Source organism: Agathobaculum desmolans ATCC 43058 (assembly GCF_000701665.1).
Taxonomy (GTDB): domain Bacteria; phylum Bacillota; class Clostridia; order Oscillospirales; family Butyricicoccaceae; genus Agathobaculum; species Agathobaculum desmolans.
The window spans coordinates 1-42,572 of the sequence record NZ_JNJN01000025.1 but is presented as its reverse complement, the minus strand read 5'-3'; the positions used below and the strand labels follow the sequence as shown (position 1 = coordinate 42,572).

The 42,572-nt window shown below is 50.0% G+C and carries 42 protein-coding genes; 36 read left to right on the top strand and 6 right to left on the bottom strand.

Annotation, left to right across the window (positions count from 1 at the left end):
* A partial coding sequence (locus tag T363_RS0107865) for a response regulator transcription factor (protein WP_031474869.1) occupies positions 1-532 on the bottom strand: 532 nt, incomplete at its 3' end.
* A 225-nt stretch (positions 533-757) separates the two neighbouring features.
* Between T363_RS0107865 and T363_RS16570 the strand changes: the two genes are divergently transcribed.
* From T363_RS16570 to T363_RS0107700, 33 genes are all read left to right on the top strand, one after another.
* Positions 758-922: a CD1871A family CXXC motif-containing protein gene (locus tag T363_RS16570; RefSeq protein WP_031474867.1), complete on the top strand. Its 165-nt coding sequence runs from the start codon at positions 758-760 to the stop codon at positions 920-922.
* Positions 915-1,859, top strand: a complete 945-nt coding sequence (locus T363_RS0107855) for a 4Fe-4S binding protein (RefSeq protein WP_031474865.1) — start codon at positions 915-917, stop codon at positions 1,857-1,859. The genes T363_RS16570 and T363_RS0107855 overlap by 8 nt, the downstream gene beginning before the upstream one ends.
* Positions 1,846-2,712 carry a TlpA family protein disulfide reductase gene (locus tag T363_RS0107850; RefSeq protein ID WP_031474863.1) on the top strand — a complete coding sequence of 289 codons (867 nt, stop codon included), beginning with the start codon at positions 1,846-1,848 and terminating at the stop codon, positions 2,710-2,712. The genes T363_RS0107855 and T363_RS0107850 overlap by 14 nt, the downstream gene beginning before the upstream one ends.
* Positions 2,713-2,727: 15 nt before the next feature.
* A complete protein-coding gene (locus T363_RS0107845; RefSeq protein ID WP_031474861.1) occupies positions 2,728-3,564 on the top strand; it encodes a CPBP family intramembrane glutamic endopeptidase in 837 nt (278 codons plus the stop codon).
* Between the two features lie 524 nt (positions 3,565-4,088).
* The gene (locus T363_RS0107840) at positions 4,089-4,532 is read left to right on the top strand and encodes an NfeD family protein (RefSeq protein ID WP_031474859.1); all 444 of its coding nucleotides are present in this window, start codon (positions 4,089-4,091) and stop codon (positions 4,530-4,532) included.
* A gap of 26 nt (positions 4,533-4,558) precedes the next feature.
* Positions 4,559-5,470, top strand: a complete 912-nt coding sequence (locus tag T363_RS0107835) for an SPFH domain-containing protein (protein ID WP_031474857.1) — start codon at positions 4,559-4,561, stop codon at positions 5,468-5,470.
* A gap of 485 nt (positions 5,471-5,955) precedes the next feature.
* On the top strand, positions 5,956-8,433 hold the full coding sequence (locus T363_RS0107830) for a heavy metal translocating P-type ATPase (protein WP_031474855.1): 2,478 nt from the start codon (positions 5,956-5,958) through the stop codon (positions 8,431-8,433).
* A gap of 101 nt (positions 8,434-8,534) precedes the next feature.
* Positions 8,535-10,358 (top strand): TIGR03960 family B12-binding radical SAM protein, encoded by a 1,824-nt coding sequence (locus T363_RS0107825; protein WP_031474853.1) that lies wholly within the window; start codon positions 8,535-8,537, stop codon positions 10,356-10,358.
* Entirely contained in the window at positions 10,351-11,019 is a 669-nt protein-coding gene (locus tag T363_RS0107820) for a TIGR03936 family radical SAM-associated protein (RefSeq protein WP_051643170.1), read from the top strand. Before T363_RS0107825 ends, T363_RS0107820 begins: the two co-directional genes overlap by 8 nt.
* A gap of 13 nt (positions 11,020-11,032) precedes the next feature.
* A complete protein-coding gene (miaB, locus tag T363_RS0107815; protein ID WP_031474849.1) occupies positions 11,033-12,433 on the top strand; it encodes a tRNA (N6-isopentenyl adenosine(37)-C2)-methylthiotransferase MiaB in 1,401 nt (466 codons plus the stop codon).
* 13 nt (positions 12,434-12,446) lie between these two features.
* Positions 12,447-13,040 (top strand): hypothetical protein, encoded by a 594-nt coding sequence (locus tag T363_RS0107810; RefSeq protein ID WP_031474847.1) that lies wholly within the window; start codon positions 12,447-12,449, stop codon positions 13,038-13,040.
* Between the two features lie 30 nt (positions 13,041-13,070).
* A complete protein-coding gene (gene mutS / locus T363_RS0107805; RefSeq protein WP_031474845.1) occupies positions 13,071-15,659 on the top strand; it encodes a DNA mismatch repair protein MutS in 2,589 nt (862 codons plus the stop codon).
* Between the two features lie 143 nt (positions 15,660-15,802).
* Positions 15,803-17,764, top strand: coding sequence for a DNA mismatch repair endonuclease MutL (mutL, locus tag T363_RS0107800; protein ID WP_031474843.1), 1,962 nt, complete (start codon positions 15,803-15,805; stop codon positions 17,762-17,764).
* A 9-nt stretch (positions 17,765-17,773) separates the two neighbouring features.
* Complete coding sequence (gene miaA / locus T363_RS0107795) at positions 17,774-18,715, top strand: tRNA (adenosine(37)-N6)-dimethylallyltransferase MiaA (RefSeq protein WP_031474841.1); 942 nt, start codon at positions 17,774-17,776, stop codon at positions 18,713-18,715.
* 29 nt (positions 18,716-18,744) lie between these two features.
* Positions 18,745-18,990, top strand: a complete 246-nt coding sequence (gene hfq / locus T363_RS0107790) for an RNA chaperone Hfq (RefSeq protein ID WP_207640622.1) — start codon at positions 18,745-18,747, stop codon at positions 18,988-18,990.
* A 19-nt stretch (positions 18,991-19,009) separates the two neighbouring features.
* Entirely contained in the window at positions 19,010-20,287 is a 1,278-nt protein-coding gene (locus T363_RS0107785) for a biotin/lipoyl attachment domain-containing protein (RefSeq protein ID WP_031474837.1), read from the top strand.
* Positions 20,284-21,009, top strand: coding sequence for a YggS family pyridoxal phosphate-dependent enzyme (locus tag T363_RS0107780; RefSeq protein WP_031474835.1), 726 nt, complete (start codon positions 20,284-20,286; stop codon positions 21,007-21,009). The genes T363_RS0107785 and T363_RS0107780 overlap by 4 nt, the downstream gene beginning before the upstream one ends.
* 20 nt (positions 21,010-21,029) lie before the next feature.
* On the top strand, positions 21,030-21,533 hold the full coding sequence (locus T363_RS0107775; protein WP_031474833.1) for a cell division protein SepF: 504 nt from the start codon (positions 21,030-21,032) through the stop codon (positions 21,531-21,533).
* Positions 21,534-21,552: 19 nt separating this feature from the next.
* Positions 21,553-21,810, top strand: a complete 258-nt coding sequence (locus tag T363_RS0107770; protein ID WP_031474831.1) for a YggT family protein — start codon at positions 21,553-21,555, stop codon at positions 21,808-21,810.
* A 95-nt stretch (positions 21,811-21,905) separates the two neighbouring features.
* A complete protein-coding gene (locus T363_RS0107765) occupies positions 21,906-22,523 on the top strand; it encodes a DivIVA domain-containing protein (RefSeq protein WP_031474829.1) in 618 nt (205 codons plus the stop codon).
* Positions 22,524-22,552: 29 nt separating this feature from the next.
* Entirely contained in the window at positions 22,553-25,345 is a 2,793-nt protein-coding gene (ileS, locus tag T363_RS0107760; RefSeq protein ID WP_031474827.1) for an isoleucine--tRNA ligase, read from the top strand.
* Between the two features lie 55 nt (positions 25,346-25,400).
* Entirely contained in the window at positions 25,401-25,910 is a 510-nt protein-coding gene (gene lspA / locus T363_RS0107755) for a signal peptidase II (RefSeq protein WP_051643168.1), read from the top strand.
* Positions 25,903-26,823 (top strand): RluA family pseudouridine synthase, encoded by a 921-nt coding sequence (locus T363_RS0107750; RefSeq protein WP_031474823.1) that lies wholly within the window; start codon positions 25,903-25,905, stop codon positions 26,821-26,823. Before lspA ends, T363_RS0107750 begins: the two co-directional genes overlap by 8 nt.
* A complete protein-coding gene (locus T363_RS0107745) occupies positions 26,820-27,632 on the top strand; it encodes an HAD-IIB family hydrolase (RefSeq protein ID WP_031474821.1) in 813 nt (270 codons plus the stop codon). The genes T363_RS0107750 and T363_RS0107745 overlap by 4 nt, the downstream gene beginning before the upstream one ends.
* A 151-nt stretch (positions 27,633-27,783) precedes the next feature.
* The gene (locus T363_RS0107740; RefSeq protein ID WP_031474819.1) at positions 27,784-28,155 is read left to right on the top strand and encodes a GntR family transcriptional regulator; all 372 of its coding nucleotides are present in this window, start codon (positions 27,784-27,786) and stop codon (positions 28,153-28,155) included.
* 14 nt (positions 28,156-28,169) lie between these two features.
* Entirely contained in the window at positions 28,170-28,457 is a 288-nt protein-coding gene (locus T363_RS0107735; RefSeq protein ID WP_031474817.1) for a hypothetical protein, read from the top strand.
* A gap of 43 nt (positions 28,458-28,500) precedes the next feature.
* Positions 28,501-28,881 carry a hypothetical protein gene (locus T363_RS0107730; protein WP_031474815.1) on the top strand — a complete coding sequence of 127 codons (381 nt, stop codon included), beginning with the start codon at positions 28,501-28,503 and terminating at the stop codon, positions 28,879-28,881.
* A complete protein-coding gene (locus tag T363_RS0107725; RefSeq protein WP_031474813.1) occupies positions 28,868-29,347 on the top strand; it encodes a hypothetical protein in 480 nt (159 codons plus the stop codon). Before T363_RS0107730 ends, T363_RS0107725 begins: the two co-directional genes overlap by 14 nt.
* 16 nt (positions 29,348-29,363) lie before the next feature.
* Complete coding sequence (locus tag T363_RS0107720) at positions 29,364-30,116, top strand: ATP-binding cassette domain-containing protein (RefSeq protein ID WP_031474811.1); 753 nt, start codon at positions 29,364-29,366, stop codon at positions 30,114-30,116.
* 3 nt (positions 30,117-30,119) lie between these two features.
* Positions 30,120-31,568, top strand: a complete 1,449-nt coding sequence (locus T363_RS0107715) for a hypothetical protein (protein WP_031474809.1) — start codon at positions 30,120-30,122, stop codon at positions 31,566-31,568.
* 287 nt (positions 31,569-31,855) lie between these two features.
* On the top strand, positions 31,856-33,589 hold the full coding sequence (locus T363_RS0107710; RefSeq protein ID WP_031474807.1) for a hypothetical protein: 1,734 nt from the start codon (positions 31,856-31,858) through the stop codon (positions 33,587-33,589).
* A gap of 55 nt (positions 33,590-33,644) precedes the next feature.
* Entirely contained in the window at positions 33,645-34,430 is a 786-nt protein-coding gene (locus tag T363_RS0107705; RefSeq protein ID WP_031474805.1) for a toll/interleukin-1 receptor domain-containing protein, read from the top strand.
* Positions 34,427-36,454 (top strand): tetratricopeptide repeat protein, encoded by a 2,028-nt coding sequence (locus tag T363_RS0107700; RefSeq protein ID WP_031474803.1) that lies wholly within the window; start codon positions 34,427-34,429, stop codon positions 36,452-36,454. The genes T363_RS0107705 and T363_RS0107700 overlap by 4 nt, the downstream gene beginning before the upstream one ends.
* A gap of 94 nt (positions 36,455-36,548) precedes the next feature.
* On the opposite strand, the gene T363_RS0107695 is transcribed toward T363_RS0107700, so the two are convergent.
* The 5 genes from T363_RS0107695 to T363_RS0107675 form a co-directional block, all read right to left on the bottom strand.
* Entirely contained in the window at positions 36,549-37,091 is a 543-nt protein-coding gene (locus T363_RS0107695; RefSeq protein WP_031474801.1) for an RDD family protein, read from the bottom strand.
* Entirely contained in the window at positions 37,088-37,873 is a 786-nt protein-coding gene (locus T363_RS0107690; protein WP_031474799.1) for an HAD family hydrolase, read from the bottom strand. The genes T363_RS0107695 and T363_RS0107690 overlap by 4 nt, the downstream gene beginning before the upstream one ends.
* The gene (locus T363_RS0107685; RefSeq protein WP_031474797.1) at positions 37,874-39,172 is read right to left on the bottom strand and encodes a PTS sugar transporter subunit IIC; all 1,299 of its coding nucleotides are present in this window, start codon (positions 39,170-39,172) and stop codon (positions 37,874-37,876) included.
* 30 nt (positions 39,173-39,202) lie between these two features.
* Positions 39,203-40,606 (bottom strand): family 4 glycosyl hydrolase, encoded by a 1,404-nt coding sequence (locus tag T363_RS0107680; RefSeq protein ID WP_031474795.1) that lies wholly within the window; start codon positions 40,604-40,606, stop codon positions 39,203-39,205.
* Positions 40,607-40,810: 204 nt separating this feature from the next.
* Positions 40,811-41,533: a MurR/RpiR family transcriptional regulator gene (locus T363_RS0107675; protein WP_078096966.1), complete on the bottom strand. Its 723-nt coding sequence runs from the start codon at positions 41,531-41,533 to the stop codon at positions 40,811-40,813.
* 82 nt (positions 41,534-41,615) lie between these two features.
* On the opposite strand from T363_RS0107675, the gene T363_RS0107670 reads away from it, so the two are divergent.
* The 3 genes from T363_RS0107670 to T363_RS0107660 all read left to right on the top strand — a co-directional run.
* Positions 41,616-41,918: a PTS sugar transporter subunit IIB gene (locus T363_RS0107670; RefSeq protein ID WP_031474792.1), complete on the top strand. Its 303-nt coding sequence runs from the start codon at positions 41,616-41,618 to the stop codon at positions 41,916-41,918.
* Positions 41,919-41,922: 4 nt separating this feature from the next.
* Entirely contained in the window at positions 41,923-42,249 is a 327-nt protein-coding gene (locus T363_RS0107665) for a PTS sugar transporter subunit IIA (RefSeq protein WP_031474791.1), read from the top strand.
* 105 nt (positions 42,250-42,354) lie between these two features.
* Positions 42,355-42,572, top strand: a 218-nt coding sequence (locus tag T363_RS0107660; RefSeq protein ID WP_031474789.1) for a hypothetical protein, incomplete at its 3' end; no start/stop codon positions are given.

The following is a 42,572-nucleotide window of genomic DNA, read 5'->3' as shown; positions in this document are numbered from 1 at the left end:
CATGTTGTATGAGTTCTTCCTGGCTTACCACATCCTCCTGATGCAGGATCAAATATTCCAATAGTCCCAATTCTTTTCTTGTAAGGGATAATTCAGTATTGCTTGCAAATGCAATGCGTGCTTTTGTGTCAAGAGAAAGGTCACCGCATTTTATGATAATATTGTTCTGGATCACACGCCGCCGCATCAGGCTTCGCACCCGTGCTTCCAGTTCTTCAAAATGAAACGGCTTGCAGAGATAATCGTTTGCGCCGCTGTCGAGACCATCTATTTTATCTTGCAGTTGGCTTCTTGCAGATAGGATCAGTACATTTGTTTCGATATCTTCTTTGCGAATATTTCGAAGTATTTCCATTCCATCCATTCCCGGAAGATTCAAGTCCAATATGATCAGATCATAAGTTTCTGACAGAATCATATCCCATGCGTTGTCTCCATCAAAACAGCTGTCAACCTCGTATCCGTCGAGACGCAGACCTTTTGCAATCGTATCACAGAGGGATTTTTCATCTTCGACAATCAATATTCTCATATTTAACATATGCTCCTTTCATCGCAGTCTATTTATCGATAAGATGTTACTCGGAAAAGTATAGAGCAATCATCTTTTTAGACAACATGTTTTAATGAAATTATAACATAGAGACAATAAATTTTCTGTTAAATGCAAAAAAGATTTTCTCTTAACGGAAATTTTATATCCGGTTTGCTATACTTCATCTGTCACTGAAAATCAAGCAAAAACAAAGGAGGAAAAATGAAAGTTACCAGTAAATATTCGGCTTATAAAGTGTTTGCAGTGCAAATCCTGCTAATTGCTATTGCAATCATTTTTGTATGCGTTGGCGTATGTCGTGGGGAGGTCGAAACTGTATTTACGAAAGCAATTCGATTGTGTTTGGAGTGTGTCGGCATTGGATAATAGTAAACATACGAAAAAGATCAGAGAACGATTAAAAAATCTGTTTACAAGCAGGAATACGATCCAAGCGTTTGCTACATTTTTGACAAATGTTCATCTGCCAAATTTTTTGAAAGGAGCTCTATATAACGGAAAAGTAAAACAGGTATGTGTGCCGGGGCTGAACTGTTACTCTTGTCCTGCTGCAACAGGAGCGTGTCCGATCGGTTCTTTTCAGGCAGTCGTCGGTTCGTCAAAATTTAATTTTTCTTACTATATAACGGGGATCTTGATTTTTTTCGGAATCATGTTTGGTAGATTTATCTGTGGCTTTTTCTGCCCGTTCGGTTGGCTGCAAGATCTTCTCCACAAAATTCCGACGAAAAAATTCAGCACCAAAAAGCTCAAATTCATGTGCTGCATCAAGTACGGTATTCTCGTTATCGCAGTCATCGCATTACCAATATTGATAACAAACGACGCGGGAATTTCCATACCATACTTCTGTAAGTACATTTGTCCGCAGGGAATCCTGGAAGGAGGTATTCCACTTTCCCTTGCAAGCGGCAGTATTCGAGCGGCCCTTGGCGCCCTCTTTCGGTGGAAATTCCTGATCCTTGCTGGGATGATTGTACTTAGCGTACTGTTTTATCGTCCATTTTGCAAATGGCTGTGTCTTCTTGGGGCATTTTATTCCCTGTTTAACAGGTTTTCGCTGCTTAACTACAAAGTGGACAAGGATAAATGTATTGCCTGCGGAAAATGCAGCCGTGTTTGCAAAATGGATGTGGACATCAGCAAAAACACGGCACATACAGAGTGTATTCGGTGCGGCGATTGTATCAAGGTGTGCCCGACAAAAGCAATTTTTATCCATTGGGGTAGCACAAATCCCGTTAAAACCAAAGAAAATAAAACATCAAATCAGATTGGAGATATGAAAAATGAAAGTATTTAAGAAAATTGCATCTGGCCTTGTGGCTCTTGTATTGATAACTTCGCTGGCGGCTTGCGGCTGCAACGGTACAGTAGATTCACAGTCAGCCCCAAATGGAGCAACACAAGAGAATCCATTTCCCGAATTTACTGGAACAGATTTTGAAGGCAACAATGTGGACAGCACCTTGTTTAGCAACAATGAGGTAACGCTGCTCAATTTTTGGTTTAATGGTTGTTCTGCCTGTGTAAATGAGATGCCGGCGCTTGAAGAATTGAATGAAAAACTCCGTGAAAAAGGGGCTGAGCTGGTAGGGGTGAATGTTGAGGCTGGAGAAAGCGAAGAATTGCTTTCAGAGGCAAAAGAAATCCTTGCAAAGCAAGGCGCTACCTATAGAAATCTGTTTATCAATGGCGGCGATGAAGCTCAGGACTATGTCGGGAAAATTTTCGCTTTCCCCACTACAATTATGGTGGATAAAAACGGGAATATCATCGGAGAGCCTATTACCGGTAGCATTGAAGATGAAAAGAAAATGGATGCCATCCTCAAGCTGGTAGAGGATATTAAAAACGGCAAGGAAGTTGCAACGGCACTTCCTTCGGAAGATACCGTAGATGATAAGGTTGCAGCGTTAAGCAAAGAGCAAAACAATATCTTTTTAGAGCATCAGGAATTGTGGGATAAGGTGTTTGAAAATATTGAGAAAAATGCGTCCGAGCAGTTGCCGGACTGCACCTATGCAGAATTTCTAACGCTCCAAATCGAAAACTGCAAAGACCTGTTTACGGAAGAGGAACTGCAAACCCTGAAGAAAGATCTGGAAAGGATCGATGAGATCGACAAAAAGATACAGGGGTTAAGGGAGAAATAATAAAGAGGAAAGAACATGGATAAACACGCTATGAGTATTGGCAGGAGATTTTGCTTTCTCCTGCTGCCGATACTGGCCATTGCACTGCATTATGGTATGTCCGGAATTTTGCTCTATGGTTTTTACAGCTTTTTCACGAACGTGCTGCAACTTACCCAGGAACAATTCGCTGCCTTCTATGGATGGACTGAGATTTTTGTCAACTTTGTGCTGATTATTCTCTTCTTTGCTGTGTATCGATGGGTATTTCAGAGGGACAGAGGGGAAAAGAGCGGTCTGCCCGATGCCAAGGGAACCGCAATGAGCTTGATCGCCGGCGCAGGGATTTCCGGGGTATCCTATCTTTGGATCATGTTAGCTAAGAACATTCCAGCGTTTCGGGAAAGCCTTTCCGCTATGGAAGCAGCAAACAAATCTATTGAAGGCGGAAGTGGCTTAGAACTCATATTGACCGTTGTGATCGTAGCACCTCTTGTTGAAGAACTGCTTTTTCGAGGTATTGTATTTCGCTCCATGCAAAAGGTATTTCCTGTATGGATCTCAATTATGTTATCGGCGATCATGTTCGGAGCGTATCATATGAATCTCATTCAGACAGTTTATGCTACATTTATGGGGATCGTCGCTGGAATTATTTACTATAAAACAAATCGGCTTATCTATCCAATGATCGTACATGCAGCGAATAACTTTATTGGTGCCATGCAAAGTTTTATCCCTTCAAAAGCAGGAAGTCTTATGGTCGATATGTTTTCCCTTATTATGATTATTCCTATGTGTTATACGATCTATCATCTGCTTAAAAATAATACCGCAAAACAAGGGTATAGGACAGAGAATTCATTTGAATAATGAGGTGAATAAAGAGGCGTACAGTTATAAGCTGTGTGCCTCTTTATAGTATCACAAGTCTATCAATGTATGCCTTTCTAAGGAGAACAAGTTTTAAATCTGTTTACTATCAGAAAAAATAGAATGAGATATCTGTAACATTTAGCTGAAACTTCCCTTGACAAATCTCATCTCAAGGCTTTCTAAGCTGTAAATGCTTATTAGCATCATAGTCGCACTGACGCATGAGAAGATGATTGTATCTTTGCAAACATAGATGCAGAGTACATACTTTGTGAGAAAGTATCGCCTTTTTTCGTTTTTAGACAAGCTGCTTTTACGGCAATTTGTATTACTTTTACAGATCATATAGATATGGCTTTACACTTGATTTTGCGGCAAATACGATTTAATACGTGGTGCCGCGTGTATCACTGCTCATCGTCAAACAAGTACATTTTTGAAGACTGAATATTAATCATGTTTTTTGCTGTACTTTTATGTGTTGCCGTGATATACTATGCGCAAAGGAGGGGATCATACAAATGTTGTTTGGTATCAACAGCCTATATATATGGGTGGCTGTTATCATTATTGGTGTGGCGGTGGAGGCCTTTACGTTGGATTTATCTGCAATCTGGTTTGCAGTGGGCGGCGTAGCGGCGCTGATCGCTGCCAGCATTGGGTTGAGTGTGCCAACGCAGCTTGTAATCTTTGTGCTGTTTTCGGCGGTATTGCTCATTCTGATGCGGCCGTTCTGCCGGCGCTTTCTAAAGACCAAAAAAGAAGCGACCAATGCGGATCGGATCATTGGTGAAACAGCAATTGTCACTGAAGCAGTTGATCATCTGCACGAAACCGGTGCGGTAAAGGTGTGCGGTACTGTATGGTCTGCGCGCAGTGTGGATGACACGGTCATTCCCGTCGGTACCACAGTGCATGTGGTAGAGATCCGCGGAGTAAAGGCCGTAGTAGAAAAAATCAATTAGGGTTCCGTGAGAAAGGGAGTCGTGTTATGCCGTTTATTATTCCTGTTATCTGGATTGTTCTAGCAATTCTGCTGATCGCATTTTTGGCCAGCAATATTGTCGTTGTTCCACAGGCCAAGGCCTATATCGTAGAACGCTTGGGTACGTATAAGTGCACATGGAATACAGGATTGCATTTCAAGGTACCGTTGTTTGAGCGCGTTGCCCGAAAGGTAACGCTGAAAGAGCAGGTTGTGGATTTTCCACCGCAGCCTGTAATCACCAAGGATAACGTTACCATGCAGATCGATACGGTGGTGTATTTCCAGATCACGGATCCCAAGCTGTTCACCTACGGAATCGAAAGCCCGATGGCGGCGATCGAAAACCTGACTGCTACCACGCTGCGTAACATCATTGGCGATCTCGAACTTGATCAGACCTTGACCAGCCGCGACATCATCAATACCAAAATGCGCGCGATTCTGGATGAAGCGACCGATGCATGGGGCATTAAGGTTAACCGCGTAGAGCTGAAAAATATCATTCCGCCTGCCGCAATTCAGGAATCGATGGAAAAACAGATGAAGGCTGAACGTGAACGCCGTGAAGCGATCCTGGTGGCAGAAGGCAAAAAACAATCCGCCATTCTGGTAGCAGAGGGCGAGAAGGAATCGACCGTGCTGCGTGCAGAGGCCAGTCGCCTTGCTAAAATCAAGGAAGCAGAAGGCGAAGCAGAGGCGCTTCTCACCGTACAGAAAGCACTTGCGGATTCGATTACGATGCTTAATCAGGCCTCGCCGACCGAACAGGTCATTAAGCTTAAATCTTTGGAAGCATTCAGCACAGCGGCAGATGGCAAAGCGACGAAAATTATTATTCCGAGCGAGATTCAGTCGCTTGCCGGCTTAGCCACCTCTTTCAAAGAAGTGATAACCGAACCCAAAGCAGAAAAGTAAAAATCAAGTCCGGTGTAATGCACCGGACTTGATTTTTATGCAACTGTTGAGTGGTTTTTATTTGGAATTCTTGACAGATGTGCGATTGGATGATACCATATTTGAATAGATACTCATGTGTCGCGGTATGGACCTTTGCTGTCGGCTCTCTCAGCTGAGATAGCTGTTGCATGCTGTAAATAAACGATATACCATGCAGCGCAAGCGAGATCGCAATGGATATAAACAGATCTCAGCTATTTTATTTTTTACAGTGTGCTTGATAACAGTAATGGAAATATTCTGCCGCGCTGGTTTTGGAATTATCCGGGGGTGCAAGTCGTACTGTGCGATTACGCGAACACCTATCTGGAATTTTCTTGCAAACGGGTAAGCGGAATTACTATATATAGAAACCGGATAAAACAGTATACTATGCGCTGTGCAATGACCATATCCAGTTCATCTTGGTACATGTTATTGCATATGTGCAGGAGGGATAGTGAATGAGTGAAAATAACAACCGTCTGACCGAACCGGAGGCAGAAGGTCGGCAACCGACGGCAGATATTCCCCAACCGGGGTATTCAGAAGACCTGCTTGCGCAGGTTGAGGCAGAAAATTTGGATTTCCCGACTGATTTGGTGGAAAATATGTTGTCGGATCTGGAGGACGGGCTTTCCGTTGTTCCGGCGCAGCCGCCTGCGGCAGCGGAGGAGCGAGCCCCGCAGACCGCAGATGTGGGGTCGGACTCGACACCAGATGGACAGCTTGTGGAAACTGACCGTGCACAAAAGGATACCGCAGACGATTCGGAAGTAAACGCTGTGCCGGAGCCCCAAGCGCCTACTGCCGTTTCATCGGAAGATGCAGCGGATATATCGGAAGAACCCGAGGGCGTTCCGGCAACCGAGATAGATGCGGATAAAGAAGCTGTGGACGAGATGCCGGACGATCCGGTTCCGGTGATCACCGAAGCCGCTTTGACGGTTGCAGAAAAAGTAACTGATGAGACTGCGGGTATGACGCTTGTCGAACGTGCGCAGTATCATGCGCGGATGCGTCGCCGCGAACAGACTCGTGTTCGCCGGGAAAATGCACGTCGTGCGGCGACAGGAGAAAAAGTTCCATATCAGCCGATGACACCACTGGACATGCGTTTTACGCTGATCCGCTTGTCGGTAGCAGTTGTTTTTTTGGTGGTGGGTCTGGTCTTTGGAAAATCCAGCATCGCATTTGCAATGTATCTGCTCGCATATTTGCTGACGGGTGTTCCGATTGCCGCACGAGTCGCACAAAATTTTGCACATGGGAAATATTTTGATGAATATTTGCTGATCTTGATCGCTTCTTTGGGTGCGTTCCTGTTGGGCAACCGGCCAGAGGCCAGTATCATCCTGATCCTGCACGGCGTGGGCAAGATGGTCAGTGATTTGGTCCTCAGCTCAACACATCAGTCTTTGGCCAGACAGACCGGTTTTCTGCCGGACAAGGCATCTTTGGTCAATATGCAAGGCGAAGAACGTCAGGTGTCGCCGTCTGATATCCGTATTGGTGAGTTCGTTCTGGTGCGCTCGGGAGAACGCATTCCGATTGATGGTATTGTGCTTCGTGGTGAAGGTACCGTTGATGATACCGTGCTGACCGGCGATGCGGAACCTTCGTCTATCGGCAAAAATGATAAAGTATTGGCCGGCAGCCTGTACACTGGTTCGCTGCTTTTAATGCGTGCGACTACCCGGTTTACCGACTGTGCGGTCAGCCAGATTCTGCGCGTGCAGGATGAGGGCAGCGAGTGCAGAGCGGCACTGGAAAAAAGCGTCCTGACGGGTGCGGCACGGGTCATTCCGGTTGCGGTTGTGCTGGCAGTGCTCTTGGCTGTTATCCCGCCGTTGTTTAACTCTGCCACTACAATGGCAAACTGGATCTATCGTGCGCTCACGATTCTGATGATCTGCTGTCCGACTGCACTGATGATCTCCGTTCCTCTGTGCTTCATGTGCGGCCGTGGTCGTCTGTCACAAAAGGGGATCCATGTTAAGGGCAGTGCGGCTGTGGAGAAAATGGCCGAGCTGCGCATGGCAGTATTCGATAAAACCGGCACGCTGACCGAAGGAAACCTCCGTGTGAAAGAGATTCAGACAACGCAGGACTTCAATCAGGAAAGTATTCTGGCTCTGGCTGCCGCTGCGGAACAGCTTTCGCCGCATCCGGTGGCGCGTGCACTGGTGGCCGCATATCCCAGCGTTCCGCAGAAAATCAGCGAATTTGAGGAGTTCCCCGGACGTGGGGTACGTGCCCGGATCGGCAACCGCAACTTGCTGGCAGGTAACCGCCGGCTGATGGTATCCCGCGGGGTTAAGGGTGTGCCGGAAATTGCCGGCACTGTGGTCTATATTGCATATGATGGGGACTATGCCGGTGCGATCGTATTGGAAGATACCATCCGAACAGAAGCAAAGGATGCAATCCACGGCATGAAATCGCAGGGGGTCTTGCGTACGGTTATCCTGACCGGGGACACAGAAATTCCTGCACAGCGTACTGCGGATGCTATCGGTATCGACACCATCCATTATGGATTGCAGCCGGAAGAAAAAGCATCCAAGATGGAGTTTTTGCTCCGCACAATCCCGACAGATGGTACTGCCGCCTATATTGGAGACGGTGTCAATGACCTCGAGGAGCTTAAGCTGGCTGATGTCGGCGTGGCAATGGGTGTAGCAGGCTCCAGCCGATCGGCAGATGCAGCAAATGTTCTGATCATGTCCAACGACCTGACGCGTCTGGCGGATGCCATGCGGATCTGCCGACGGACACACAGCATCGCATTTCAAAACATGGTGTTTGTGCTGCTTGTCAAAATCCTGCTGGTCTTGCTGACGGTAGTCGGCGTGGCCTACATGTGGCAGGCTGTGGCAGCCGATGTTTTGATGACGGTTTTAACCGTTCTGAATTCCGCCCGTATTCTGGGCTTGAAGTAAAAACAAAGACCATACCGAGATAAGACGGTGTGGTCTTTTTACTCGAAATATGTTATACTGTTTTTGTATTTTGTTTGGGAGGAACTGCCTTGCACAAAAAGATGGAAGCCATCCTGTCCCGCGTGCAGAAGCCGGCGCGTTATGTCGGCGGCGAGTGGGGCTCTGTGATGAAGGATAAGAAGGAAGTTGATCTGCGGTTTGCGTTTTGCTTCCCGGATACCTATGAGGTTGCCATGTCGCATCTGGGCTCGCGTATCCTATACGGCCTGCTCAACGATCAGAAGGGTATCTGGTGCGAGCGTGTCTGTGCTCCGTGGATCGATATGGAAGCCGAACTGCGTGCGGCGGGGATTCCGCTGTACGGATTGGAGAGCGGCGATCCGCTCTGCGAGTTTGACATTATCGCGTTTACACTGCAATACGAATTGTCGTTTACCAATATCCTGAATATGCTCGATCTCGGCGGTGTGCCGGTGCTTGCAAAGGATCGTACTGAGCTGAAGCATTTGGTTGCCTGCGGCGGCCCATGCGCCTATAACCCGGAACCGCTTGCGGATTTTGTTGATCTGTTTATGATTGGCGACGGTGAGGAGATTATGCTGGAATTCACCGATCTATACCGCAAGGCCAAGCGGGAAGGGTGGAGCAAGCAGGATTTTCTGATTCAGGCGGCACAGATCGAAGGGATGTATGTTCCTTCGCTGTATGAGGTTTCGTATCACGATGACGGAACGATCGACCGCGTGACCCCGACGCACGGAGCACCGGAAATGGTGCAGAAGCGCATCGTGAAGGATCTGGATACAATGTATTATCCGGAATCCTTTGTGGTGCCGTCCACCGATATCGTGTTTGACCGCGCCATGGTCGAACTGTTCCGCGGCTGCCCGCGCGGCTGCCGATTCTGTCAGGCAGGGCATACCTACCGGCCGCTGCGCACCAAATCCAAGGAGGTGCTCCTGCGGCAGGCCGAGGCGGTGCTGAAAAATTCGGGCTATGAGGAAATTTCGCTTTCCTCGCTCTCCACCAGTGATTACGGGGATCTGTCCGGTTTGACCGAGGGGATGCTGGATTATTGTGAGCCGCGTCATATCAGCCTGTCGCTTCCGTCGCTTCGTGCGGACAGCTTCAGCGCAGAACTGATGCAGCGCGTACAGAAGACCCGCAAAAGCGGCCTGACCTTTGCCTGTGAGGCAGGTACACAGCGTTTGCGCGATGTCATCAATAAAAACATTCGTGAAGAAGACGTGCTTCACGCCTGTGAGATCGCCTTTCAGGGCGGCTGGAACAACGTAAAGCTGTATTTCATGATTGGTCTGCCTACGGAAACCACCGAAGATCTGGACGGAATCGCGGAAATCTGCAAAAAGGTTGCTTATTGCTGGCGGGTCAATACCACAAACCGTGCACGCGGCGTGAAAATCACCGCATCCGCTTCCTGCTTTGTGCCTAAGCCGCAGACACCGTTCCAGTGGGACGCGCAGGATACCCTGGAACAGTTCCGGGAAAAGCAGGCGCACATGAAGGTCATTATGAAAACCAAAAACGTGACCTACAACTGGCATGATGCGGAAACCTCTGTTCTGGAAGGCGTGATCGCCCGCGGAGACCGGCGACAGGGTAAGGCGATTCTGCTGGCCTGGCAGCGCGGCTGCAAAATGGATGGCTGGGATCAGTGCTTCGACTTTGAACGCTGGATGCAGGCGTTTGCCGATTGCGGTTTGGATCCGGACTTCTATGCATCGCGCCCCCGTCCGCTGGACGAGGTGTTCCCGTGGGATCACATCGGCTGCGGCACGAGAAAAGAGCATTTGAAGCATGAGTGGGAGCTGTCCCGTGAAGCGGCTGTTACACCGGACTGCATGCAGAAATGCGCAGGCTGCGGTGCAAATGCGCTGCTGAAGGGAGGAAAGTGCTGTGTTTAAGGCAAGAATGAAATTTGCCAAAGAGGGGAGAGCAAAATATATCTCTCACCTTGATCTCATGCATACGATGCAGCGCTCGATGGCGCGCTGCCAGATGCCGCTGTGGTTTACCGAAGGCTTCAACCAGCATGCCTATGTCTCCGTGGCGCTGCCGCTTTCGACCGGCTACTCGGGCGAATGTGAGTTTCTGGACTTCAATATTACCAGCGAGGCTGTGCCGGAAAATGCGTTGGAAGCGCTCAATGATGTGTTCCCCGAAGGGCTGCGCGCGATTGAGATATACCCGCTCGAGGATGGTGGGATGAAAGTCGGTGCGATCGCATGGTCGCAATATCGCATCACATGGGGATTTGAGGAGGCGGTTCCTGCGGGCTTTACTGATGCGGTTCGCGCGTTGTTTGCCCGGCCGGCGGTTGAAATCGTCAAACGCTCCAAACGCGGTGAAAAGACCGTGAATATGAAAGAATTGATGCGCGGCCTCACCATCACCGAGGAAGCAGATGAGGTGACCGCGGTCGTTACAACGGCAGCCGGAAACAACAACATGAGTCCGGAATATCTGACCCGTGCCATTGCACAATATTTGCCGCAGTATGAGATCCCATTCAGCGCTTATCATCGCATGAATGTGTTCACCGCTGACGGTACGCCATTCCGCTAAGAGGAGACTGCGCATGTCTGAATCAGCTATTGTTTCGCAGGAAGAACTGCAAAATCAATTTACCTATATGGATGCCGTTGCGGAGCTGATCCGCGGGCGGCATCTGCGTGCCTATACGCATACGTTCGGCTGCCAGCAAAATGAGGCGGATACCGAACGGATCCGCGGTATGCTGCACGAAATGGGGTATGAAATGACAGAAGAGATCGATAAAGCCGATTTCATCCTGTATAATACCTGTGCAGTGCGTGAACATGCGGAGGATCGCGCCTTCGGCAACATCGGTGCGCTCAGTCATTTGAAAAAGCAGCGCCCGGATGTGATTATTGCCCTGTGCGGCTGCATGGTGCAGCAAGAAAAAAATGTTGAGAAAATCAAAAAGAGTTATCCGCAGGTAAAGCTGCTGTTCGGCACGCACGCGCTGTGGCGTTTTCCTTCGCTGCTGTATCGCGCGCTGACAGAAAAAAAGCGCATTTTCGATATCGGCGGGGTGGATGATATTGCGGAAGGGCTGCCGGTGCTGCGCGGCCACGGTCCGAAAGCGTGGCTGTCCATCATGTATGGCTGCAATAACTTCTGCACCTACTGTATCGTGCCGTATGTGCGTGGACGTGAGCGATCTCGCCGCCCGGAAGAGATTGAAAAGGAATTGCGTGAGCTGGTTGCAGCAGGATACAAGGAGATCACGCTGCTGGGTCAGAACGTGAACTCCTATGGCAAGGATCTGGGGCTGGATGTGGATTTCGCCGACCTGCTGCGTCGGTTAAACGCCGTGCCGGGTGATTTCTGGCTGCGCTTCATGACCAGCCACCCGAAAGACGCCTCCCCGCGTCTGTTCGATGCCATGGCGGATTGCAAAAAGGTGGCTAAACAGCTGCATCTGCCGTTTCAGTCCGGCAGTGATGAAATTTTGCGCCGCATGAACCGCCGCTACACTGCGGAAAGCTACCGTGCGCTGATTGTGGATGCAAGGCGGAAAATGCCGGGGATCACCCTGTCCAGCGATATTATTGTCGGTTTCCCCGGGGAGACCGAAGCGGATTTCGAACAGACGTTAGCATTGGTACAGGATATACAGTTTGATCTGCTCTTTACGTTTTTATATTCGCCGCGCAGCGGTACGCCAGCGGCAACCTATGAGGATCCGGCTACACCGCAGCAGAAGCAGGCGTGGTTTGAGCGTCTGCTTCAGGCACAGGATGCGATCGTGGCTCAGCGGCAGGCCGCATATCAGGGTAGAACGATGCGTCTGCTGGTGGACGGTACGGCAAAGGGGCCGGATTATCCGTTTACCGCGCGCACGGAAGGTAATCTTTTGGTTTGTGTACGTGGTGAAAATATCAAAATTGGTGATTTTATCGAGGCGACAATTGAAAAAACTTCGCTCCGCTGCCTGTTTGCAGTGAAGCAATAAGGAGGATGACCGCATGAGTACACAGCAGGATACCGTGCTGCAAAAACTGCGTCAGCTGCCGGTTGATTTATCTCTGGTTGAGCTGTATCCCGCAGAGGAGGACAACGCCTATTTCTGCACACCGCTCGGTGCGCGCATATTGGGGCGGATCGGTGTGGACGGGGTACATTTTTGCGATGTGCCGTCTCTGGGGCTGGACTTGGTTTTTGCGGTTACACCAATGGGTGAGGCACCTTTTGTGTATCCGGTCGCATCGGATCTGCATGAGTTTTTAGCAGAAGTGTATACCTGCGGCAGCGCCGGCAGTATCGAACAACTGATTGGGATCGCGCCGGAGCGGGCGGCGGATTTTCTGCGGTTTAATCGTGCCCTGTGCATAGGTTCGGACGATGCAGATGAACTCCAGCAAGCGTACGATTTTTTTGGCATGGATGGTTTTTCGCTGCCGGAACCGGGAAAGAACACAGCGGTCTGTCATGTGCTCAATGTAATGGCGGACACGTTCGCGCTGGAGCCGATTGAGGATGTCTATGCGCATATCCAAGCGGTGTGCAGCAGCTTTGATATAAAAAATTTATCGTTCTCGGACGAATATGATAATTTGTAAATGCAATAGGATACAGGCAGGAGGATAGAAATGGCTGAACTCACGCCCATGATGAAGCAGTATTTCGAAATCAAAAATCAAAATAAGGATTATATCCTTTTTTACCGTCTGGGCGATTTTTATGAAATGTTCTTTGACGATGCCAAGCTTGCCTCCCGTGAACTGGAGCTGACCCTGACCGGTCGGGACTGTGGTCAGGAGGAACGTGCGCCGATGTGCGGCGTGCCGTATCACAGTGCAGAAAGCTATATTGCCAAGCTAGTCGGAAAAGGCTATAAAATCGCCATCTGTGAACAGGTGGAAGACCCAAAGCTTGCAAAGGGACTGGTGAAACGTGAGATTGTTCGCCGCGTAACGCCGGGTACGGTTACCGAAGCCTCCATGCTGGATGAACAGCGGAATAATTTTCTGGGCTGCGTATTTGCCGACCAAAGCGGAATTGGAATATGCTTTGCAGATATTTCAACGGGTGATGTTTACGCAACCGGTTCGAGCGACTGGACAGATATCCTGAGCGAATGCGGCAGCTTTGTGCCGCGTGAAGTTCTGGTTGGCGGCGCAGCTGCCGGATCAAATGTACTGCTGTCCTTTTTGCAGGATCGTCTGTCTGCCCTGATTGAACCGATGCCGGAAGAGTACTTTGATGCACAGCAGGCTGCCGAGCGCGTGATGCATCAGTTTCAGATAGAAGATTTTGGTGCGGCAGGCCTGACTGATCTGCCGCAGACAGTGCAATGCCTCGGTGGTCTGCTGGCCTATCTGGAGCAGACCCAAGCGGCATCGCTTGCCGGGCTAAATCATCTGCAGGTGCACCATCAGGGGCAGTATATGGAAATCGACCTGATCGCGCGGCGCAATCTGGAGCTGTGTGAAACCATGCGCACCGGCGAGAAGAGCGGTACCCTGCTGTGGGTGCTGGATCAGACCCGTACAGCAATGGGATCACGGCTGCTGCGCCAGTGGATGGAGCGCCCTTTGTATAATCCGCTGCAAATCGTTCGGCGTCAACAGGCGGTCAGCGCGTTATGCGAGGATGTCATTGCACGTTCTGCCTTGACGGATGTCCTGCGAAAGGTATTGGATATGGAACGGCTGATCGGCCGTGTCGTCAGCGGTGCGGCGAATGGCAGAGATCTGCGTTCCCTTTCCAGCGCAATCGCCTGCTTGCCGGAGATCCATGCGCAGGCTTCGCTGTTCGGCGCGGCTTATCTGCGCGAACTAACCAGCCAGATTGATTTGCTTGAGGATATACATTTGCTGATCGAGCAATCGATTGTAGAGGAGCCGCCTGTCACACTGCGTGAGGGTGGTTTGATCCGTCCGGGATATAGTCAGGAGATCGATACGCTGCGGGATCTGTCTACCGGCGGACAGGGAGAAATCGCCGCAATTGAACAGCGCGAGCGGGAGTCCACCGGTATATCGAAGCTGAAAATTGGATATAACCGTGTGTTCGGCTATTATATTGAGGTCAGTAAGACCAATCTCGGGCTTGTACCCCCGCATTATATTCGCAAGCAGACACTGGCCAACTGCGAACGCTATATCACAGAAGAACTCAAGCAGCTGGAAAGCACCGTGCTCGGCGCACAGGAACGGATGAAAGCGTTGGAATACGATATGTTTATCCGTATTCGTGACCAAATCGGAGCAGAAGTGCACCGTGTGCAGCGGTCTGCCCAAGCGGTGGCCGCGATCGATGTACTATGCGCCTTTGCCAACGTGGCATGCGACAATCATTATATCTGCCCGACTGTGGATTTTTCCGATCGGATCGAGATTCGTGACGGGCGGCATCCCGTTGTCGAAAAGATGCTGAAGGACAGCTTATTTATTCCCAACGATACGGTGCTGGATCGCGGGGAAAACCGTGTGGCAATCATCACAGGGCCGAACATGGCCGGTAAATCCACCTATATGCGGCAGGTCGCATTGATCACGATCATGGCGCAGATTGGTTCATTCGTACCGGCTACATCGGCGCATATCGGTGTGGTTGATCGTGTTTTTACCCGTGTTGGTGCTTCGGATGATCTGGCAAGCGGACAGTCTACTTTCATGGTGGAAATGAGCGAGGTTGCAGAGATTCTGAAGTATGCAACCAAATCCAGCCTGCTGATACTGGACGAGATTGGGCGCGGCACGTCCACTTATGATGGCATGAGCATTGCCCGCGCTGTGGTCGAGTATGTAGCAGATAAACGGAAAATCGGCGCGCGGGCACTCTTCGCAACGCACTATCATGAACTTACAGTGTTGGAAGATTTGGTAAGCGGTGTTAAAAATTATAATATAGCCGTAAAAAAACGCGGAGATGACATCACATTTTTACGTAAAATCGTGCGCGGTGGAGCGGATGACAGCTACGGCATCGAAGTGGCCAAACTGGCCGGTGTACCCAATACGGTGATCAAGCGGGCGAAAGCGGTGCTTGCGGATCTGGAAGCTACCATGCCCAAACCTGAAGTGCGCGCCATAGCAGAGGAATCCGTTCCCCAACTGACAATGGATGCCCTATCCGGCGATGCCGTAGCCGAGCGCCTTCGTGCGCTGCAGGTGGACACCATGACGCCGATTGAGGCGCTCAATGCGCTGTATGAACTGAAAAAACTGCTCTGATGGCAGCGGGGTGCGGTGAACTGTGACCGAACGCAGGTGTTGGTCACGCGGTGCAGCGTGGTAGATAGCTCGCGCCTGGCACAAGGCGATATCCAGATGGCGCATATCGCATTTATTGATCTTTCAGCAGAAAGGATTACACCATGGCAATGATTCATGAATTATCACCACATCTGGCGGATCTGATCGCGGCAGGCGAGGTGGTAGAGCGCCCGGCTTCGGTGGCGAAAGAACTCGTTGAAAACGCGATCGATGCCGGATCGACGCGGATCACTGTGGAAATCGAACACGGAGGGATTACTTATCTGCGGATCGCGGATAACGGCTGCGGTATGGCGGAAGAGGATGTTCCGATTGCGTTCCGCCGGCACGCGACCAGCAAGCTGCGTACAGAGGAGGATCTTTCCGCAATCGGCACGCTGGGATTTCGCGGAGAGGCGCTCGCAGCCATCGCATCGGTGACAAGAATCGATCTTTTCACACGGCAGCACGGTGCGCTGTCCGGCAGCCATCTGCACTTGGAAGCGGGTGTGATGGACGCACCGGAAGAAGCCGGCTGCCCGGAGGGTACGACAATCGTCGTGCGGGATCTGTTTTACAATACGCCTGCCCGTATGAAATTTTTGAAAAAAGATTTTACAGAAGCAGGCTATGTACTGGGTGTAGTGCAGCATGCGGCTCTGTCTCATCCCGAGATCGCATTCACCCTGATCCGGGATGGTAAGCAGGTGTTTGCAACGGATGGCAAAGGGAAGCTACTGGCACCGGTTTTTGCTGTGTTCGGTAAGGAAATGACAGCGAGCATGATCGAGGTGCCGCAACAGGAGCGCAATGGGATGACAGTGCACGGTTATATTGTAAAACCGCATGCCGGCAGACCGAACCGCTCCATGCAGCACTTTTTTGTCAATGGGCGCTATGTAAAAAGCCGTTTGATGCAGGCCGCGTTGGAAGAGGCCTACCGTAATGCAATCATCACTGGAAAGTATCCCTCTGGGGCAGTTTTTCTAGAGCTGCCGTTAGCGGCTGTGGATGTCAATGTGCATCCGGCAAAAACCGAGGTCAAATTCTCTCAGGAAAAGCCGGTATTCGAGGCGGTGTATATTGCCTGTAAAAATGCAATCTCTGCAAATGATAATATGCCGCATATCGAGCATAAGGAGCGGTCTGCGGCATCACAAGCGCAGCCTTCGTTTGAACAGCAGCGATTTGCTGTGCCAAAACCGGTATTTCATTCCCCGAAACCGGTCGAAACGCCTGCAAGGCAGATCGCATCGTCCGTACAGACTACACCCCCGGCGCTGGAGGATTTTCTGGTCGCCGTTCCGCCGCGCGCTGAAAAACCGCGCGTTTCCGGCAGCTTTGCTGCAGCCCCTTCCATTTGGCAGGAGGATACACCGTCCGCTGGCAACGCCGAACGGGACATCGCACCACTTCGCTCAGCGGCTCCATCTGCGGCAGCGCTGCCGCAGATGACAGAGTCGGAGCCTACAGCATCGGTAGTCCCGCCGGCCGCACACCGATTGGAGCCGATCGACTGCGGGGCGCGGGTAATCGGGGAATGTTTTCAAACATATGTCATTGCAGAAGATGCAGATGGCTTGATCCTGATTGACAAACATGCTGCGCATGAGCGGCTGCTGTTCAATCAGCTGCGGGCGAAAACCGAGATCACGCAGCAGGAGCTGCTGACACCGGTTATCGTTTCCCTAACCGGAGAAGAAGCTGCTGCGGTACAGTCCCAAATAGACGATATCCGGAAAGCGGGGTTTGAACTGGATCCATTCGGGGAAAACAGCTTTGCGGTACGCAGCGTCCCAGCCTATCTGGATGGAGAAGATGTTGCGTCCGTGATGGAGGAGCTTGCCGGAAAGGCCATGAACAACCGCTCTACCGTGCCCGACCGCTTGGATGACCTGATCCATACGGTGGCCTGCAAGGCTGCGATTAAGGCGGGAAAATCCACCTCGATGACCGAATTGCAGGATTTATGCGACCGTGTACTGGCGGATGGTGATGTACGTTCCTGCCCACACGGACGCCCGACGATGGTGCGGCTGACAAAGTATGAACTGGACAAGCTGTTTAAGCGCGTCAATCAGTGAGGAGGAACTATGGACAACCGTTTGATCTGTATCTGCGGACCGACGGCAAGCGGGAAAACCGCTTTGTCGGTGGCATTGGCACAGCAGCTGAATACAGAGATCATTTCCGCTGATTCCATGCAGATATACCGTGGCATGGATATCGGCACCGCAAAGCCAAGTCCGGCAGAGCGGAAAGGGATTCCGCATCACCTGATCGACATTTGTGATCCGGGAACATCTTTTTCCGTCGCGCGTTATGTGGAACTGGCAGATCAGGCGGCACAGCGCATACTCAGCCAAGGGAAAATCCCCGTCGTTGTCGGTGGCACCGGATTGTATATGGATTCTTTGATCGAATGCAGTACATTTTCCGGAGATGAGACCGATTTGACAGTGCGCGAAAAGTATCAGCGCATGGCGGAAGAACAGGGAAATAAGGCGGTGCACGCCTGTTTGGCAAAGGTTGACCCGGAGGGAGCGCAAAGCCTGCACCCCAATAACTTGAAGCGCGTGATCCGTGCGCTGGAGGTATACGAACAAACAGGTATGACCATTGCGGACTTTAACCGGCGTCACAAACGGCCCGAACCCAAATATCAGGCGATCAAACTGGGACTCTGTCCGTCTGACCGGGAAATTTTGTATGACCGGATTAACAGCCGAGTCGATCAAATGATCACAGACGGTTTGCTGGATGAAACTCGTCGTCTGCTTGCATTAGGACTTCTGTCTGGTACGGCGGCGCAGGCCATCGGATATAAGGAATTACTGGGATATTTGCAGGAAGGCGAACCGCTGGAAGCATGCATTGAACTGCTCAAGCGGCGCAGTCGCAATTATGCCAAACGTCAGCTTACTTGGCTGAAAAGGGATGACAATATTCACTGGATATACTATAATAGAGGAGAAGATCTGTTCCACGTCCTGCAGGAATCGACAGAATATCTGCAAAAACACGGTGTACAATGATACCACTATTTGTAAATTATGGAGGAATCATTGTGAGAAACGAAATCAATCTGCAGGATCGTATGTTGTCTGCCTTGCGTCAACAGGGACAGACGATTACACTTTTTTTGACTAATGGGTTCCAAATGCGCGGTGTTCTTCGTGGATTTGACAATTTTGTCATTATTCTGGAGACAGATGGCAAGCAGCAGATGATTTACAAGCACGCGATATCAACGCTCATCCCGCAGCGGCGTGTTGAATTGTGTGCTGTGCCGCGCACCTTGGAGGGATAATACTAAATGAGGCAAATCTATGCAACAAGCGCAGCATGAAAAGAAATTAAAACCCCAAAAACGCAGGGCGGTGCCGTCACGGCTGCTGTTTGTGCTGATCACTGCGGTGTTAGCTGTTTATCTTGGTGGGCAGGCTCTGTCGGCCTTTAGCAGCGCACCGGAAACCACACCCGCAGTCCGTGTAACCGTTAACGACAGTTTTACGGCAACCGGATGGTTTTTCCGGGATGAGCTGCCTGTGGATGGCAGTACAAGTGAATCCGTAAAGCACATTGTATACAGTGGCGAGCGGGTGCAGAAGGATGCCGCGCTGGCTATGGTATATACAGATGAGGAAGCGCTGTCGATGAGCCGAGAGCTGGAACCGCTGGAAAACCGCATCGCACAGCTCGGTACCGCTATGCAGGCAGTAGCCGACAGCTCGGATGCCGCCAAGCTGGATCAGATGATCGCGCTTGGCCTGCAGCAAATGGCAGATCAAGTAAAGGAAGGGAAAGGGAGTGCACTTGCTTCGGCTGCTGATTCCCTGCGTACACTTTCTTTACGACGGGGTGCGGGAGATGCCGAACCTTCTGAAATCGAGAGCGAACGCAGCCGGTTGATCAGTGAGCGTGACAGTTTGCAGCAGCAGCTTGCGGGACGTTCGATACAGCTGACAGCACCGAGTTCGGGGTATTTTTCAGAAGTTGTAGATGGATACGAAACCGTACTCACATTGGATGCACTGGATACGCTGACGCTGGATCGTTTTCATTCCCTGACTGCGGACGACAGCCGTCAGGGCGCAGCATCCGGCACGCTCGGAAAAATTATCCGGGGATTCAGTTGGTATCTGGCCGCAGAAGTTCCGGTAGAACAGGCTGACCGTTTAACCATTGGGCAGGCACTGCGCGTTAATTTTACACAAGCCTCGATGGAATCGCCGGTAACCGTATATTCGGTCATTAAAGAGCGCAACAGTGAAACAGCCCTGATTGTTTTGGAGGGCACCGAGTTCAACGGCGAAATGGTTTCCCTGCGGCAGCAGCCGGTTGAAATTATTTTAGCGTCCTATACTGGCCTGCGGGTTCCGAAGGCAGCGATCCGCATGGTGGATGATAAGGACGGTGGACAAACCACAGGCGTATATATTCTGAGCGGATCGATCCAAAAGGAAAAAATCATCAATAAGCTGTTTGAAACTGACGATTACTATGTTGTCGAGCAAAGTGCAACCAATTTCAACATGCTGGTCGAGCAGGATCAGATTGTTGTTCGCGGTAAAAATCTGCAAAATAATATGGTGGTGAAGACATGACGGAACAGGAAAAGAAAGAACTACAGGATCGCATCCATTCTGTTCAGGAACGTGTTGCGCAGGCTGCAGTGCGCGCGGGAAGGAACCCAGACGATATTACGCTGGTAGCCGCGTCAAAAATGAACGATACAGAGCGTGTTCGCGCCGCGATTGAAGCAGGCATCCGTGTATGCGGAGAAAATCGCGTACAGGAGCTGCTGGATAAGTATGAGCAAAATGCCTATGCGGGTGCAGACCTGCAATTTATCGGCACCCTGCAGACCAACAAGGTGAAATATCTGATTGGGAAGGTATCGTTGATTCAGTCGGTGGGCTCGGTGCATCTGGGTGAAGCAATCGCCAAGGAAGCAGCCAAGCATCAAATTAAGCAGGATATCCTGCTCGAGGTCAATATCGGCAGGGAGGCAGCCAAAAGCGGTCTGCTGCTGGAGGAGCTGGATGAAGCCGTTGCCCGTCTCAGCGAAAAGCCGTCTCTGCATATTCGGGGACTGATGGCAATCCCGCCGATTGCCGATCAAGCCACAAAAAACTCAGGGTACTTTGATGAAATGCATCAAGTATTTGTTGACATTTTGACGAAAAAATACGATAATGTAAGTATGGATTATTTGTCAATGGGAATGACTAATGATTTTGAAACGGCGATACTGTGCGGCGCGAATATGGTTCGTGTCGGCACAGCGATCTTCGGCACCCGGCCATATCAGATCGTTTCGCCCTAAAATATAAGGAGGAACTTGGCATGGGTTCGATAAAAGGCTTTATCGATTGGGTAAAGGGTGAGGATGTCGAAGATGAATATGAAGACGACATGCCCCGCCAGCGTAATGAAGAACCTATGATGAGCAGCACGCAGTCCACTTATGATCGTTCCTACGAACGGTACGACCGAGAGCGATCATATGACAGCGCTTCTGCTGATACATCATCTGCACGCCGCAGCAATAAAGTAGTTAATATTAATGCAACAACTCAGCTTGCTGTTGTGCTGGTTAAACCGGATCGATTTGAAAATGCAGCGGAAATTGCAGATCATCTGAAGGATAAGCGTACCGTTGTTTTGAATTTGGAGCAGACCAATAAAGATATTGCCCGTCGGCTTGTGGATTTTCTCAGCGGTGTTGCATATGCCAATGAAGGGAAAATCAAAAAGGTGGCCAATAGTACATATATTATTACACCGTATAATGTAGATATTATGGGCGATCTGATCGATGAGCTGGAAAGCAGCGGTATGTATTTCTAAGGAATGTGCTGTGAACGTGATGATTGTATATCTTGTAAGCAGTATTCTGCGAATATTGGAATTTTTGTTTTTTGCCCGTGCAATTATGAGCTGGTTTGTACAGGGCAGCGGTTCGAAGATCTATGAGTTTCTTTGCCTTGTGACAGAGCCATTGATTCAACCGTTCCGAAGCTTGTTGAGCCGTGTAGATGCGCTGCGAAACAGCCCGATCGATTTTTCATTTATGCTGGCGTTTCTGGTGCTGGTCGTATTGGAGCAGGTTTTGTATATGCTTTGAATATGCCGAGCAGTCGGCGGAAAAGTATGGTCGGGTGCAGCCCGACCTTTTTCCGGTAAGTGCGGCAAACGATAAATTTAACGGAGGATAAACATATGACGGTGCAGGAAATTCAGGAGATCGGCTTTGAAAAAGCGGTTTTCGGTGGGTATGACATGAAATCTGTTGATACCTTTCTGGAGCGTGTTGCAGAAGAGTTTGCGTCAATGCAAAAAGAAAATGCCGCACTCAAGGCCAAAATGAAGGTGCTTGTCGATAAAATCGAGGAGTACCGCGGTGTAGAGGATGGAATGCGCCGCGCACTCATGAGTGCACAGACGATTGCGCAGGATACGATTGATAAGGCCAAAAAGGAGGCTGACCAAATTGTTTCCTCCGCAAAGAATGAAACGGAAAATAAAGTTAAGGATACGCAGGACGAAATTGCATTGGAAGAGCGTAAGCTTGAGGCTGCCAAGAAAAATACAATAGAATTTATTGCACGTGTTTCGTCAGTTTATCAGGCGCAGGCAAAAGCACTGGTGGAACTGGCTAAGGCGGAAAGCTTGGTTCGTCAGCAGGAACAGCCTGCTCCCCCGGCACAGCCTGCCCCGCAGCCGGTATCGGTTAATGAGCCTGAGCAGGCGGATGAACCGATTGAGGATGCGACCCGTAAATTCGATTTTGGTGAGCTGAAATTTGGCTCGGAATATGACCCTAAGGACGTAAAGTAAAAAGCAACAGCGAAAGGACTGAACTGCCAATGCAGCAGGATTATAACAATACGATCAATCTTCCTAAGACCGAATTTCCCATGCGGGCTGGTCTTCCCAAGCGTGAACCAGGTTTTCTGGAGCAGTGGGAACAGGAGGATCTGTATCACGAACTGATGAAAAAAAATGAAGGGAAGCCGCTCTTTGTTCTGCATGACGGGCCTCCCTATGCGAACGGCAATCTGCATATGGGGCATGCGCTCAATAAAATTCTGAAGGACTTTATCGTGCGATCCCGTAATATGATGGGGTACTGTGCACCGTATGTGCCCGGCTGGGATACCCATGGCCTGCCGATTGAGCGACAGGCGATCAAGGCTTACGGCATGGATCGTGATAAGGTGTCTACCGCAGAGTTCCGTTCCAAGTGTGAGGAATTTGCGCACAAGCATGTGGATACACAGCGTACTCAGTTTAAGCGTTTGGGTGTTGTGGGCGATTGGGAGCGCCCCTATTTGACGCTTACCCATGATTTTGAAGCTACGCAAATCGAAATTTTCGGTGAAATGGCGAAGAAGGGCTACATCTATAAGGGCATGAAGCCGGTATATTGGTGTCCCCATGACGAAACCGCGCTGGCTGAGGCTGAGATCGAATATCAAGATGAGCCGTGTTCTTCGATTTATGTAAAATTCCATGTGACGGATGATAAGGGCGGTAAGATTGCCGCAATCACCGGCAGTCTGGATCATGTTTATTTTGTGATTTGGACAACAACAACGTGGACGCTGCCGGGCAACTTGGCAATTTCGGTTAATCCGGCATATGAGTATGATTTGGTAAAGGTTCCGTCCGGCGAGGTTTATGTGCTGGCTAAGGAACTGGTTAATGCTGTGATGCAGGCGGCTAAGATCGACACGTGGGAAGTGCTGGGCACTTTGTTCGGTTCAGATCTGGAGCTGATGCGCACCAAGCACCCGATCATGGATCGCGAAAGCGTAGTGATCTGCGGTGATCATGTCACACTGGATGCCGGTACCGGCTGTGTCCATACGGCGCCCGGCTTTGGTGCGGACGACTTCATTGTTTGCCAGAAGTACGATATCCCGATTATTGTTCCGGTGGACGGCAAGGGTATGACGACCGAGGATGCCGGCAAGTATGCGGGTATGTATTACGAAAAGTCGACACCCGTTATTCTGGAGGACTTAAAGTCCTGTGGTGCGCTGCTTGCCATCGAAGAGATCGTGCACAGCTATCCGCACTGCTGGCGCTGTAAAAACCCGATCATCTTCCGCACCACTGAGCAGTGGTTCTGCTCGGTTGATGCGCTGAAGGATGAAGCCGTCAAGGCGTGCGGTGATATTCAGTGGTTGCCCAAGTGGGGACAGGAGCGCATGACTTCGATGATTCAGGAGCGCTCGGACTGGTGCATTTCCCGTCAGCGTGTCTGGGGCGTTCCGATCCCGATCTTCACCTGCAAAAAGTGCGGCAAGCCGTTGGTTAATGGGCAGACGATCCAAATCGTTGCGGATCTGTTCCGCGAAAAGGGTTCGAACGCATGGTTTGATTTGTCAGCCGAAGAGATTTTGCCGGCAGATATCAAATGCGAATGCGGCTGCAGTGCATTTGAAAAAGAGACCGACACCATGGATGTTTGGTTTGACTCGGGTTCCTCATGGCGTGCGGTTATTGCGAACCGTGAGCAGCAGCCAATTCCGGTTGACGTTTATCTGGAAGGCAACGACCAGTACCGCGGCTGGTTCCAGTCCTCCATGCTGACTTCGATTGCTACGCAGGGCAAGGCGCCTTATAAAACGGTCATCACGCATGGTATGATCGTTGATGAAGAGCGTCAAAAAATGTCCAAGTCACTCGGCAATGGCATTGCGCCGGATGATATTCTGAATCAGTACGGTGCGGATGTCATGCGTTTATGGGTAGCATCCTCGGATTATCGTCAGGATATGCGTATTTCCAAGGATATGCTCAAGCATCTGTCGCAGAATTACCTGAAGATCCGCAATACGGCACGTTATATTCTGGGTAACCTGTTTGATTTTGACCCCAAAACGGATATGATTTGCTACGCAGATATGCCGGAGCTGGATCGTTGGGCTTTGATGAAGCTGAATGATTTGGTGGAAAAAGTACGGGAAGGCTATGATACGTATGAGTTCCATACGGTATTCCATGCAATTCATAACTTCTGTGTAGTTGATATGTCCAATTTCTATTTGGATGTCATCAAGGATCGCTTGTATTGCGATGACACGACAGGGCTGAGCCGCCGTTCCGCACAGTCTGCCATGTATCAGATTTTGAGTGCGCTGGTGCGCATGCTGTCTCCGATTCTGTGCTTTACGGCAGATGAGATCTGGAAGGCTATGCCGCATGTTGCGGCAGATGATGTGCGCAATGTAGCGTATAACGATATGCCTGCTGCGGATGAAGCATTGTCGCTGTCGGCAGAGGAACGCGAAAAGTGGTCTAAGCTGACCGCGTTCCGCGATGATGTGAATAAGGCACTGGAAGGCGCACGTGCCGCTAAAACGATTGGCAAGCCGCTGGAGGCCTGTGTTACCGTGTATGCAGATGATGCCGCAGCTGCATTCCTCAATTCCTGCGGTCAGGATTTAGCTGATCTGTGTATCGTTTCGGAGCTGGAAGTCCTTTCCGGTGCTGGCGAGGGCATGGACAGCGAGTATTTCCCGGGACTTACGATTGCAGTTTCCCGTGCAGCCGGTGAAAAATGTCTGCGCTGTTGGAAGCAGTCCAAGTCTGTCGGAATGGATGCCAAGCATTCTGGTCTTTGTGCACGCTGTGCGCAGGTAGTAGGCTAATAACAAAAGAAAGGGGAGCAGTGAAATCTGTTCCCCTTTTTGATAGGAGTTGCATATGGCACTTTACATTTTTGCAGTGATTCTAATGATTGCACTGGATCAGTTGGTGAAATACTGGGCTTTTACCAGTTTACAGATCCAACATACCATTCCTTTGCTTGAGAATATTTTTCATTTGACCTATGTAGAAAACCGCGGCGCAGCATTCAGCCTGTTTGCGCAGTTCGATTCCCGATGGATTTTTGTTTTGCTGGCAACGGGTATTTCAATCGGCATTGGAATTGCATTATATAAGGGCTGGCTTCAGAATCCGCTTGGCCGATGGTCACTCGTGATGGTGGCTGCAGGTGCGTTGGGTAACGCGATTGACCGTGTTATCCATGGTTTTGTGGTCGATTTATTCGATTTTCGACTCATTCACTTTCCTGTATTCAATGTGGCAGATATTTTTATTTGCGTAGGCGGTTTGCTGTTTATGATCTACTTTATGTTTCAGCACAAGGATACGCCGAAACAGGGCAAAACAATCACAAACGAAACATCGGAGTCGGATACCCATGAATGAAATACGAGTGGTTGCATCGGTGAGCGACGCAGGTGAACGGTTGGATCGCTGGCTTGTTACTCGAATCGACGGTTTGACCCGTTCTGCTATCCAGAATTTATTGGAAGAACAGGCAGTCACCTGCAAGGGCAAAATATTAAAGAAAAATTACAAAATCACCGGAGGTGAAGAGATCTGCGTGCACCTGCCCGACCTTCGTGAAGTGGATATTACACCGGAAAATATTCCGCTCGACATCGTTTATGAAGATGCAGATATTGTTGTTGTCAACAAGCCGCGCGGAATGGTTGTGCATCCGGCTGCCGGCAACTGGTCGGGGACGCTGGTCAATGCGTTGATGTATCACTGCGGCGACAGCCTATCCGGTATCAACGGTGTGCATCGGCCGGGCATTGTGCACCGTATCGATAAAGATACAAGTGGATTGCTGGTGGTAGCGAAGAACGACGCTGCGCATCAGAGTCTCGCGGCGCAAATTGCAGCGCATACCGCGTTCCGTGGTTATCAGGCGATCGTAGTGGGCAGCCCACGGACGGATCGTGGTACGATCGATAAGCCGATCGCACGCCACAAAATCGACCGCAAAAAAATGGCCATCGTAGAGGGTGGGCGTGCGGCCGTGACGCATTACGAGGTTTGCAAACGCTACCATGGATATACCCATATGCGGTTTCAACTGGAAACCGGGCGCACCCATCAAATCCGAGTACATATGGCATCTGTCGGTCATCCGATTATTGGTGATCCGGTATATGGTTTGAAAAAGGATCGTTTTGCAGATATTGGAGGACAATGCCTGCATGCTACGGAATTGACCTTGTGTCATCCGGCAACAGGGCAACAAATGTGTTTTACCGCGCCGCTGCCGGATTATTTTCTGAATATTCTTGAAAAGCTGGAGAAAATGTCGTGAATAAATTTGAAGGTATTCTTCTTGCCTGCGATATGGATGGTACATTATTGAATAGCGACCGTTGCATTTCACCTGCAAATTTGCAGGCACTGGATTACTTTGCAAAGGAAGGCGGTCTGTTTTCTCTGGCAACTGGCAGGGCATTTGCTGCGGTGACAGATTATTTGCAGCAGTTACCAACCAACGCACCTTACAGTTTGCTGAACGGTTCGCTGGTGATGGATGCGCAGCATCATCCGCTGCATTGTGCCGGTATGCCGATGCAGTCCAACACACTGATTGATGCAGTGCTGGCACGCTTTCCGCAGGTTGGATGCGAGGTGTTTCTGCCGGAGCATATTCTGGTATGCCGTATGAGCCCGGAAACCGAACACCATATGTGTGTATTGCATCTGGATTATACGCGTGTTCTGGCTTCTGATTTACCTGACCCATCCGGTTGGTGCCAAATCAATTTTACCGGTACAGCTGATGAAATTGCGCAGCTGCGAACTTATTTGACACCGTATTCGTCAGTTTTCAATGCTGTTGCCACAATGCCGACCTTTTGTGAGGTAACACGCGCCGGCGTAGGGAAGGGGGCAGCTCTGCGGCAGATTGCCGCAGACTGTGGTGTACCACGCGAACGTGTCTTTGCAGTAGGGGATGGTGACAACGATCTGTCAATGCTGGAATACGCGGCAGTCGGCTTTATGCCTGCCAATACGTCGCCGGAACTTTTATATCATGCCGACGTATGTGTAGGGGATCACGATCATGATGCTATTGCACAGGTAATTGATTATTTAGAGAAAACGATAAGTGCCTGACAGAATGTACAATTCTGTCAGGCATTTTTCTATGTGATAATTCGTCAAATATTTGCTCGGCCGATTGACCTCTAACCGTATTATAGATATAATACAGTTAGAGACACTGTATTACAGTTGTGATACGGTTATCGAAGGAGGGATATCCAAGTTGATCTCATTCGAAGGATTTCACATGGAGGAAGGCATCCCGATCTATCAACAGATTTTGCTGTATCTCAAACGCGGGGCAGTGGCGGGTATCATACACAACGGTGATGAATTGCCATCCCGACGCGCGTTGAGTGCGTTATTGGGTGTAAACCCGAATACCGTGCAAAAAGCTTACCGGCAGCTTGAAGAGGAAGGCCTGATCCATTCGCATACCGGTGCAAAAAGCTGTATGGTGATAAACGATCGGCAAATTGCCCGTATCCGAACAGAGCTGCTGGAAAATGATGCAAAAAGCGTAGTACAGTCTATGAAACAGATGGGCTTATCCAAGGCGGAGGCGCTGTGCCTGATTGAAGATTTTTGGGATTGAGAGGGGGAACCTATATGAGGAACAGGCATCTTTCTGTGTTGATGTTGTATGTACGCGGTGCAATGGCTCCGCTCATCGGCATCATAGGATTGATGGCAGCAGTACAAACCGGAGCATTCCTTTGGTCGATGCAGGCTGCTGCCAATCCGTTGGAGGCTGTAGTAAAGTCTGCCCATTGGAAGCTGATCTTTTGCACCGGTATTTTGCTGTTGGCTGTGATGCTGCTGCGCAGCACCTCCGGCGGGGGGATACACCGTTCGGCGTTTACGGGTCTCAGAACGCGCCGCTTTCCTGTGGCATAGTTTGGCGTGTCTTGGCTGCGCTGTACTTCTGTGGATGTCCGAAGTGCTGATCCTCACTTTGCTTTGCCGGTACTTTGTATCGGTAACCAGATCTTCCAATCAGGCGCTGTTTCTCGCTTTTTACCGCAGCGACTTTCTGCACAGCATACTGCCGCTTGAAGAAATCAGCCGATGGATATATTTATTGACAGCCTTGCTCGCTCTATCGTTTTGCATAGCAAATGCAGTTGTCCGGATGCGTTATAGACATGGAGCACGGACGCTGCTTGCCCTGTTGATTTTGCTGATCGGTTTTATCCAGCGCCCACTTGGCAGCTATGCGTCCGATGTGTTTTTAACATTATCCCATCTATGCTTTATCGCCTATGCCATCTGGGCGGTTTGGTATCATGCGGAGGAGGTGCCAAGCGATGACACGAATTGATTTATCCCGGTATGCGCCGCCCGGTACGAATATCCGGCAGGAAATCAAAGTCCTTTGTGCCGGTCTGTTCTGCGCAGCCTGCTGTGCGGTGTTGGTTTACGGCATCGCACTGCGTCAGGCCTATGCCGATTTATTTGAGCTGTCCTACCTTGGTGTGGAGCGGGTGCTTCGCCCGGACGCTGTTATGCCGCCGTTTGATGTACTGCTGCATCGCGGGCTTTGGCTGTTCTATCTGTTGGCGCTTGGTGCGCTGGCCAACGCGGTGCTGTTTCATCTCAGTTATTATACCGGCGGCAGCAAAAGCATCTATCTGATGCGCCGCCTGCCGCAGCGCTGGGAGCTTATACGGCGCGCTATCACGCTGCCGCTCTTGGGTGCAGCGATCTGCCTGCTGTCCGCGCTGGCGCTCAGGCTGCTGTTTCTGGGCGTCTACTATTTGATCACGCCACCACAGTGTCTGCCGTAAAAAAGGGGGGAGCACGATGTTAGAAATCAACAACGTCAGCAAACATTATACGCTGAAACAGAAGATATACGGAAACGATGCGCTTAAGCAGATCGATCTGACGATCGGCTCAGGTGAAATCGTTGGTTTATTCGGTGAAAATGGCGCAGGCAAAACCACACTGATGAAATGTATCCTTGGCTTTTTGCCGTATCAGGGTCAGATCACACTCGATGGCGCGCCGATCACCCACAGCAATATTGAACGCCTGTCCTTTGCCACCAGCGAACATTCCCTTTTCCCGAATTTAACGGCGGAAGCACATCGACAGTTCTATCAGGAGCACTTTCCGCGATTTATTGACAAGCGGTTTACCGGCCTGATGGATTTTTTCGAGCTGCCGATGCACAAGCCGCTGCGCGGTTTTTCGACCGGTCAGAAAAATCAGTTTGAGGTGATTCTGGCGCTTTGTCAGGGAGCGGATTATATTCTGATGGACGAGCCATTCGCGGGGAATGACATATTTAACCGAGAGGATTTTTATAAGGTTCTGCTGGGTATTTTGGAACCGAACGAAACCATTTTACTGTCCACCCATCTGATCGAGGAAGTATCCAACTTTATCAGCCGTGCCGTGCTGATCCGGCAGGGGCAAATCGTGGGGGATGTTATGGCAGCCGAGCTGGAGGAAAGCGGCACGCCGCTGATGGCGTATATCAAGCAAACCTACCATTACAGCGCCGATCGGGTCAGCCGTGCGCTGGACGACATTACCGGTGGGGAGGTATGAGCCATGCGCAAAGTGTTAACGGTATGGTCTGTTCTGCTGGTGCTTGGCACGGCTGCGGTCGGCTGGTGCATCCAAACCGTGTATGCACCGCATGATCAGGTGCAGTACACACAAACCGTGCTGGCCGGCGATCCCGCTGTGGCAGACGGATTGACGGTGCAAACAAATTCTGAGTATAAAAGCCGGCTCTTCTGGCATACCGCAACGCGGATGCAGCAAGGCGCCCCGCACACACAGACGGATTACCGCTTTTATCAAACCGAGCAGACCCAATCGCATGACGTATTCTATCGGGGCGTTGATATTATTTCTGAGTTTAATACCAATGTTGAAAACTTTATGTATATCCCGGAAGAGCAGCGAACGGCGTTGGATCTGGCTTATCAGGAATTATACGAAAATGCAGTCCCCGGGCAGGAGGCAAGCAAAACGATCACGCCTTCGGATTATTACGAGTATTATCCGATTGCCGGCTATATTGACTTGGAAGGGACGCACGTGGATTTTAACATTTGGAACGGAAATAACGCCGCAGGTGACAAAATGAACGCATTTTTCCGCATTCCGGTGCTGCCCGAGGAGCGGTTCACCATTTCACTGGAGAAAGATCAAAACGGCAATATCTGTTCTACCGGATCGGGCACTGATGGGGAAGACCATTTCCAGCTCCAGTCGGAGAGTATCGTTACACCGCAAACCTGTTATTTTACATTCTATAATCGTTCGGATAAGGGGAAAATCATGGATACCAGCTTGATTCCGGGCGGCTACGGTATTTATGCCTTGGACTACACGCCCGGTAAGGTTGAGTATCTGAACGATGGCGGAATACAGTATATAGAAAATGGCCGTTTGCAGCTTGACAGCCTGCGTATGGCGTTTCCGATCGATCCCAACGAGGAATTGATGCGGCTGAGTCAGTGGCAGGACGGCAGCTTTCTGCTTTTATATACCAGAACGGAAGATGCCTATTATTTGACCGTTATTGCAACGGATACCATGCAGCAGGTGCAGCGGTTAAAAATTCATCCATCCATGTCGGAAGAAGCTATAAATTACAATATTATGGAAAAGGAACGCTTTATCGCAATTTTGTTAGACCACACTATGATCGTGCTGCTTCCAAATGGTGATGGAACTTTTCGCATTGATATGCAGACGCCCAATACATTGGATGATGCTTATATATATGTATCATGGAATATAAGCGAAAATGCAATAGATTACCATAACGGAAAGTTGGCATATGCATTTGAGAGCTATGACCAAGAAACCGGATACCAAGATCATCTCAACTACGAGTTAGTTGTAATCAATCAGCAGGGTTTGCAGTTTTGGTCGAAGTATCAGAGCAGCATGCAAAACGATCATATAGCAGATTTAGAGCATTACAGTACCAGTGAAATGATTCTGCTAAACTACACAAATCCCATTCAAGTATCATGGGAGTAACGCAAAAGACCCGAACAGGAAAAATCCGCTGTTCGGGTCTTTTATGGGCATCTGCCACTCCCTCAATTATACAAAACTTTTCTTTTGTATAATTACTTATAGCTTTATTATGTCTCACAATAGAATAGCATAAAGCTATTGACGAAAACAGATGTATTTTCCTTTTCATATATTTTGTATTATATTCTACGTAAATTTCAGTGCCACTGTCTTGCGGTGTGCAGCGCCATGTAGTACAATTTTTATAATCATATTGCCCATGATTCAACATATTAGGAGGGTATCCGATGGTCTTGATCATTTACCTGTGCTATATTACACTCCTCAGTTTGCTGCTGCGCAAATGGCATCACCGTTTTCACAGTCTGATGATCACCGGATGCAATTTTACCTTTGCGGCGCTCATGTTTTTCTGCGTACAAATCCAGCCGAATATGACTGCCGGGGATATTTTTGCCGCCATTGGCAGTGCTCTTTATGCAGCCCCCTCTGCCATTTCATTTCAGGGTAACACCTCGCTTTTCGGACCGGATGCCAGTTATGTGTTCTTTCTGATGTCTCTTTACACCGTTCGAACGGTGCTTGCTCTTTTCTTCCGGGAGATTTTTGTCCGTATCCGTATGAAGTGGAGGATGTTCACTCGTAAAACCATCTATCTTGTGACCGGAACTCGAAATGATGCTGGTCGGTTTATCCGGGATTTGAATTGCTGCGTTCCCTACCCGGCGGTCGTCTATCTCACGGATCAGGTGTCTGCGGACCTTCCGCTTGATGCTTATGAGGCTGATTTCTCCTTTCTCAGCCGGCTGCAAAATGGCAAAAACTATCAAGTTCTGCTCCTCCCTGCGGATGATTTGCGCAACCAACAACTCCTGTTGGAATTGGAGGAAGTTGGCAAGCGCGGCATTTCGCTGCGTGTCACCGCTTTTACAAATAATGAATTGCTGCGGATAGAGAATATGGTGTTCCCCCATCTAGATCTGTACCTTCTCTCCCAAGAGCAAATGGCGGTACAGGACTTTCTTTTCCAAAACCGTCCTCTGGCTCGTCTGCGTCAACTCGATCCACCGCCAGCTCCGGGACACATTTTTCGCCCACATGCCCCCTTTTCCCTGTGTATCATCGGATTCGACGCTTTTGCTCGGGAGTTTTTACTGCAAACCTACGAAAACACCTCATTCACTACCGCATCAGGAACACCTGCTTTGGACGTTTTGGTGATAGATCATGAACTGACCGACAAAAAGGCTGCCTTTCTCAGCGACTTTCCCTATTTTGTGCAGGCATCAGGCTTGCAGTGGCTAGATGCCCATGTCCCCTCCGATGCACTCTTTCAGGCACTGTCCGCAAGGCGTTTCCACCAGATATTGGTGGCTACCCAAGATACAGAAGAAAATATCCACCTTACACTTCGCATTCGCCGCCTTTTTGTCCACGGCACCACGGAACAGCCCACCCCTCAACTGGTAGTTGCTCTGTTCCATGAGGATCCGGGTGCTGCAGCCTTGCTTCAAAATGATGACAACGTAATTTTCCAACAGGTCAATCAGTGCCAATTTACTTACGAAAAACTGATCGAGCGCAGTATTGATCGTCAAGCCGAGGCACTCCATCGTCAATACCAGCACAACAGCCTGTTTACCCCTCAGTGGCGGGAACTGGACACCTTTACACAGTCCTCAAACCGGGCAGTGGTATGGGATATCCCCAACAAACTGTTATTGGCCGGCGATATATCTTCTCTAAACGAACCGGAAAGAGAAGCCCTTTTCTGGGAGCTGGCTCAATATGAACATCTCCGTTGGAATGCGTTCCATTTTGCCCGAGGATGGCTGCCGCTGATGGAATTAACGCCGGAGGAGCGGGATCACTGCCGACTTAAGCGTTCCGCAGAAAAACGACATGCCTGTCTGGTGGATTGGGATCAGCTCAATACCCTGCCTCAGCAGGAACCCGGACTTTTGAAGCGATATGACTATGAAAATGTAGCCAGTCTCTTTGAAGCTCGGAAAAATGTTTGATTTTTCGACCATTTCCATCCATTACACGTGAATTCCCTATGAAGGAGGGTTTTTCATGTCCCAGCTTGTGTATCATACCCGTGGGAACAGCACTCCGCATGGCAAGCCCCGGGTGTACTTCTGCTGTCATCCTGCCGACCAGAAAGCATTCCTTGATTCTATCGTCAAAGAAATCCTATCCTACGCAGATTGTTCCGTCTGGTACGCGCCAGAGGGGGGTGCCCCCTGTTCTCCCAACGAATGGGAAGAGCGGGAGGCTGCTCTGTCCCAAATGCAGCTTTTCGTATTACCGGTGACTGCCCGGCTGCTCACCAGTCCCTCCCCTGCTTTGGAGCGGGAGTTTCCCTTTGCCGTGGCGCAGCATATCCCGGTACTGCCCATCCTGCTGGAGCCGGGGCTGGAAGCGCTCTTTAACCAAAAATGCGGAGACCTGCAGTGTCTTGATCCGAATCAAACAGATCCCACTGCCTTGCCCTATGCGGAAAGACTGAAGAATTTTCTTGATGCTGTCCTCATCGGCGACAAATTGGCCGCCCAGATCCGGGATGCCTTCGATGCCTATATCTTCTTGAGCTACCGGAAAAAGGATCGGCGGGAGGCTCAGTCATTGATGCGTCTGATCCATGCCAGTGAGTTCTGTCGGGATATTGCCATTTGGTACGATGAGTTTCTCACTCCGGGTGAGAATTTCAATCAGGCCATCGCCAAAGCACTTGAGAAGAGTCATCTTTTTGTACTGGCGGTGACACCTCACTTGCTGGAACATCCTAATTATGTGATGCAGGAAGAATTCCCTGCTGCCCAAAACAGCGGAAAGCCCATTTTTTACCGGTGGAGATGATTCCTGCAAGCAGGACAGAACTGGAGGCCGCCTATCCGGGGATCCCTCCCTGCACCTCCGGCCGAAGTGAACCTGCCCTCTCAGAAGAACTCAAGGCGGCGCTGCAGGAACTGGCTCTGCGGGAAAATGACAATGACCCCAAACATATTTTTTTCATTGGGTTGGCCTATCTCAACGGCATTGACGTAGAGGTAGATAAAGAGCGGGCAGTACCGCTTATCCAAGGGGCCGCTGACGCCGGTCTGAACGAAGCAATGGAAAAATTAGTGACTATGTACTCCAACGGGGACGGTGTGACCCGGGATTACCGCCAAGCCGCCTTCTGGCAGCGGCGGCTGGCCGACACCCTCCGAACTTATTGGGAGGCGACCCCTAACGAGCATACCTTTCAGGCATTTGCCAAAGCCCTGTGGGATTTGGGGGATCAATACGCTGATTTGGATGAGCTGACCGCCGCCGGAAAGATTTTTGAGGAAGAGTTCTTCGCCTTGACCGGTCAGGGTGAAAAGCAAGGCATTGCCTGCGCACAGCGCTATCAAGCCTGCGGTTACAGCAGTTTGGGAAATCTGTATCGGAGGCAAGGAAATATGACAGAAGCGCGCTGTTGGCTGAAGAAAAGCGCCAAACTGCGGTTTAATCTGTCCCAATCAGACAACACCATCCAAATCCGGCGGGATACGGTAGAAAGCCAGATCCAGCTAGGCGCCCTATATCGCGAGGAGAACGACGACAGCGCAGATATTTACTTCCGGATGGCAGCCGAGTTGTCCCGGGGACTGGTACGGGACACCAACGAAGTGAGAGACCGGGAGTATCTCGCACTGTCCTGCGAATGGTTGGCTGATGCATATTTGCATCAAGCTGACACTCCGCCCAAGTATGCCGAGATCCAAAAACTGTTGGAAGAAAGTCAGTATCTACGCCGTACGTTAAATGAGGAAATCGGTTCCGTCCAGACGAGACGGGCATTGTCATCCAGTTACATAGGTATAGGCAACTTGCTCCGCGATCAGAAAGATATTCCCGGCGCACGCCGCTGCTACGAGGAAAGTCTGACGCTGTACCGCAGCTTGGCCGAAGAAACGCAAGCCCTGTACGACTGGCGCAATTTGGCGATGTGCCATTGCAGGCTGGGTATTGTGTACAGGTTGGAGGGAAACCTGTCCGAAGCACATCGCCGGTACCAAGCCGCTCTGTCGCTGTTGCAGGATATTGCGAACCGCACCGGGACGGTACATTCCAAGCGTGATCTGGTATATGTATACAGATTGCTGGGCAGCCTATGCCGGAAGACAGACGATCCGGACGGAGAGCGACAATGGCTGGAAGCGAGCGTATCGCTTTGCCGTATTATTGTCGATGAAACCGATCATCCAAGCGTTCGGAATACTCTGGCTCGCGATCTTTACCGGCTGGGGCGCCTTCCCGACGGCAGCGCGATTTATCTGTATCAGGCCGCGGAGCTTTGGAACCGCCTGTCCGAGGGCGAAGGCTCTGCATCATCGTATGCAGAAGATAGACAGAACGCCGTCATAGCACTGGCTGAACATGACGAACCACAGGATATCCCGATGGGTCTGAAGCCTGATGATTATCGAATGTGCAAAGAAACCCTTGCATTGTCCCGTGCAATCCTGACGGGTCCTGTCCGTGTCCGGCGTTGGCGATCTTTAGCGGCCGGCTATCTGAAAATGGGTGTGATCAGCCAGATAGAGAACAACAACAGCAGAGCCTGCTACTGGTTCCATGAAGGACTTCGTATGATGCGCTCTATTGCGAAGGATTCCGGCGTGCCGAATGACAGACATGCCTTGGCAATGATCCTTTATAATTTGGGCAGCCTGCCGCACGGGGACAGCCAGCTACTACACGAAGCGGCGGAGCTATGGACTCATCTGACGGCAGAGTATCCCAATGTGCCACAATATATTGAATGCCTAAAGATTGCTGCCACGCTGCTGACCCAGCGCGGCGCAGCATCCAAAGAGCCGGCTGGTAAGGGAAACGAACCCGATCAGTCCTAATATTTCAAGAGAAACAGAAAGTGCGGGCGGAATCTATTATGATTCCGTCCGCACTTTTCTTATTTCAGTTATTTTTGATACCGTATTGAAATGTTTAAGTGGTTTTTTCGCAAATTTCCATTGTTCCGGATATCCTGTCATGCAGCATACGGCGATTCGGAGTATATAATCCCAACATGACGGAAAGGATCGTAACCGCAACCATTGCGATACGAACTATATTGGCCACATCCTCCCCTGCCGCCCGAGCGATTAGTTCACGCAGGAGCTGACTGGGGAAGCAGATTGCACCCTCCAGCAGGATCATACCGACGATCTGCCGCAGCGCAAGCGCCGCCGCACCGGCCGGCTGTTGCGTTTCTCTGCACACGATGCGCAAATGAAGCAGCCGCTTGCCGGGGGTCTGTCCATTCCAAAGCAAAGGGATTAGCCAATAATAGAACAGGCCGCACAAAATTGAGATCCCGCCCCACAGCCACCCGGCACGTCCAGGCGGGATCGAACTGTCCATTGCTGCTAAGCCGGTGCGCATCGAATTGATCAGCATCAGCGGTGCACCACAGAGCATGGTGGCCAGATACCAGTCTATTGCATAAGCTGCCAAACGGCGAAATGGTCCTACTGCACTTGTATTCACCAAAATGCCTCCCTGCTAACCTGTTTCAATGCCTCACCAACTGAGGATACCGTATGCGCCGCCGCTTGCCGCACATATTGTTCTGCCTGTACCATTGCAAAGCCATGATATTGTTCCAGCATCAGGATATCATTTCTGCCATCCCCTGCCGTATAGACATAACACGCAGGCACTTGCAAATACGCTGCTGCCACACCGACCGCCTGTGCTTTGCTGATATTGCTGGGAACAATGTCAACATATTCACAATTCGGCCATGCCGTCAATCCGTAAGCACCGATTTCTTCCGCCAACGCAACAGCATTTTCCTCATTTTCTGTACGGCAGCTAATCTGATAAGCAGTATCCAAATCTTCTACACGGTTTTGTACCGCATAAACCTGCTGCAGGGCATCGATATAAGCCTGTTCCCCTGCCGGAAATTCCACGGGCATACGCAGCGCATTACGAAAATGATAAACGGTATTGCGTCCAATCACAGTAAAGAACAGGCATTTCTGACGCAGCAAAGAAAGAACCTGCTGCCATCCATCCAGAAAATGTTCCTGTATGCAGCGCGAATCAACTTCGATCCGCGCCCCATTCATCAGGATCAGGAAATCATACTCCAGCTTTTGCTGCGCTAATTCCTGTTTCAGCGTGCCGGGATCCCGGCCGCTGCATATGCCGAACACCCCGCCGCAGTTTCGGAAGCGGCGCACCATATCCAAGGTGCATCTGTCGATCATCCGGCCGCGGCACAGAGTTCCATCGTAGTCACTGGCAAAAAGCGCAACCGGCATTTATCCTTCCGCCTCTGCCGTGCTTTCGCTTTGTTCTTCCTTCAAATACTGCTTATCCAATGCAGTGATAAACGGATAATAGATCAAGCCGCCCACCAGCAAAATTACAATCTGCAGCAGTCCACCGCGCCAGTCATTACACATCATCCAGCCGCCAAAGGGTGCGGGCAGTGTCCATGGTACGGTAACGCCGGTCGGATACGGTACAAGACCAAAATACATTGCGCAGAACGAAATCAGCACGGTTACCGGCGGTACAAGGAAAAACGGAATCGCCATTACCGGATTGAGCACGAGCGGCAGACCGAAAATAATCGGCTCATTTACGTTGAACAGACCGGGCACAAAACCAAGCTTGCCAAGCGATTTAATCCGCTTGGATCTGCATTTGAATGCCATGATTGCCGCAAGTGAAAGTGTATTGCCGGTGCCGCCCAGAAAGATGATGTGATTGGCAAAGTCCTGCGTAACAATAAACTGACGGGCAGCTGCGGCCGATGCTTTGAATACCTCCAAATTGTCAAAACGAGCTGCATACCACAGCGGCCCCATGAACGAATCGATCACGGCCGTGCCATGAATACCGAAGAACCACAAAATCGAGTTCAGTACGGTAATGAACAGGGTGCCAATCAGTGTTGTACCGATATTGGTCAGCGGCATCTGGATCACGGTTACGATGAAGTTGGAAACCGTGCCAAACGGCGTTGCCGCAAACACCAGACGGATGATCAAAAACAGGAGTACGATCAACGCAGCCGGGATCAACGCTTCAAACTGGCGGGATACAAAGCTCGGCACTGTTTCGGGCATCTTGATCTTCAGATTCTTTTTCAGCAGTACCGCATATAATTTGGTTGCCAGCAATGCAGTCAGCATCGCGGTAAACAGACCGCCTGCCTCAAAGCTGGAAGCAGCATAGCCGCCTTCTTCCATCTGCTGCAGCAGCAGAAAATAACCCGAAATCGAAATGGCAACTGCGGGAAGCGGCTCTACTGTTTCCTCCGATGCCAAACTGTATGACACACCAATCACGGCAAACAATGCCACCAGCCCCATCGTGGCGGGATTGACCATATCCCAACACCATGAATACCATACGTCACCTACGATCGAAGCCATGAAATCATGAAAACCCTGTACCGGGAAATCACCGATTACAATGGCAAGTGAACCGATGATCAGAAGCGGCATGGACAGCATCAAACCATCACGCAGCGCAACCAGATACTTGTTGCTGGAAAGCCTCTGGGACAGCGGCATCAAGTGCTTCTCCATCAATTCCGTCATTTTACCCATTGTTTTTCCCCCTTACTTTTTTCTGTTGATTTATACCAGCACAGGGAACAAATCCCCGTTTACTGCAATATATTCATCCAAGATCTTTCGTGCCAGATCGGTATCTACTACTGTACGGTTAACGACCAGCGCCTGCAGCGCCTTTTGGTACGAACCTTCCAAGGCTGCATCCACGGTCAGCTTTTCATAGGCATATTGTCCTTCCAGCAGGCCCTTTTCAAAGGTGCCTGCCGGCTGGATGCGCAGCGGTTCGCCGCCGCGTGCACCAACACGGCACGCCACCTCCAGCATCATGCCATCCGACAGGTTCGGCACAATACCGTTGTTTTCCACCATCAGCAGGAACACTTCATTCTGGTTATAAGCAATGCTCATAGCCAACTCTACAATATAGGTGGCATGCGCATCGTTGTGCGCAACTGTTGCAGACTCAAATTCTCCATCTGCATTTTTATGGGAACCGGCGCTGTATTTTTTCTCCAGATCAAATTTGGTGCCGCGCATCTTGCCCAGCGCCACAATATCATCGCAATATGCCTTAACCCGCTTTTCGCGCCCATCCATCACGGTATTGGCACGAGTGTAATTGGGATCGGTATGCTCCACCATCGTCTGCGGATAGAGATAATACTGCATATAGGTGTTCGGAAGTGACTGCGGGAAATCCTGTACCATTTTTTCCAAATGCTTGAAAGTGAAATTCCAGTAGGCATCATTTTTTCCTGAAAACCCAAGCTCATCATCGCAGTTCCCCTGCTTCAGCTTTGCAAGGATCTCCGGCAGAACATCTTCACCGGTCTTTTTGTCATACATTGCCGTGAACCATCCAAAATGGTTAAGCCCATAATAGCGCGGTTCGATATCGGTTCGCTTGCGCCCCCCTGCAAGCGGACAGAAAATATCCATAATGGAGATCGGCATATCACAAATGTTGATCAGACGGTAATCCTCCGGAAACACACGCTTGGTGGCCTCGGCCACAATAGCCGCCGGGTTGGAGTAATTCAGGATCCACGCTTCCGGTGACCAGCGGCGGATCGCACGAACCAGCTCGATCATAGCAGGAACCGAACGCATACCATATGCAAATCCACCGGGGCCGCAGGTTTCCTGACCGATCACGCCATATTTCAGCGGAATTTTTTCATCCATCTCCCGCATTTTCAGACCACCGGGCCGAATCTGCACCAAGGCAAAATCGATATCCGTAAAAGCAGTCTGTTCATCTGTCGTATAGACGAACTCCGCCTCCGGATAATATTCCCGGAACAGAATCCCACCAAAACGCCCAATATGCTCCTGACGTTCCGCATCATTATCGTAAAGTACGACACGGCGCAGCGGAAAATGCTCGCGCACCAGACAGAGCATTTCCAGCATATCCGGCGTATAGGTACTGCCGCCGCCTGCGATCACAATGGAAAAACGCTTCATGCAAGTTACCTCCTGTTTTTCTGACTTTGTATAAAAAAGCCTATATTCTCATGCTTTATAAATTAAGCATAAAGAATACAGGCTTTTTTTCAAGTATTTCAAATGAATAAAAAATTTGTCAACCGCATAAAAAACATGTTTTTGATTTCTTCATGACAGTTGCAGGTTATAGATCTGCCTGATACAATAAAGATAAACAAAACATCAGTTTTCCTGCTGTAAACGATTGACTAGGCGGGATAAAATATATTCAAACAAAATAATTGTGCGCCCAATAAAAAAATCAGGCACATTGTATGCCACCGGTCCCCCGGTGCGGATTACCAGACATTTGTCACTCATCCGCCCTAATGTTGATTCACCGTGTGCTGTAATCGTATATAACTTATGATGCAGTGATTGGGCATGTGCGGCAACATCCACCAAATCACGGGTTTCACCGCTGCGTGAAAGGATCAGGGTCAGGCTTGGCTTATCACCGCCCCGCATCATGTCGACCGGTGCACCGTCATAGGCCAAAATGCCGAGGGTCGCCAGCCGGCGCATAAAATAAGAAGATGCGATTGTAGAAAATCCCAGACCGACAATAAAGATGCAGTTCTCCCGACACCGCAGGATCTCATCGGCAAACGCATCAATGCATGCCTGATCGACTGTCTCCAAAATACTGCTCAGGTCGATTCCGGCCGCAGCGTCGCGCTCTTCATCTACATGCCTGCGCAGCGAGTAGATCATATCGCTGTATCCCTGATAACCTAATTTCTTTGATAATTTGATCACTGTGGTAGTGGATACATAGGATTGCTGTGCCACAGACCGAATGTTGATCTTTGTATCTCCGTGTTCTATCGCATCCAGTATCCTCTCCAGTACCCTATGTTCAGTTTCATTGAGCAAATACCGTTTGGAAAGATCAATTAAATTCAAAACAGCACCCCCGCCGCAAATATTTCATATTTGTTGATTATAGCATATCTTGATGAAAAACAATAGAGGAGGCAATATTTTTATGAACGTATTATTATTGTGCTCGCAGGGAATGTCTACCGGCATGCTGTGCGACCGGATCGCCGCCGCAGCCAAGGAAGATGGCTGCGAAATGACCGTATGGGCAGCCAGTGAGATCAAAGCCCGCGAGCATGTTGGCAAAGCAGATATCATCCTGCTTGGGCCACAGGTGCGATACCTAAAAAACCGCATTGCTGAACTTGCGGAGGGCAAACCTGTTGAGGTGATCGATATGATGGCCTACGGCATGATGGACGGAAAAAAGGTTTATCATGATATCAAAAAACGGATGGGAGATAAATAGCCCGATGGCAATTACGCAAGAACAGCTCGAACAAGCCTGTTTTCAACTCATTTCTTTTAGTGGCGCTGCAAAAAGCGATTATTTAGAAGCAGTAGAATATGCCAAAGATGGTGATTTCGTCCAAGCGCAGGCCTCGATCGAACGCGGAAATGAAGAATATTTGCAGGCACATAACGCGCACTTTGATCTGATTCAGGAAGAGGTCAACAGTGAGAACGGCTTGCTGACACGTTTAACGTTGGTACATGCTGAGGATCAATTGGCAATGGCAGAAATGACAAGACTTTTTGCACAGCAGCTGATTGATCTGTATCAGTACATAAAAAACTGAATTGTTATGGTAAAAAACCCGGGGAATTGAACTGAACCAGTAAAAACGGACAGTGACAAAATACCCCCTGATGTAGGAAAATAAGCTACATCAGGGGGTATAGTTATGAGGAAAAGAAATTACACACAGGTTCAGTCGCTGCTGCCGGAAATCAAAGTCATGCTGTCAGAGGGGAAAACGCAGCGGGAAGTGGCAGAGCACTTTGGGTTTAAGGATAAGTATGTAGTAAAGCAGCTGCTGATACGGGAGCGCAGGAAAGAACGAAAGCTGGCGGCAGGGATCGTACCACGTCCCAAGGGTAGGCCGAAAAAAACTGCTGCGCC

Bases quoted from the DNA above. Each gene is read 5' to 3' on its own strand.
- T363_RS16570 (WP_031474867.1), top strand. From the start codon at position 758: ATGAAAGTTACCAGTAAATATTCGGCTTATAAAGTGTTTGCAGTGCAA.
- T363_RS0107850 (WP_031474863.1), top strand. From the start codon at position 1,846: ATGAAAGTATTTAAGAAAATTGCATCTGGCCTTGTGGCTCTTGTATTG.
- T363_RS0107845 (WP_031474861.1), top strand. From the start codon at position 2,728: ATGGATAAACACGCTATGAGTATTGGCAGGAGATTTTGCTTTCTCCTG.
- T363_RS0107840 (WP_031474859.1), top strand. From the start codon at position 4,089: ATGTTGTTTGGTATCAACAGCCTATATATATGGGTGGCTGTTATCATT.
- T363_RS0107835 (WP_031474857.1), top strand. From the start codon at position 4,559: ATGCCGTTTATTATTCCTGTTATCTGGATTGTTCTAGCAATTCTGCTG.
- T363_RS0107830 (WP_031474855.1), top strand. From the start codon at position 5,956: ATGAGTGAAAATAACAACCGTCTGACCGAACCGGAGGCAGAAGGTCGG.
- T363_RS0107825 (WP_031474853.1), top strand. From the start codon at position 8,535: ATGGAAGCCATCCTGTCCCGCGTGCAGAAGCCGGCGCGTTATGTCGGC.
- miaB (WP_031474849.1), top strand. From the start codon at position 11,033: ATGTCTGAATCAGCTATTGTTTCGCAGGAAGAACTGCAAAATCAATTT.
- T363_RS0107810 (WP_031474847.1), top strand. From the start codon at position 12,447: ATGAGTACACAGCAGGATACCGTGCTGCAAAAACTGCGTCAGCTGCCG.
- mutS (WP_031474845.1), top strand. From the start codon at position 13,071: ATGGCTGAACTCACGCCCATGATGAAGCAGTATTTCGAAATCAAAAAT.
- mutL (WP_031474843.1), top strand. From the start codon at position 15,803: ATGGCAATGATTCATGAATTATCACCACATCTGGCGGATCTGATCGCG.
- miaA (WP_031474841.1), top strand. From the start codon at position 17,774: ATGGACAACCGTTTGATCTGTATCTGCGGACCGACGGCAAGCGGGAAA.
- T363_RS0107785 (WP_031474837.1), top strand. From the start codon at position 19,010: ATGCAACAAGCGCAGCATGAAAAGAAATTAAAACCCCAAAAACGCAGG.
- T363_RS0107780 (WP_031474835.1), top strand. From the start codon at position 20,284: ATGACGGAACAGGAAAAGAAAGAACTACAGGATCGCATCCATTCTGTT.
- T363_RS0107775 (WP_031474833.1), top strand. From the start codon at position 21,030: ATGGGTTCGATAAAAGGCTTTATCGATTGGGTAAAGGGTGAGGATGTC.
- T363_RS0107770 (WP_031474831.1), top strand. From the start codon at position 21,553: ATGATTGTATATCTTGTAAGCAGTATTCTGCGAATATTGGAATTTTTG.
- T363_RS0107765 (WP_031474829.1), top strand. From the start codon at position 21,906: ATGACGGTGCAGGAAATTCAGGAGATCGGCTTTGAAAAAGCGGTTTTC.
- ileS (WP_031474827.1), top strand. From the start codon at position 22,553: ATGCAGCAGGATTATAACAATACGATCAATCTTCCTAAGACCGAATTT.
- lspA (WP_051643168.1), top strand. From the start codon at position 25,401: ATGGCACTTTACATTTTTGCAGTGATTCTAATGATTGCACTGGATCAG.
- T363_RS0107750 (WP_031474823.1), top strand. From the start codon at position 25,903: ATGAATGAAATACGAGTGGTTGCATCGGTGAGCGACGCAGGTGAACGG.
- T363_RS0107735 (WP_031474817.1), top strand. From the start codon at position 28,170: ATGAGGAACAGGCATCTTTCTGTGTTGATGTTGTATGTACGCGGTGCA.
- T363_RS0107725 (WP_031474813.1), top strand. From the start codon at position 28,868: ATGACACGAATTGATTTATCCCGGTATGCGCCGCCCGGTACGAATATC.
- T363_RS0107720 (WP_031474811.1), top strand. From the start codon at position 29,364: ATGTTAGAAATCAACAACGTCAGCAAACATTATACGCTGAAACAGAAG.
- T363_RS0107715 (WP_031474809.1), top strand. From the start codon at position 30,120: ATGCGCAAAGTGTTAACGGTATGGTCTGTTCTGCTGGTGCTTGGCACG.
- T363_RS0107710 (WP_031474807.1), top strand. From the start codon at position 31,856: ATGGTCTTGATCATTTACCTGTGCTATATTACACTCCTCAGTTTGCTG.
- T363_RS0107705 (WP_031474805.1), top strand. From the start codon at position 33,645: ATGTCCCAGCTTGTGTATCATACCCGTGGGAACAGCACTCCGCATGGC.
- T363_RS0107700 (WP_031474803.1), top strand. From the start codon at position 34,427: ATGATTCCTGCAAGCAGGACAGAACTGGAGGCCGCCTATCCGGGGATC.
- T363_RS0107690 (WP_031474799.1), bottom strand. From the start codon at position 37,873: ATGCCGGTTGCGCTTTTTGCCAGTGACTACGATGGAACTCTGTGCCGC.
- T363_RS0107685 (WP_031474797.1), bottom strand. From the start codon at position 39,172: ATGGGTAAAATGACGGAATTGATGGAGAAGCACTTGATGCCGCTGTCC.
- T363_RS0107680 (WP_031474795.1), bottom strand. From the start codon at position 40,606: ATGAAGCGTTTTTCCATTGTGATCGCAGGCGGCGGCAGTACCTATACG.
- T363_RS0107670 (WP_031474792.1), top strand. From the start codon at position 41,616: ATGAACGTATTATTATTGTGCTCGCAGGGAATGTCTACCGGCATGCTG.
- T363_RS0107665 (WP_031474791.1), top strand. From the start codon at position 41,923: ATGGCAATTACGCAAGAACAGCTCGAACAAGCCTGTTTTCAACTCATT.